A 57,671-nucleotide genomic window follows, 5' to 3' on the forward strand; every position below is an offset into this window, starting at 1 on the left:
GGGCAGGGGAGGCGGCGAGGGCGGCGGGGCCGAACACCCCCTGTTCCATGAGCATGTGCACCAGGGCCGTGGCGGCGCTTCGCGCGGTGGCCGCGGTGTACGGTGCCGACGCGCTGTACCGCTGCGAAGGCAGGGCGCCGAGAGGGCCCACGCCCGTGACGGCAGGGCCACCCGGCGCCCCCTCGCTCTTCCTGGCCGTTCCCGGCGTACTCGGGCGAAAAACGCTCATTGCCAGCCTCCTCGTGGAACGGCGGGACGTGCGCGCGGCGAGCCCCGGGTCAGCGTGGTGCGATGCCGGTGTAGCGGCCGACGTCAGCGAGGATCTCGCCCCGCTGCAACGCCGTGGAGATCAGTTCGATGTCGCCGGCCAGGGCGCGGTCGACGCCCACCAACGGCACCAGCGACCGCACGGCGTCGTAGGCCGCCTGGGCCGCTGGGGCCAGTCGGCCGAAACGCCGGGCGACATCGACTGCCTGAGCGGTGGCGAGGAACTGGGCTGCGAGGACCCGGTAGTTGTTCCGCATGATCCTGCGCGCGCCCCGGGCGGCGACCATGCCGGGGACCCCGAGGTCGTGGCAGCCGCCGGTCGGCATGTCCCGCGCACCGACGGGTGAACAGGAACGGTTCTCCGCCACCAGGGCGGCCACGGTGCGCCGCACGCCGGAGAATCCGTGGTGCGACACGGGATCGGCCACCACGAGGTTCTCGGGCAGGCTCCCGTCCGGGCCACCGGACAGCAGGTCCTGGAACTGCTGCTCGACCAACGGACCCAGCTGGGCGAGGGAGAGTTTGACGCGCTCCATGGCCGCTGCCACCGGCCGGCCCGGGCAGGCCGCTGTGTGGAAGACCTCAGTCCCCTCCACGAACAGGGGGCCGGAGCCTGCGGAGTTGAGTTCGGCCTCCAGGGTGCGCACCGCGTCGTACAGTGCCTGCCGCGCGGCGCCGAGCACCTGGGGCACCTCGGCAAGGATGTGCCCTGGCACGGGCCGCGCCGCTTTTCGAGCGGACGGTACGAACTCTCCGCGCAGCAACTCCCGCAGGGCGGTGACCGTGTCCGCCGTGCCTCGGTGCGTGCTTGCTCTTTCTGGGCCCGTGGTCAGGAGCACAGCGGTCGGTGCGTCCAGCGCCCCGGCCAGCAGGGCCGTGGCGATCTCCGCCTGCCGTACCTGGTCGAGCGCACGGCGGACGACAAGGCAGCCGAGGCCGGTCATGCCCGCCGCGCCGCTGGTGAGCGCATGTCCCTCCCTGTAGGAGAGGGGCAGCGGCGAGATACCCAGTCCGGCAAGGATCCCCGCTGTGGCTGTGCGCCGTCCTTCCCACAGCACCTCGCCCTCGCCGAGCAGCGTGCTCGCGACATGGGCCAGCGGTGTCCGGTCGCCTTCCGGCCCCAGGGACCCGATCTCGGGAATGGCCGGTGTGACGCCCGCGTTCAACTGGCGCACGAGGTGCTCAAGGACCTCGGGGCGTACGCCCGAGTGTCCCTTGGCCAGACCGTTGAGCAGCGTGGCGACCATGGCGCGGGCCTCGTCCTGGGCGAACACCCGTCCCACACCGGTGCATTGACTGCGAATAAGGTTCGCCTGCAGCTCGGACTGTCCGCCGGGCTCGATGCCGGCGCGCCGTGTGCCGTGGCCGGCCACGGTGACTCCGTCGACGGGTACACCACGGCGCACGAGCTCCTCGAGGACCCCTCTGTTCCTGTGCACCCTGGCCAGGGCACTGCCCGCGAGCCGGACTTGAGCGCCGTCCTCGGCGATCCGCAGGAGAGCGTCGATGGTCAGCGTCGTGCCGTCCATGACTACGGGGCGGTCTTCGACGCTGTACGCGGTCACGCCCCTCGCTCCGGAGGCGGGAGCACCTTGGCATGTCGGCTTGTCGTAGGCGCTCCGGGGCCTCGCTGCTCCATGGTGCCCCTCCCGCGTCGTCCGTCCGATCAAGTCGTCACTCATGGTTGAGCGCCGGGTGTTGCGCGACCAACTCTGAGGGTGCGGTCCTGCCTGCGTACACGCATGACCGCAGAGCGCTCCCCCGGAACGGCTCGGTCTCGAGTTGCCAAAGTGTGGCAACTGTTTGCCAAGGTGGTGAGGGGGTCACTAGTTTTCCGCTCCATCGACGACGCCCCACCCCACAGGGGCGGGCCCTGCCCCTTGAAGGAGAACTCATGCGAACCGTCCTGCGCGCCGCGTGTACGTCCGCCGTACTCGGCATATTCGCCCTCGTCACCACCACTACCGCTTTGGCGTCGGATATCGACTGGCCTGCCGTTCCCACGTCCGCCGTCGCCTCGGACATCGACTGGCCCTGACGTGCCAAGTGCTCCTGCACCGAAAGCGCACGCTGGAACACGTCGCTGGACCGGACGAAGGCGACGATGGGCGGTGTCCGGAGTGAACCAGGGGCTGCGGCTCCACCTGCACGCTGTGTGACCGTGTATCACCGATTTTCTGGAGTCATTGTGGGCAACGCGTTCGTCGTTCGTTATGAAATGCAGCCGGAGGCCGCGGAGCGGAACCAGGAACTGGTGGCCGACGTCTTCGCCGAGCTGGCACGGACGAAGCCGGAAGGCATCAGCTACGCCTCGTTCCGGCTGGCCGACGGCGTGACCTTTGTACACGTCGGAGTCATGGACAACGACAGCAACCCGCTGGCGGAGTCGGCCGCGTTCCAGGAGTTCCAGAAGGGCTTCGGTGACCGGGCCGCCGGGCCGCCGGTGGCGAACGGAGCGGTGCTGGTGGGCTCCTACGGGTTCGATTCGTGATCGGATCCCATGTCGGCCCTCGCGCGACACTGCTCGTTCCCGGCGGCAGCGCCGTGCGGATTCCCAGCCTGAGGGGAGTCCTCAGTACGCGAGACGCTGACCTCGACGCCGTGGCACGTGACTTCGGAAACCGCGTCCACCACCGCCCTCTCGCCGTGCTGCGTCCTGCCGACCCCGCGGACGTCGCGGCTGTCGTGCGGTTTGGCCGCGACTGCGGCCTTGCCGTGGTGCCGCGCGGCGCGGGCCATTCGGTCGACGGGCAGGCCCAGGCAAAGGACGGGATCGTAGTCGACCTGTCCTCCCTCGCGGCTGTCCACGAGCTGGGACCTGACTGGATCCGTGTGGAGGCCGGTGCGCGGTGGAGCGCGGTGGTCGCAGCGACTCTGCCCTGCGGCCTGGCCCCACCAGTGCTGCCGGATTACCTCGAACTGTCCGTCGGGGGCACGCTGTCCGTCGGCGGACTCGGCGGCGCCAGCCACCAGTACGGCTGCGTTGCCGACAACGTGCTGGAACTCGAGGTCGTCACCCCGGAGGGAACGCTGCTCACCTGCTCGCCCACCCGGAATGCCGAGCTCTTCGACGCGGTGCGTGCAAGCCAGGGACAACACGGCATCATGACCGGTGTCACCCTCGCACTGACCGAGGCTCGGAGCACGGCCCGTCGCTATCTGCTCGGCTACCGCGACCTCGGCGCGTTTCTCGCGGACCAGCAGCGGCTGACCGAGGACCGGCGCTTCGACCATGTGGCGGGCCAGGCGCGGCACGAGGGGCCGGGCTGGCTCTTCGTCCTGGAGGCGATGAAGGCCTTTGTCCCGCCGAACGAGCCCGATGACCGGGACCTCCTCGATCACCTCGCCTACCAGCGCGGTACCGAGGTGATCGAGACCACTGGATATGAGGCCTTCCTCCAGCGCCTCGCGCCGTTCGAAGCGAGCATGCGGGCCCTCGGTTCCTGGCAGCGTCATCCCCACCCGCGGTGCAATGTCCTGCTGCCGGGACGTCATGCCGAGGTGATCATCTCCGAAACGCTCGACAATCTCCCCCCCGAGGACCTCGGTGTCGGCGGCAGCGTCCTCATCTATCCGGTACCCACCGCGTGTCTGGCCGCCCCGCGCATGCCGAAGGCGCACGACGCCACCACCGTCCTGTTCGGCGTGCAGCGCACGGCGCCGCCTGGGGACCGCGCTGCCCTCGACCACATGCGGCGGTCCAACGCGGCCTTGCGCATGAGGGCACAAAGGGCCGGCGGCGCGAGCTACAGCCCCCCCCGTTGACCGTAGTGAAACGGGTCGATGAAAGGACGCAGAAACAGCGCAGGCAGAGTGGTCCACTGAAGTTTTCCGCAGCACACGCCGAATCGACGCTGGGCGGAAAACATACGGCGAAATGAGCATTCTGGGAGAATTCTGGTCGGCCGTGGCGCGCTATTCTCAAAATTCGTAGGAATCGTTCCGTACCGATTTCGGAGGGTCCCGTAAATGGGTGGATATATCGGCGATCACGCCGTGGTTCTGGGCGGAAGCATCGCGGGCTCGCTCGCCGCGCGCATGCTCGCCGACGCCTATCGCGAAGTAACGGTGATCGACCGGGACGAACTCACCGGCGCGAGTGGTCCGCGACGCGCCATTCCCCAGGGGCACCACATCCACGCCCTGCTGGCCCGCGGTCAGCAGATCCTCGACGAACTCTTCCCGGGCTTCACCGAGGAGCTCGTCTCCATCGGTGTGCCCGTCGGGGACTTCGGGACCAGCTTGAGCTGGTACTTCGGCGGACGGATGATCGAAAAGGCGGAGACCGGACTGACCTGTGTGGCGGCCGGCCGGCCGCTCCTCGAGGAACGGCTCCGGCGCAGGATCCACAATCTGGCCAACGTCACCACGCGGGAGCGGACCGACGTTGTAGGACTGGTGGCATCCCCCGACCGGAGCCGGGTGACCGGAGTGCGGGTGCAGCCGCGCGCCGAGGACACTGCCGATGAGGTGCTCGCGGCAGATCTGGTGATCGACACCACTGGGCGGGGCTCGCGGACGCCGAGGTGGTTGCTGGAACTGGGTTACCCCGAAGTCGTCGAAGAACGCGTCAAGATGGACCTGACCTACACAACCTGCGACTTCCGCGGCCCGCTGCACTTCGACCCCATCGGCGACGACATCGCCCTCATCCCGGTCGCCACGCCGGCGATGCCGCGCGGCGCGATATTCGCGCGCCTGCCCGACCGCTACGCGGTATCGCTCACCGGAGTACTCGGCGACCGTCCGCCGACCGACCACGAAGGCTTTCTCGCCTACGTCGAGTCCCTGCCCGTCCCGGAGATACACAAAGCGGTTCGCGACGCCGAACCGCTCGGGCCTGCGATGTCGTTCCACTTCCCCGCCAGCATCCGCCGTCGATACGAGCGGCAGTCCCGCCACCCGGAAGGGCTGCTGGTGATGGGCGACGCGGCCTGCGTCTTCAACCCCGTATACGGCCAGGGCATGACCGTCGCCGCGATCGAGTCCCTCGTCCTGCGCCGGCACCTGGAACAGGGGGCGCCACGGCCGCACGCCTTCTTCCGCGACCTTGCCAAGGTCATCGACGCACCATGGGAAATGTCGGCCGGGGCCGATCTCGGTTTCCCCGGAGTCGAGGGGAATCGGACGCTGAAGGTACGGGTCGGTAACGCCTACATACCGCGCCTGCAGGCTGCAGCCGCCCACGACGGCAAGCTGTCGGCCGCTTTCCTGCGGACGGCCGGCCTTGTCGATCCGCCGCAGGCGCTGATGCGTCCGGGCGTGGTCTCCCGCGTGCTGCGGGGCGCTTCCCGCTGACCCACAGGCCGCACGTGAGGCGGCTCGGAGAAGACTTCCGCGCCATCGCCGGCGCAACCCGAGGAATCCGGAAAGGCTGATGGAGATGACAGCGCCGACGGCGGAATCTGCAGCCCAGAGTCAGGCCGACTTGCTGTCGGTCGATGCAGACTTCCTGTGGCACCCCTGGTCACCGAGCCGGGTCAGTGCCGAGACCACGGTCGTGGTGGCCGGAGACGGCTGCGAGGTCCAGGACGTCGACGGCCGTCGCTTCCTCGACGCCAAGTCGTCCGGTCTCAACGCCACACTGGGCTACGGATGCCGCCCCGTGATCGACGCGATCAGCGCACAGCTCCGGCAACTGATGACCTATGACATGGGGGAGGGCTCCAATGTGCCCGCCATCAGGCTCGCGGAGCGGATCGCCGGGCTGACCGGACCGCATCTGACACGTACGTTCTTCTGCAACAGCGGATCCGAGGCGCTGGAGACGGGCATCCGGATCGCACGTTTCTACCAGGCGGTGCTCGGGTTTCCGGAGCGAACGGTCGTGGTGTCGCTCGACAACGCGTACCACGGTTCGACGATGGCGGCCGCGGCGTGCTCGGCCACCTCGTCGCCGGTCGCGGACGACGTGGCTCCGAGCGGGTTCGTGACCGTGCGCAGGCCGGGCCGTGCCGGTGCCGAGTCGATAGAAGGCCCGGAAGGCATCGAGGACCTGCGGGAGTTCCTGTCGGCGAACGGGACCCGCACCGCGGCCGTACTCGTCGAGCCGGTCCAAGGGCGGGGCGGTTACGTCATGCCCGATGCCTGTCTCCGAGAGATACGGGAGATGTGCGACCAGCAAGGGATACTGCTGATCCTCGACGAGGTGATGACGGGGTTCGGCAGGACCGGTCGCATGTTCGCCTACGAGCATGCCGGGGTGCAGCCCGACATCCTGGCCACCAGCAAGGGCCTGTCGGCCGGTTACATGTCGCTCGCGGCGGTCACCACCACCACGCGTGTGTTCGATGTCTTCGACCGGAACAAGGACAAGGCCGGATTCGTCCACGGGCACACACATTCCGGCCATGCCGCCGCGTGCGCGGCGGGTCTGGCGGTGATCGACTTCATCGAAACGCAGGGAGTGCTCTCGAACGTCCGGGCACGTGGCGAGCAGCTGCTGGATGCGTTGGAGCCAGTGCGTTCGATGCCGGGTGTGCGTGATCTGCGCGGCCGTGGCCTGCTGGTCGCCGTCGAGCTGGACAGAGCGCGGCGCGCGGCGCGGGTGAAGGACCACATGCGGGGCAGCGGCATCCTGGTGCGGCGCACCGGACGCAGCATCGTCCTCGCTCCGCCGCTGATCATCACCGCCTCGCAGACCGACCGGATCGCGCAAGCGCTGGTGGCGGCCGCCAGCGCGGCCGCATCGGAAGCGCCGTGACGGCGGGTGGCCGAATCGAGGCCGGCACGGGTCCAACCGCCGTGCACGTGCGGGTCATTCGAGAATAATCGGGGCGCCGGCAACGGCACGTCGCTGATCGCTGTTCGGCCCGCAGAGCTCCCGAGAGCAAGGAGAACGAGTAATGCCCGACGGATCCAAGACCACTCAAGACATCGACACGACCTTTACAGGGCCGGTCACCCAGGAACCCAACAGCGGCTGGACCTGCGTGATCATGCCGGGCTCCGGCGAGTTCTTCGGCACCAGGAGGCCCGTCAAGATCGGCGGTACGGTCGATGGACACCCCTTCCAGGCGACCATGCTCCCGGTGGGCGACGGAACCCACATGGTTCCCTTGAAGGCGGCCCTGCGCAAAGTCCTCGGCAAGGACCGCGGCGAAGCGGTAACCGTGCACATCAACAAGCGCTTCCTCTGACCGCCCGGGCCTGGTTGGCGGCTGCATGGCTCCAGCCCGAGGGTCCGCCGAGCTCGCGGCACGGCCCGGGCCCGAGATCCCGGCCTGCTGGTCCGGCTCCCGCCTCTGCCAGCGGGCGGCGCCCTCGGGGCCTGTTCGCATGTGTTCCACCTCGTCCGTCTGTGCGTCGGTGATGGTGCGCGGCAGGCCGGGACGCGGTTCGTTCCGTGAACCGTCGAGCCGGCCGGCCGCTCGCCTTCGGACGACGCCGACGGCAGCGCTCTGCCGTCACCCAGCCACCTGGCCGGCCTACGGGGCCGGGCACACCTGGCGCACCACATCGGCGAACTCCTTGGGCCGCTGGAGGAAGCCGCCGTGGTCGCCGGGGAACTCGACCACCGGGACGCCGAGCAGATCCGCCAGCGCCGTGGAGGTGAGACAGGTGTCCAGACCGCCCGAGTCGGCGCCGACACCTACCACGACACGGGCCGGACCGGCCTTCAGCGCGGCGATGTCCGGAAGGTAGCGGGTGGTACCCCGCAGTTCATGGCCGAAGAACCGGGCGCTGTCGGCCAGCGCCTGCTCCGGCGACTCGCCCGGCGGCGGAGCGGGTGCCCCCGCGTCCCCGTTGTCGAGTCCGGATGCGGTCATGAACTTTCGCCACGCCGCCTCCAGCCCCTCGCGGTGGAACGTCTCGACAATGTCGTCGACGCCGACTCGCCGGTCGGCGGCGTCCGGGAGCAGCTCGAGCAGGGGCGGCTCGTGCGCGACAAGGGTGCGTACCCGGCCCGGGTGCCGTGCGATGAGCGCGAGGCCGGTCACCGCTCCGCCGCTGCTGCCGAACACGTCGGCGGACTCGGCCCCCAGTGCGTCCAACAGACAGACGACGTCGTCCGCCCGCATTTCGGGCGTGGAGTTCTGCCCGGGGTCGTCGAGGACGCTGTGGGAGATGCCCCGTGGATCGTGGGTGACGACGGTGCGCTCACCGGCGAGCGCGGCGGCCAGCGGCGCGAAGGCCGCGGCGGCCATCGGCGCTCCCATGACCAGCAGCAGGGGCCCTGAGCCGCGGACCTCGTAGTACAGGCGTGCGCCCGGGACGTCGACGGTTCGTGTGGTGTGGGGGGTGATCATGACAGAGAGCCTTTCTCCGGAGTGCCGGTCACTGTCGCGGTGACCGGAAGGGTGGACTCCGGCGGACCCGAGTACTCATCGGTCCCGGCTCTGCCGCGCCGGGCATCCGGCCTCGATCAGGAAAGCTCATGCCCGCGCCGGACAGGTCCATGCCCTGTGTCCCCCAGCGGGCATGGGCATCGCTGTTTCCCGAATCCACGGAGACAGTATTTTCTCTTGAATTGCTCTCTCTGCTACGGGTGCCTCCAGAATCTCCTCGCCGCATGTCGTCGCCGCTTAGCATGAGTTGAACCATGCGCCTGTGGAAAAGCGTGAGCGCAACAGTTCCGAAAATCGGACCGAGGCAGCGCATTAGGAGCGATGGATGAAACCCTTCCGTATAGATGTGCCGCAGGCGGATCTCGACGACCTGCGGCGCCGACTGGCCAACACCCGCTGGCCCGCCGTTTCGAGTGACGCGGACTGGAGCCGCGGCGTTCCGATGGGCTACCTGCAGGAGCTTGCCGAGTACTGGAGCACAAGCTTCGACTGGCGCGCCGCTGAAGCCAAGATCAATAAGTTCCCGCAGTTCACCACCGAGATCGACGGCGCCAATGTCCACTTCATCCACGTCCGTTCCCCCGAAGGGAACGCGACGCCGATGATCATGACGCATGGCTGGCCGGGCTCGCCCATCGAGTACCTGGACGTCATTGAGGCGCTCACCGACCCACGGTCGCACGGTGGCAACCCGGACGAGGCTTACCACCTCGTCATCCCCAGCATCCCCGGCTTCGGCTTTTCCGGCCCGACATCCGAACCCGGCTGGACCCTCCCCCGCATTGCCCATGCCTGGGGGGAGCTGATGGCCCAACTGGACTACGAGCACTACGTCGCCCAGGGTGGTGACCTCGGCGCAGTCATCTCCATCCTCCTCGGCCACCAGCGGCCGCAGAACGTGTCAGGGGTACACGTCAACTTCCTGATCACCGCGCCGAGTGGGGACCCAGCACAGCTGGCGGACTTCAACGACTCCGACTTCGGGCGGCTGGGCGTGCTGACCCGATTCGCGGACGAGCTCTCCGGATACATGAAGCTCCAGTCGACGCGGCCGCAGACGGTGTCCTACGCTCTGACCGACTCACCGGTCGGCCAACTGGCCTGGATCGTAGAGAAGTTCAAGGACTGGACCGACTCGGACAAGGAACCCGAGGACGCGGTCGACCGGGACCAACTCCTGACCAACGTCACCGCCTACTGGCTCACCAATACTGCCGGCTCGACGGCGCACTTCTACTTCGACAACGCGGACCTGCTGCCCACTGCGCCGACTCCGCAGGCCCCGCCGCCGCCGCTGCCTGTGCCGCTGGGCGTGGCGGTGTACCCGCACGACCCCGCACTGCCCATCCGCAAGCTGGCCGACCCGCTCTACCCGGACATCGTGCACTGGGCCGAGTACGAGCGCGGTGGCCACTTCGCCGCCATGGAGGAGCCTGACCTTTTCATCGGCGACCTCCAGGCATTCCGGCGGGCGCTGCCCCGGTAACGGCAGGCACCCCGAACTCCGAAGGGGGCCCGTGCGGACGGAACACACCCTGTCCGGCACGGGCCCTTCGGCCTGCCCGCAGGCGCCGCAAGAGACGTATCCGCTCAGCGCGTTGTGATCAGCGGCGTCGCTGCGGGCACCGCGCACTGCCCCGCAAGTACTACGGGGCAGCTGGCCGGATGCCTCATGCAACCGACCTGCCCCCACCGCACCGGCGTTACGGTCCCGGGCGTGCGGGCAGCGTGGGCATTCCTCGTCGTCGAGTGCGATCTGGGACGCCGGGTACGGCGCCGGCGTGCCGGGGCCCCGGATTGACGGTTCGGGGCCGCCCCGTCGCCTCTGGCCCGTACCCATCTGGCCAGGTCCTGAGTCCAGTGCGCCCAAGACCGTTCGGGGCGTGAGGCTGAGCGGACTCACTCCCCCTCAGTCCACAGGGTCGGTCCTCAGGTCGTCGATGACGGTGTCCACGACATGGGCAGCGAGCCTGTTCACGGTGCTGCGCTCCTGCCATCGCAGGGGGCCGCGGGTCGCCAGATCGGCGAAACCGTGCACGGCGGACCAGCAGATCCATTCGGCGTCGGTCCGCCGTTGCGGGGTCAGAGCGCCGGTGTCGACCATTTCGTCGAGCGTATCCAGCAGCAGCTGGTAGGGCGGCGGGACACGGTCGCCTACGGCGAGGTGCGGGCTGTCGCCGCGGGGCTGCTCCTGGGTCAGAATGGCGAGTTCGAACCAGCCCGGTTCCGACAGGGCGAACTGGATGTAGCCCAGGCCCACTCCGCGCAGGTGCTGCACAGCGCGTTCGGCGGGATGGGCCGCGCGCCGTACGGTGGTCATCCGGTCGAGCATGGCTTGGGCGAGCCGGTCCTGGGTCTCGGCGGCGACGGCCAGGACAAGTGCCTGCCGGTCCGCGAAATGCCGGTAGGCGGCATTGGGTGTGACACCGACGGAGCGGGTGAGCTCCCGCAGCCCCAGAGCGCCGGCCCCACCGGTCCGGGCGGCCTTGAGGCCGGCTTCCACCAGTGCTGCTCTCAGTCCGCCGTGGTGGTACGTGCGCGTAGTACTGGCCATGATCTGCGCTACCTCCCCCCGCGAGTCTACAGCGTGAACATTCCTGGTACGAGGGGCGGCCCTCCGTGCCTCGCACGAGTTCGGTGATTGAGCACACAGGGAGAAGACGGTCTTGGTGCGGCGTGGCAGCGTCTGGGGGAGCCTCAGTCGTGGTCGATCGGACGGATGTGGCAAGGAGGTCGCCCAAGTGAGCATGGCCGTGTCGTCGCGAACGCTGAAGTTGCGCGTGAGCGCCAAGAAGTCCGTCGCCGACGGGGTGGTCGTCCTCGACCTCGAGCATCCCGATGGCGCCAGGCTGCCGGACTGGACGCCCGGCGCGCACATCGACCTCATGCTGCCTGGGGGACTCATCCGGCAGTACTCGCTGTGCGGCGACCGGTGGGACGCCTGCCGGTACCGGGTCGCCGTGCTGCGCGAGCCGGAGGGACGTGGCGGCTCCGCCTACGTGCACGACCGGCTCCAGGTCGGCGACGGCGTCGGCGTCGGGGGGCCGCGCAACAACTTTCCCCTGGTGCCATCGGAGCGCTACCTGTTCCTCGCGGGCGGCATCGGCATCACGCCGCTGCTGCCGATGATCCACCAGGCGCAGCTGACAGGAGCGGACTGGAACCTTGTGTACGGCGGTCGCAGCCGTGGATCGATGGCGTTTCTCGACGAACTGGCGGGCTACGGCCCACGAGTCCACGTCGTGCCCGAGGACACCCGCGGAAGGCCCGACCTGCAGGCCTGGCTGGGGGACGTGCGCGACGGCGTCCGGGTGTACTGCTGCGGCCCAGCCGGGCTGCTCGACGCCGTCGAGGCAGCGTGCGCCCACTGGCCCACGCCGACCCTGCGCACCGAGCGGTTTGCCGCTGCGCAACAGGAGCTGCCGGTTCGGGACGCGCCGTTCGAAGTCGTGCTGGCGAACAGTGGAACGAACGTGACCGTCACCCCCGGCACGACGGTTCTCGAGGCTCTGCGCAGGGTCGGGGTGGACGTCCTGTCCTCGTGCATGGAAGGCGTCTGTGGCACGTGCGAGACCACCGTGCTCGACGGCCGGGTAGACCACCGGGACGCCCTCCTCAGTCACGACGAGCGCGTGACGGCCGACCGCATGTTCCCCTGCGTGTCCCGAGCGTGCGGCGACCGGCTGGTACTGGACCTCTGAGACGACCATGCCTGCGACAGCGGACCCGCACGCCCGGCCGGACCTACCGGATCCCGACACGAGACGAAGGCCGTGACCATGACCGACGCACCCGCCACAGCGCTCCGCTCAGCCGGGACGCGGCTGCCCGTCAGCGCCCTCGACCCGTTCGATCGCGACGTCCTGGAGGACCCGCTCCCGCTTCAAGCCGCGCTGCGCGATGCCGGGCCGCTGGTGTACCTGAGCACCCACGATGTCTATGCGATGGCCCGCTACGAACAGGTGTACGCGGCGCTGCGGGACTGGCAGAGTTTTGAGTCCGGGGGCGGGGTGGGCCTGTCCAACTTCCGTACCGGGAAGCCGTGGCGGTCACCGAGCATCCTGTTGGAGGCCGACCCCCCGTACCACGACGCCCCGCGCCGGGTGCTGGCGGGCCTGCTCGGGCCCCACACGCAGCGCCGGCTACGCGACAAGTGGAGGGCGGCGGCGGCGGACCTTGTCGACGAACTGCTGGCCGGCCACACCGGCAACAGCGCCGAGTTCGACGCCGTGGCCTCGCTCGCGGAGGCCTTCCCTCTGCGCGCCTTTCCGGACGCCGTCGGCATCCCGGACTCCGGGCGCGAAAACCTCCTGCCCTTCAGCGACTTCCTGTTCAACGCCTTCGGCCCGCGAAACGACCTCGTGGCACTGGGCGCGCCGCGCGCCCGGGAACTGTCGGCCTGGGTGAACTCACACTGCCAACGCGAGGCCCTCACCGAGGATGGGTTCGGGGCCCAGATCTGGGCGGCGGCCGACCGGGGTGAGCTCACGCCAGAGCAGGCGCCGCTGGTCGTGCGCTCCCTGTTCGCTGCCGGCGTCGACACGACCGTGCACGGACTCGCCGCGCTGCTGCACGCGCTCGCCACCCACCCCGCGCAGTGGCAGCGACTGCGGGCAGAGCCGCGGCTTGTGCGGGTGGCCTTCGATGAGGCCGTGCGCTGGGCCTCGCCGGTACAGACCTTCTTCAGGACGGCCACCGGTGACATTCGCGTCGCCGGTGGCGTGGTGCCCGCCGGCGCGAAGGTGCTGCTGCTCCTCGGGGCCGCCAATCGGGACCCCAGGCGCTGGGACGCCCCCGACGCGTTCGACCTGTCCCGCGACCCGTCCGGGCACCTCGGCTTCGGCTTCGGGCTGCACCAGTGCGTGGGCCAGCACATTGCGCGTCTCGAGGCCGAATGCCTGCTCACGGCGCTGGCGGAGCGTGTGGAGACGATCGAGCTCGCGGGCCCCACCCGGCGCCGTCCCAACAACACCCTGCGGGCCTGGGACTCGGTGCCGATCCGCGTGCGGCTCGCGCGGTAGAGCAGGGCGCACGGACCGTTTTCCGGGTTTGCCGAGTTTCGCTGTTTGCCGCGCCTCGCTATCGAGTATACAGTGTGAACATGCTGAATGTGGACAGTGTGAACGAGGGCGCGTTATGCCGGGGATGAAGGCGATGAGTAAGGGAGACCGTTGTGACAACCGTTGATTCGAACGGGACCTCGGAGGGGGTCGCGCAGGCCCTGTCAGGGGACGAGGCCGCCCGGGCAGAACCGGATCCCCGGCGCTGGCTGGTACTCGCTGTCCTGTCGAGCCTGCAGTTCATGATCTTGCTGGACATGACCGTCGTGAACGTGGCCCTGCCACGCATCCAGGATGGACTCGGTTTCTCAGCGTCGGGCCTGGCCTGGGTGGTCAACGGCTATGTGCTGGCTGCAGGTGGCCTGCTGATGCTCGGTGGACGGCTGGCCGACGTCTTCGGCCGGCGGCGCCTGCTGCTGATTGGTGTGGTCGTCTTCGGCCTGTCCTCGGCGGTATCCGGTGCGGCCGAAGCGCCCTGGATGATGGTCGTCGGCAGGTTCGGACAGGGCGCTGCCGAGGCGATCGCCGCTCCCGCTTCGCTGGGCCTGATCGCGTTGCTCTTCACCGACCCGAAGGAGCGCACGAAGGCGCTGGGTGTCTGGGGCGGAATCATCGGACTCGGCGGCACCCTGGGTTACGTCATCTCCGGTGTTCTGACCGACCTGGTGTCCTGGCGCTGGATCTTCTTCATCAACCTGCCCGTCGCCCTGGTGGCCCTGGTGCTCGTGCCCCGTCTGGTCACCGAGAGTCAGATGGTGCGCGCGAAGGACCACAGCCTCGACATCATTGGCGCGGTCACCCTGACCCTCGGGCTCGTCGGAGTTGTCTACGGGCTGCTCCAGGCGGCCGAACACTCCTGGGGATCCACGGCGGTCGTGGTACCGATCGCCGCCGGTGCCGCCCTGTTGCTGACGATGCTCCTGGTCGAGCGCAGGGCGAGGAACCCGCTCATCCCGCTCGGGTTCTTCGCCAACCGGACGAGGTCGGTCGTCAATTTCGTCACGCTGTTCTTCATGGCGGCGTTCATCTCGTACACCTTCATGCTGACTCTGTTCGAGCAGCAGGTCCTGGACTACTCGCCGCTGGTGACCGGCCTTGCCTGGCTGCCGCTGAGCGTCGGGATCGGGGGTGGAATCGCCCTGGGCACCGCTCTGATCCCGCGCCTGGGGGTCCGGGTGGTCACGGGTGGCGGCTTCATCGGTGCGGGCGTGGGGCTCTTCCTGACGAGCACAGCCGACGTCGACTCCTCCTACGTAGGCGGGATCATGCCGGGAATGCTGGTGTTCGGTCTGTTCGCGGGCGCCACCATGCCGGCCGCGACCAACGCCGCGCTGCACGGGGTCACAGTCCAGGACTCAAGCCTGGCCTCTGGCCTGCAGAACACCATGCAGCAGATCGGCGGCGCTCTTGGAGTCGCCGTCCTGGTCACCCTGGCTCTGCGGCACGCGGACGGGGAGATCCGGCTCGGTACGGCGCCCGAGGTCGCGATGACCGAAGGGTACACGCTGGCTTTCCGTATCGGCGCGGCCCTGATGGTGATCGGCGGGCTGCTCGTCATGGCCCTGATCGAGCGCGTCGACACCGAGCTGCGCGACCCGATGGCCGAGAGTCTCGCGGAATCCCGCTGAGGCTGCCGGAGCACTGAGGCCGCCCTTCGCGGCCGCGACAAAACATCCAGAAAACCTCTCAGAAAGTGGACGGTGCAAACATGACGGACGTGGACGGCAAGCAGAGCGATTCGGCCCAGCACCCGGCCGTTCCCGGCTGGTTCGACATCTCCAGCCCGGATGCCGCCCGGACGGCCACCTTCTACCGGGGCATGTTCGGCTGGTCGATCGACGCCCTGGACGACACCTACTCCATGGTGAGCACCGGCGACGATCCTCCGGTCGGAGGCATCGGCCAGGCCGGCCCCAAGGCTCCCTATACCGGGTTCGTCGCCTACTTCCCGGTGGACGACGTCGACGCCGCCCTGGCACGGGCCGAAAAGCTCGGCGGTACCCGCGTCCTGGAGCCGCAGTCCACCCCCGATGGCCGGATCGCCGTGTTCGCGGACCCCGACGGCAACAACGTGGGCCTGCTCAGCCCCTGACTTCTGCCACACACGGAAGGGCCACGGTGCCGGTGTACGGCACCGTGGCCCTTCGCGTACTGCCTCCTTCGTGGTCCCGCAACGGAGCTCCCGGCCTTCGGGCTGACGATCCGGCCCGAGGATCGTCCCGTCGCCAGGGTCAGCGGGCCGACGCGGGGAATCGGGGAGGCTGTCGCGCGGAGGCCGGCGGTGCAAAGGTGCGGGTCGTCGTGCACAGGAAGATCGCTCAGGGCAAGAACCGTTCCTGTGGACTGAGAACTCCCTGACGAAATGAGTGGCGGGGAACGTCAGGCTTCTGTGGCCATGAGCCAGAGCGGTTCGCAAGCGGCAGCATTCTTCCGAGATTTCCGCCAGAGCAGAGTGGTCTGGCTTGTCCGGGATGACGACGCAAGCCCGGCTCCCCTCTCCGCGGACGGCACACGAAGTCTTCCCTTCTGGTCGACCTCGGCCCGCGCCCGGAGGGCAGCGAAGATCTGGGGGCATGGGCTACGCGTTGAATCCATGCCCTTGGACACCTGGCGCGATCGCGATCTGCCCGACGCCGCCCGAGAGGGATACAAGATCGGCATCAACTGGAGCGGGCAGCGCCTGGTCGGCTGGAGCTTCACCCCAAGGGAAGTTCTCAACCGGCTGGCGGCGGCTGACTAGCCCACGGCATCGTTCGCCAGAGCGCGCGGTCGCCGCCAGCAGATGAGTGCGCATCCGAGGATGAGGAAGGCTTCGTGGCTGTCGTCGCGGATCTCCCAGCGGATCCGCAGGCGGTGGAACCAGTGCAGGTGGGCGAATGCGCGCTCCGCGAACCAGCGTTGGGCGCCCAGGCCGGAGCCGGTGTTCGGTGCCGCGGCGGGCGATCAGCGGCTTCTCGCCGAGGTCCCGGGCCAGCCGGAGGGTACGTGCCGTGGTCGTAGCCGCGGTCACCCAGCACCACGTCCGGGCGGCGGGGCCGGCCGCGCGTGCCCCGCACGGGCGGCACGCCTTGGAGCAGTGGGATCGGCTGGGTGACGTCGTTGCGGTTGCCGCCGGTCAGGGCGGCGGTGAGCGGCATGCCGGTGGCGTCGGTGATCAGGTGGTGTCTGCTGCCCGTCCTGACCCGGTCGACAGGGCTTCGTCCTGTCTTGGGCTCCCCTTTCAGGCGCCCGGATGGGGGAGCCGTCGACAGCCGCCCAGGTGAAGTCCAGGGCGCTCGCGGCACGGAGCTCGGCGAGGAGGATCTCGTGCGGCCGGGGCCACACACCGGCTTCTGTCCACTCGGCCAGGCGGCGCCAGCAGGTCATGCCCGAGCCGAAGCCGACTTCCTGCGGCAGGTGTTCCCAGGCGATCCAGGTGCGCAGCACAAACAGGATGCCCTGGAACACCAGACTTCCCACGGCTTCGGCCGAGCCACCCCGCACCTCCGGATCAACGGTCTCGGAGCGATCCAACCACTTCGAAGATCATTTCGTTAGGCGTTCCGAGTGGGAGTGAGTCAGCCGCACGCCCCGGACGGTCTTGGGCGCGCTGGTCACCGGTGTACTCGAGCCCGGGGCAGCGACACGGACCGTGTCCGTGGTCCGATCCCGGGCGGCCGGTTCCCTCAAGACCTGGCCAGATGGGTACGGCCAGAGGCGACGGGAGGCCCCGAGCCGTCACTCCGGCGGAGCGGGGCCCCGCACGCCGGCGCCGTGCCCGGCGTCCCGGATCGCACGATCACCGTAGCCCGAACGGCCCAGGACGCCGCAAGCCCGGAAGCCGACCATCACACGATCGCGTTGAACCGCCCTCGTGCAAGCCCCCGGCGAGCAGCTGACAAGCCCTGGGGACCCTTTACGACGAGGGTTCGAAGAACTCCATCAACGATGAGGCCCACGCATCCTGGTCGAACAGATGGTTGTAGCCCTCCTTCGTCAGGAGCGTCGCACCGGGGATCTCATCGGCGACCCTGGCGCATGAGTCGTGAATCTCCTGCTCGCCCTCGTCCCCGCGCATCACGAGTGTGGGAACGGTGATCTTCGGCAGCTCCTCGTGGGGGATCTGCGAGTGGTCCTTGCTGATGATCGCATCGTAATAGGTCGACGGCGCCATCGACCTGAACGCGCTCCAGGCAGGGTGCTGCTTGAAATAGTCGAGCGTCTCGTCGCTCAGGAAGCCGACGATGTCGCGGCCGAAGAGCGTGACCGCCTCGTCCCGGCGGTCTTCGGCTATGAACTGCTTCAGCGTGGCCAGTTGCTCGGTTGTGACCGCTGGAGACCAGTACGGCGGCTCGTAAAGACCGAGCTTCATCATGGGCACGCCCGCGGCCGCGGCCAAAATGGCGATCTGCCCACCGGTGCAGTTGGCGAAGACGTGGCTCGGTTCGCCGACGGCGTCGAGCACCGCCGCCAGGTCCTCGACCTCGACCTGGATCGTGTACTGGTCGGGGTCCCCGTACCCGCTGTCGCCACGCCCGCGGCGGTCGTAGTTGTACACCGTGAAACGCTTTGACATATGCGTCACGAGCGGGGTGAACATGGCCTTGTCGTTGAGTCCGCCGCCAAGTATCACCACCGGCGGGCCACTTCCTGACTTCTCGTACGCGATCGGGGTCCCGTCGGCCGACAGAACCGTCTCGACCGTGAGATCCCGCGGCCCGGCGTAGTCCTCATCGAGAGGAAGCCCGTCAGAGAAGACGTCCGAGCCGGTCGCAGCCGCTGCATTCACCATCAAACAGTCTCCTTGCGTGGAGGTTGAGTACAGCCGCTGCTAGACGTGGCTCTTCGTCTTGATGTTCAGGTGGACAGGCAGATTGGCGTGCCCGTTGACGACGAAGCTGCCCTGACCCACCAGCTCGTCACGGCGGACGGCGAGTTCCATGTCGGGGAAGCGCTCGAAGAGCGCGGGGATGCCGATCATCCACGCCTCCTTGGCCAGCCGGGCTCCGAGGCAGTAGTGGACGCCGTGACCGAAGGACAGGTGCGTCTTGTCGGCCCGCAGGGCGTCGAACTCGTCGGCGGTGTCGCCGTGGTTCTCCGGGTCACGCCCGATGCCCGCGAAGTCGATGAGCACGCAGTCGCCCTTGGCGATCCGTATGCCCTCGAACTCGAAGTCCTCGGTGGCATAGCGGAACGGCAGGTGCGCGACGGGTGACTCCACCCGCAGCGTCTCCTCGAACACGTTCTCCCAGGGAATCTCACCGGTCGTCACCTTCTCACGCAGGCCGGCGTCGGTGAGCAGGGCCAGGGAAGCGTGCGCGAGGGCGTTCACCAGGGTCTCGGACCCGGCGCCGAGCAGCAGGTGCAGGGTGCCGATCATCTCGGAGTCGCTCAGGCGGGACCCGTCCTCCTCCTTGGCCGCGATCATCGCGGTGGTCAGGTCGTCCCCGGGGTTGACGCGCTTGTAGTCGACGAGGTCGGCAATCGCCTTCTGCCACTGCCCGAGGTTGGCCTCGGCCACCTCGGCGGAGATGCGGGTGTCGATGTTCTTGTGCCCGCCCTCGAGGACCTCGGCGCGGGACTCCTCGGGCACTCCGAACAGGTCGCACATGAGCCGAGTGGGCAGCTCCGCGTGGAACATCGCCTTGAGGTCGAGGGGGGCGTCGGCCCCGGCGGCGGCCATGGCGTCGAGGAGCTCGGTCACCGTCTTCTCGATGTGCGGCTTCATGGCTTCGACACGGCGGCTGGTGAAGGCCTTCAAGAGCAGCTTGCGAAGCCGCGCGTGGTCGGCACCGTCCTGGGTCGCCATGGTGTCCATGGCGACCCAGGTGATCAAAGGCCAACCGTCCGATATCTCGCCGTTGATGTACGCAGGCCAGTTACGGCGGGGATTCTTCGAGAACCGCTCGTCGGCCATGATCTGCCGAGCGATCCTGTAACTGTGAACCGACCAGGCCAGTACGCCGTCGGGGAGCTCGACCCGCGCGATCGGGCCCTGCTCACGCAGGCGGGCGGTTTCCCCGTGGGTGTCGGCGCCTTGGGGGTCGAGAACGTACGGGCACACAGCTTCTGTCATGGAACACGACCTCCAGCAAGAGTCCGTTGAGCTGTACGGATGTCAAGTGCGACGGCGTGGACGGAACCGCTGAGGCCACGGCCGGACAACACCTTTGAAAAGGCCACGCGCACATGGCCACCGGCTCCGATGCCGGTTGGCTCGATCGCTTCCTGAGGCTAGCCAACCGAGGGCCACTCGTCTTCTTCCTGATTGCGGGACCACGCCAGCCGTTGAAGGAGCGGCCGGGCCTCTCGCCGGCGGTGGCGACCAGACGCTCAGCTGGCGGCGCCGGAGCCCTGTCGGGCGGCCGCGAGCCGGTGACCCACCTCAGCCCGCAGCGCCCGCTTGTCGACCTTGCCGAGCGCGGTCGTTGGCAGGGAGTGGATCAGGAACAGCCGGTCGGGGAGCTTGAACGAAGCGACCTTCGCCGCCGTCATCACCGCCCGTATCTCCGCAAGGTCCACGTCCTTGCCCGCCGCCGGGACGACGAACAAACAGACGCGCTCACCCAGTTCGGCATCCGGCATGGCCACGGCCGCGGCCTGATCGACACCGGGCACCCGGAACGCGAAGTCCTCGATCTCCTCGGCGTTGATCTTCTCGCCGCCCCTGTTGATGAGGTCCTTGTCCCTGCCGATCACGACGAGGTTGCCGTCGGGCGCCTGGCGCACCAGGTCACCGGTCCGGTACCAGCCGTCTTTGGTGAACGACCGGGCATCTGTGGCAGGTGACTCGAAGTAGCCGCGCAGCGTGTACGGCCCCCGCGCCAGCAGCATGCCGGACTCTCCCGGCTGCACCGGCCTACCGTCCTCGGCGACGACCAGTATCTCGTCGTCCGGACAGATGGGCCGTCCTTGGGTGTGGTGGACGACATCGTCCGGATCGTCGAGCCGGGTGAGGCACAACAAGCCCTCCGCCATACCGAACACCTGCTGCAGCGAGCAGCCCAGCTTCGTGCCGACCTGACGCGCCACCTCCGGCGCCAGCCGCGCGGCGCCGACCTGGAGCAGCCGCAGCGAACCCAGATCGGCACCCGGGTGCTCGTCGCGATACTGGAGCCAGCGCATGACGATCGCCGGGACCACAGATGTCGCGGTCACCCGCTCTCGCTCGATCGCCGCGAAAACCGCGTCCGGAGCCGGCGAAGCCGCTATCACCACCCGGCCCCCGGACAGGAGCGTGCCCAGGACCCCGGGACCGGTGTAGGGGAAACCGTGGCCCAGCGGCAGCACCGCGAGATACGTGGTGTCCGGCCCGAACCCGCACAGCTCGGCCGCGCGCTTAACCATGTAGGTGAGGTCGTTGTGGGTACGGGCGACCAGCTTGGGTTGTCCCGTCGTCCCCCCGGACAGCTTGAGCACCGCGATCTCGTCACCGTCGGGCGCGGCCGCGTCGAGCTCGGCGGAGAACGACGCGGACTTCGCCCCGTCGTCGGCCGGTTCACACAGCGCCCCCAGGGCGACTGCACCGGTGCCGGTATGGGGGCCTGCCACGATGACGTGCTCGACATGCGGCACGGCCTTGGCGATCTCATGGGCCATCGCCTGGTGGTCGAACTCCTTGAACAGGCCCGGCACCACCAGCGCCTTGGCCTTCGAGTGAACCACCACGCCCGATAGCTCGTGGTGGCGGTACTGCGGTAGTGCCCAGACCGGGACGGCCCCGAGCCTGAGACACGCCACCGTCATGACGACGTGCTGCCAGCAGTTGGGCAGCTGCACCACGACGCGGTCACCCGCGAGCAGCCCCAAAGCGCTCATCCGTGCGGCCGCCCCGTCCGCGCGCGCCATCAACTCACGATAGCTCAGGCGCCGTTCGCCATCGACGAGGCATATCGCCTCCGGTGTCTTGCGGGCAGCCTCGGCCAGGTGCAACCCCAGTGACCGGCCTTCCCAGTAGCCTCGGGCGACATAGCGCGCGGCCATGTCATCGGGCCAGGCGACGGCCTTGGGGCGCGACGGCCGGGCCGATGTCTTGTGCATGATTGCTCCTGATGTTGAAGGGTGCCTCCGACCCATCGGCTCCAGCCGGCCGGAGTATCCGCCGATACCTTCCTCGAGCAATCTACGGATATTCCTTTCCTCCGTCGTCTCATCGCTTGCTGAATCCAGCCCGCCTCACAGATGCGCTTCGCATGCCGCACAACAGAAGTTGTCAGCAGGTCCATGCCCGGCAGAACCTGTCGCTGATCGGGCGGCCGCCCTCGCGTGAGCTCTTACCTGAAGTCAATGCAACGGGCCCAGCAGCCGCCGCAGACAAAGCTTGCTTCCGGACGAGGCGATAGCCGGCCCACTTCATGTCGTGTCCGTTCGGCGCACTGAACAGGAGCGAGGACTTGACGGATAAAGCAGCTTCCGACGACGCAATTGCCATCATTGGAATGAGTTGCAGGTACGCCCCGAATCTCGACTCTCCCGAGAAGTTCTGGGAGTTTCTGGCGGCCGGTAAGAGCACGGTCAGCGACATGCCGGAGAAGCGCTGGAAGGCCTACGCGTCGAGCAGTCCGCAGGCGACCGCCATCCTGCGGGACACCTCGCGCCGTGGCGCCTTCCTCGACGACATCGAAGGATTCGACGCGGACTTCTTCGGGATCACCCCCCGGGAGGCTGACTTCCTCGACCCGCAGCAGCGCTTCATGCTCGAACTCAGTTGGGAGGCACTGGCCGACGCCGGCGTCGCCCCACATACGTTGCGGAACACCGACGCGGGCGTCTACGTCGCCGCCAATTCCAACGACTACGGCCGGCGGCTCCTGGAAGACATACCCCGCACGGGCGCGTACGCGGTGAACGGCACGACGTTCTACGGCATCGCCAACCGCGTCTCGTACTTCCTCAATCTCCGCGGACCCAGCATGGCAGTCGACACAGCCTGCGCCGGATCGCTGACCGCACTGCACCTCGCCTGCCAGAGCCTGCTGTCCGGGGAGACACCGCTGGCGATCGTGGGCGGCCTCAACATCATGGCCACCCCCGCCCTGAACGTCGCCCTCGACGGAGCCGGGGCCATGGCCCCCGACGGCAGGAGCAAGGCATTCGACAAGGACGCGGACGGGTACGGCAGGGGCGAGGGCGCCGGCGTCGTGGTGCTCAAGCGCCTCTCCGACGCACGCCGCGACAACGACCCGATCCAGGCCCTCATCCGCGGCGGCGGTGTTTTCCAAGACGGGCGCTCCGAGGGCATGATGGCGCCGAACGGCGATGCACAGGAGCACATGCTGCGCCAGGCCTACGCACGGGCCGGCATCGCCCCTGACTCCGTGGACTACGTCGAGGCGCACGGCACCGGCACCCCGACAGGCGACGGCGAGGAGATCAGCGCACTCGCCAAGGTCTTCGGCGAAGGCCGGCCGCCGCAGCGGCCCTGCCTGATCGGATCGGTGAAGCCGAACGTCGGCCACGTCGAGGGCGGGTCCGGGATCACCGGCGTCATCAAGACGGTACTCGCGATGCGGCACGAACAACTGCCGCCCAGCCTCCACAATGAGCCTCACCCGGGCGTCGACTGGGACACCTGCGGGCTGCGCCTCGTCGGCCGGCTCCAGGACTGGCCCGCGGGCGGCCGGACACGGCGGGCCGGTGTCTCCAGCTACGGCGTCGGCGGAACCATCGCCCACATCATCCTGGAGGAAGCGCCCACGGCCGACGCCGAGGCGCAGTCGGCCCCGAAGCCCGGCGACACGATCTCCCGGACTCTTGCGGTCTTTCCCGTATCGGCCGCCTCGGAGGCCGGGCTGCGCGCGCTCGCCGGCTCGGTTGCCGACTGGCTGGACGCACACCAGGACGTTGCGCTGTCCGCGGTCGGACACACCCTGGCCCTGCGCCGCACACACCTGGCCCAGCGCGCTGCCGTCGTCGCGGACTCCACCGCGCAGCTCACCGCACGGATGCGTGAACTCGCCGAGGGCCGATCCGGATCCGGCACGGCCACGGCCCGGCCCGCGACAGGCCAGGGCGGCGACGTCGTCTGGACGTTCTCCGGACACGGCGCCCAGTGGCCGGGCATGGGCAAGCAGCTGCTGGCCGACGAGCCGGTGTTCTCGGCAGCCATCGACGCGCTGGCGGATGTGTACCGCGAGGAGCTCGGCTGGACCCCCCGCGAGGCGATCACCGAGGGCGGCCCGTGGACGGCAGCGCACATCCAGGCGCTGACCTTCGCCATCCAGGTGGGCCTCGCCGACGTGTGGCGAAGTCACGGCGCCGAGCCCGGCGCGATCATCGGGCATTCCGTCGGTGAGATCGCCGCCGCCGTGGTGGCAGGTGCCCTCGACCGTACGGAAGCCGCCCGATTCGCCTGCCGGCGGGCGGCTGCGCTGCAGCGCCTGGAAGGGCGTGGCGCCATGGTGATGGTCGGCCTGCCGTTCGAGGAGGCCCGGCAGCGGCTCGCCGGTCACCCCGGCGTCGAGGCCGCCATCTCGGCGGACCCGCAGGCCACGGTCCTGTCCGGGGACAAGCACGCGGTTCGCCTGATCACGAAGGAGTGGCAGGCCGACAACGTCTGGATCCGCACGGTCGACTCGGACATCGCGTTCCACAGCAGCCAGGTAGACGAGGTGACTGCTGAGGTCGAGGCCGCCGCACGCAGGCTCAGCCCCCGTCCCCCGACCACTCCCCTCTACAGCACCGCCCTGGACGACCCTCGGTCCCGAGCCGCCCGCGACGGCGACTACTGGGTGGCGAACCTGCGCCAGCCGGTCCGGTTCACCGAGGCGGTCCAGGCGGCGGCCGAGGACGGCCACCGGTTGTTCGCCGAGCTGTCCACCCATCCGGTGGTGGCGCACTCGGTCCGCGAGACCCTGCTCCACCTCGCCATCGAGGACTCGGCTGTCGTCGGGAGCCTCAGACGGGACACCGACGAGACCCGGACTCTGCTCGGCAACCTCGCCGAACTGCACTGCCACGGCGCCGCGATCGACTGGTCGCGCGAGCACGCCGGTGGCGAACTCCTCCCGCTGCCCGCCGCGGTATGGCAGCACCGGCCTTACTGGATCTTCCCGGAAGGCACCGACGACGCGGGCCTGGGCAGCGGCCACGACCCCGAGAGCCACAGCCTGCTCGGCGGCCGCATGACCGTCAGCGGCTCGCCCTCGAGGCAGGTCTGGCAGACCCGCCTCGACATGTCCACCCGCCCCTACCCGCAGAGCCATGGGCTCGTCGGAGTGGAGGTCACCCCCGCGGCGTCCATCATCAACACCTTCGCCCAAGCGGCACAGGAGGACGGTCCCTCGGCGCTGACGGACATCGTGCTGCGCACGCCGCTCGCCGTCGAGCCTCCCCGCGTCGTGCAGGTCGTACGGGAAGGAAGGTCGATCTCTCTGGCTACCCGGGTCGCCGACGACCAGGCCGATGGCCACGGGGACGACGGGAACGAATGGATCACGCACACCACGGCCTCCTTCACGCCGGGAGTCCGCCCGCCAGTCGGCCGCATCGACACGGCGGCGCTCCGCGCGCGGCTCCCCGAAGGCTCGCTGAGCCGCGCCGACGACATGTTCGGGCGCATGGGCGTCGAAGGCTATGCCTTCCCGTGGGACATGGACGAGCTCCGCTACGACGACACCGAGCAGCTCGCTGTCCTGGACATCGTGCCGCCCCCCGCGACCAGGGCCGGCAGCTGGGCCCATGTCATCGACGGAGCGCTGACGATCAGCGCCATGGTGGTGTCGCCCGGCGATGCCACGGTCCTGTGGATGTCGCGTTCCATCGAGACGGTCGTGTGGCGCGGTGAGCCGCCGGCCCGTATCACTGTGCACAGCACGCGCTCACCCCGCTCACCGCACGACACCGTCGACGTACAGGTCGCCGGGGAGGACGGGGAGATCGTCTGCGAGGTGACCGGACTGCGGTTCGCGGCCGTCGAGCACCTCGGTACCGCGGTCCTGCCGCGGGATCTGGTGCATGAAGTGGTGTGGCGTCAGCTCACCGACGAGGAGGTTGAGGGCGCCGAGGACAACGCCGTGGAACAGGTCGTCCTCATAGGCGACCGTGACACGACCGCCGTACTGGCGAAGCAACTCGAGAACGCCGCAGTGCAGTACGTACACCTGGGCACGGACCCCGACGCAGATCTGCGGCCGGAGCTCTTCACCAGGCCGGGCGCGGTCGTGGTCGTGCCCTCGCTGTGCCCGCCAAGCGAACCGCTGGAGCAGGCGACCGAACGGATCGCGTGGACCGTGGTACGCACCGTGCAGCGCGTCGCCGAACTCCAGGCGGGTACCGAGATCGCCCCCCAGCGGGTGTGGTGCCTGACCGACGGCGTTCGGACGGCCCAGGACGAACGCTCGGTCGCTCAGGGCCCGTTGTGGGGCCTCGCCCGCATCATCGCCGGAGAGCACCCCGAACTGTGGGGCGGCGTCGTCGACCTCCGCGACGGGCAGCGCGACACAGGTGCGCGGCTGCTCGACATCCTGCGGGGCGCCGCCGGCCAGGAGGACGTCATCTCGCTCACCGCGGACGGCACCGAAGTGGCGCGCCTTGCCCGGATCGAGCGGAGCGCGGACGGAACGCCACTGGAATGCTCGCCGTCGGGCACCGTCCTGATCACGGGCGGCCTCGGAGCTCTCGGCCTCGAGGTTGCCAGGTGGCTGGTCGACCGGGGCGCGCGCCGGCTCCTGCTCACCGGTCGGCGAGGGCTGCCTCCCCGGACGGACTGGGACACGGTCGACGACCCGGGAATCCGGCACCAGATCGACAGTGTGCTCGCGCTGGAAGCGCTGGGTGTGACGGTGCGCGCGCTCGCGCTCGACATCACCGACGCCGACCAGGTCGCGGCCGCTCTGGAGCCGGGCGCGCTTGGACTGCCACCGGTGACCGGCGTGGTCCATGCCGCAGGCGTCGTCAACAATGCGCTGGTCGGCAAGGTGGAGCTGGATGGCCTGCGAGAGGTGCTCGCGCCCAAGGTGGGCGGTGCGCTCGTGCTGCACCGACTCTTCCCGCCCGGCACGCTCGACTTCTTCGTACTGTTCTCCTCCTGCGGTCAGATCGCCCACCTGGCCGGGCAGGCCAGCTACGCGGCGGCCAACTCGTTCCTCGACGCGCTGGCCACGCACCGCAACTCCGGGGGGCACACAGAGACGGTCAGCCTCGGCTGGACGGCATGGCGCGGCCTCGGCCTGTCGGCAGACATTGCCACGACGATGCTCGAGGCCAACTCGCGTGGGCTGGAGGCCGTATCCGCGTCCGAGGCCTTCAGGGCGTGGGCATTCGGCGACCGTTTCCAGGCGGACTACCAGGCCATCCTGCGTGTGGTGCCGACGCCGTCGCACTCCGTGCGACTGCCGATGTTCCGTGATCTGACCGCCTCCCAGGAAACCGTGGGTGCCGCGGGCGGCCAGTCCTTCGTGACCGAACTGGCCGATCTGCCCAGGGAAGAGGTGCAGGAGCGCGTCATCGCCGACGTGCGCGAGCAGGTGGCCACTGAACTCAATCTCGAACCGTCCGCGGTCGAATTGAAGCGCCCGCTGGTCGAGCTCGGCGTCGACTCCGTCATGACCGTCGCGCTGCGGGTGCGCCTGCAGCGCCGCTTCGGACTGGACCTTCCGCCGACCATTCTGTGGGCCAGGCCGACGGTGGCCGCACTGGCCGAGCACATCATGGACAGCCTGGTGCCGCAGGACGAGGCAGAGCCGGAGGCCGTGCCCGAGGCCGCGCTCGAGGAATTCCTCGACACGGCGCCGGGCCAGGAGCCGGCGGTGCTGGCCGCGGCCGGGTAGACCCGGGTGGCGGGCAGGGGTGGTCACCCTGCCCGCCACGCCCTTGTTCCGGCACAGCACAAGCTGTCCCCTTCGGCAGAACCGGGAGCCCGGTGCGACGGGGACAGCTTGTGCGCCTTGGACACTCGGCACACCTGGATCTTGCGGGGCCAGGAGAACGGATGTCCCGTCGTCATGGAGCATTCCCCGCTGAGTTCGACGCGGACTGCGATCGCGTCGTACCAGTGGCGGCAGGAACGACGGTCATTCGAACCGGCCTCGATCAGCGGGACGGGCACACCGTCACGACGGAAGGGACGACGCTGCCCACGCGCGGGCCCCGCAGAAGGAGGCACGCGCGAGAGGTTCAGTGTGACGTCATCGAGAAGGCCGGCGCCGAGGGCGAGTCACCAAGCGCCGGCATGAGCCCGCTCAGTTCGCAGACTTCGGCGGTCGGGCGCGTAGTCGCCGACCTCACCGTGAAGGCCTGGTGGCCGCGGTGCCCTCATCGCCGGCGTACTGGGCGCAGACAGGGGCGCCCGTGCGGGGGATGACGGAACGCGCCCCTGTCTGCTGATCCGGTCGCCGTCCGCCGGGAAAGGCCGACGGCGACCGGGGCCGGTGCTGACCCCGACCGGCGTCAGGGCGGCGGTGAAACGCGGTCAGGAAAGCTTGACGGGGCTGTTGTGGTAGGCGCCGATGAACCACTCGTCACCCTGCTTGACGAGCACCCAAGTGGCCCGGATCTCCGACTCGGGAGCGACTTCGGACTCACCGGGAGCGATGACACCGCCCTGCGTGATCAGCACCGCCGATTCGGCGCCGATGAAACGGACGTCGAGCGGCTTTCCGAACACCGAAGTGCCCCTGTACGGACCGGCATAGCCCGCCGCCATGAATTCCTGGATGTCGCTGCGGCCCTTCTTGTAGACGTCACCCGGAAGTATCATGGTCCCGTCGTCGGTGAAGAGACCGGCGAATGCGGATGCGTCATTGGCGGCCCACGCCGCCATCATGCGCTGTGGAACGTTGCCCACGGCCGACTTGTCCTTGTCGGTGATCGAGACGGAGGGGCCAGCGTTCATGGTTTCTCCCATTCCAATGGAATTCCCTGCGAATCCTCTCCCCGTATCGTGGTACGGGAAGGCCGCGGCGGCATCTCTCCGGTTGCGGTGCGGAAGGGTGAAGACCGGATGGGCTCCTCGAACCGGAAGACCCGAGAGGACAGCAGACTTGCCGGCTGAACTCCAGCCCAGCCGCCAGACTTCAGGTTCAGCGGTCGACAGCGGCAAGTTCGATGACCGACATGTAGCCCGCCGGGTACACAGCGCGCACCCTGAGCCCGGCCCGTGCGGCGAGGCCGCGCATATCCGCGAGCCCGCGTTCCTTGCCGCCGTAGTAGGTGAGCATCCGCAGGTCCATCGCTGTGCTCGGCGATTCGCCGTCCGTGCCGACCGCCTCGATGACCAGCACCACGCCCTCGTCGCCCGCGGCCTGCGCGCAGCGCCGCAGAATCGCCGTGGCACTCTCGTCGTTCCAGTCGTGCAGGATGGCCGACAGCACATAGCCTCCCGCCCCCGTCGGCAACGGGTCGAAGAAGCTTCCCGTCACGACCTCAGCGCGATCGGACAACCCGTTGTCCCGGAAGGCCCGGCGCGCGGCCGCAGCCGGGCCCGGCAGGTCAATCACAGTGCCACGCAGCTTTTCGTGAGTTGTCAGCAGTGTGCTGAGCAGTCCGCCGCTGCCGCCGCCGACATCGACGACATGGCCCAGCAAGGACCAGTCGTAGACCTGGGCGATGCTGGAGTTGTCCAGGTCGATGTGATGCCCCATCAGTGTGTCGAAGGAGGACGACAGAGCGGAGTCGGCTTCGAGGTCCTCCCAGAACGACGTGCCGTAACGCAGCGGATAAGCCGCTTCACCGGTGCGTACTGAGTGGGCCAGCTCGATGAAGCTGAGGTCGCCTCGACCGACGGCGCCGTCGATGTCCAGCCATTGCCGCTTGCCCGCGACATGGTCGTCGCGCAGCTGCTCACCGAACTCTGTCAGGTTGTAGGCACCGGCTTCGTCCCTGGCGAGCAGACCGAGGGTGACCAAGTGCCGCAGCAGACGGTCCAGCGCATCCGCGTGCGTCGCGGTGGCAGCGGCGACTTCTGCAGCCGTACGCTTTCCGGCCGCGATGTGATCGGCCACACGCAGGGTGGCTGCTACACGTATCGCCATGGGCGTGGCCAGATCGGCCAGAGCCCGCAGCCCAACGCGCGGCGCCCGCTCGTCCGCCATGTGGGATCTCCCTTCGTCTACGGCGAGCATAGGCGGGCCGACACGCCCGGCTTTATTCGTAAGTGCTGAAGGCAGACACAAGTCCCGCACCCGTCTCACCTTTCGCAAGTCCTCGAAACCTTCAGGACGTTATGAAGCGCTGGACCAGGCCCCGCACGATGCCCAGCAGGGCCCCGGCATGACGTGCCAGGCCCGAAGAGGGGGATGGCCGACCGCGGACACAGGACCGGTGACGCTGAACGCAAACCTGTTCGTGCTGCGCACCGGCATCCGTCTGATCACCCACGGGCATGTACAACGCTGTTGTGAGGGGTTCTCAGTAGCCGGCTGCGGCGGCGTACGCGCGGCCCGTGCCGATGTCGGCCAATGCACTGAGCACCATCGACGGGTGCTCGACGAGGCGCTGCAGCAGATGCAGCCAATTCGGACCGTAGGTGGCGTGGATCCGGCAGGGCAGGCCGGTGGCGCGGTACCGGCGCAGCAGTTGTGGCTGTACGCCGTGCCGCATCTCCAGCTCGGCCACCCGGGGGAGAATTCCGCTCTTGTCCGCCGCGATAAGGACCTCTCGGTCCTGGGTCGCCAGACTCAGTCGCACCCCGTGGTCCACCAACTGCTCCGCGAGGCCGAGAAAGCGGTCGTCGAGCGCCGGGCCGCGGCTCAAAGCGTTGTCCGAGGGTTCCTGACAAGCGCCCTTCACCAGGCGGATCCGACGGCCGCGCTGGGCGACGGCCGCCGCGTCGGATTCGGTGCGGTGCAGCTGTGCCTGGAGGGTGATGCCCACGTTGTCGAACCCCTCGGCGAGTTCCTGGTGGACGGCCAGCACGTCGTCGACGGTGGAATGCTGGCCCATGTCCAGGATGATGTCGCTGCCCCGGGCCGCCGCGGCCGCCGCGATCCGTCCGGTGTTCTGCAGGGCCAGCTGGCGGGAGATGGCGAGGCCCACCTGGGAGAGGTCGAAGCTCAGCCGGTCGGGTGCACGTTCGTAAGTGAGCAGTGCCAGATACTCCGCCACGATCCGTTCGATCCGGGCGGGATCGTCGTCCTCGTCTCCGGCGGCCGAGAACTCGACGCTGACCTCGTAGCCCTTGTCCCGCAACGCATCGATCCGGCCGAGGAGCTCCGCTCGTTGGGGAGCGAGGACGTAGCGTCTGGCGGCGGGGGAGAACAACTCCAGCAGCTGCGGCCCGGGAGTGGCGAAGGCCCTGCGGCTCCGAGGATCCGCAGCGAGCTTACGCAGCCCCTCGGACGCTCCCTCGAACAGGGCGCGCTGGGAGAGTTCTTGGATCATGACAGCGCCTCGGCATTCTCATCGTGGGAAAAGTGGTGCGGCAGCTGGGACACCCTGCCCATCAACCTGGACCTGCAACGCGAAGCAGACGGAGGGCAGCCCTTCGTAGGTGTCGATCCCACACCGGTCGTGCCGCACCTCTCCTCCCGACTCGGCGGTGGTCTCTGGGCCTCCCCTTGCAGCTGTGCGAGGCCCAGGGACGGCGAGAGTCCGTAGGCCCGGCGCACGCCCAGGCTGTGAAAGGGGCAGTCACCAGGTACCGGGCAGCCCCGTAGCAACCAGCTGGTCGGCTATCGGCCGAGCTTCCCTGGTCTGCAGAGTGATGGTCATGCTCTCCCGCCCAGGAGTCGGAGTGCTGCAGCCCGGCATTCTTGGTTTCCAGTTACAGGCAAAAATATTGCCTCCGGGCCTCATGGTTGGCAATGCCGCAGGCTGAGCTCGGCGCGGATTGACCAAGTAGCGGTGCGACAGCACTCCGTCGGCGAGCAACGCAAACGGTGACAGCCGGCCTCTGTGCCGTCAGTCCGCGCTGCTGGTGGCCTTGTGGGCGGACCGGGACTTGAGGAGGCTTTCTGCGGCGAGCCGCCAGATCGTCGCTGCGAGGTCAATGTTGGAACTCTCCTGGGCCTGGAGGGCCAACTGCTGCAGACCCGCCATGCCTTCGTCTTCGTCGCCCTCGAGGATGCGCAGTTGGTTGTCCAGCACGTCGAGCCGGATCCGGTTCCGGTAGGACATGCGTCGCTCGGACCGGCCCAGCCTGTTGAGCATGGCTCGGGCGTCGGCGAACCTTCCCTCGTGGAACGCGAGATGAGTCTTGAGGGCGTCCAGCTCTTGCTCGATGGCGGGTGTCCAGGCAAACGGCAGGCCCGTCTGCGCGGTCTCGATGTAGCGCTGGGCCGCGTCGGTCCCGGGAGGAGACTTCTGCAGCTGCAAGTCGGCCGCGATCAGCCTCAGCCGCAGCCAGAGCTTGGGGTTTTCCCGGCCGTTGAACCGCTCGAGAGCGTGCTCGAGCTGCTGTTGCGCGGAACTGAAGTCCCCCTGACGCACCCGCACCGCCACCGCAGTCCACATGGCTTCGGCCCAGAGCGCGTCGTGGCGGCCCTCGACGAGGCGGGTGAGTTCGTCGGCGTGGTGGTGGGCGTCCGGCAGACGTCCGGCCTCGGCTTCCACGGAGACCAACACGACCAGGGCGGCCGCTCTGTCCTCGGGGGAGAGGCCGCCGTCGTGAGCCAGCCGGTGCGCGGCGGTAGCGGCATCCACGGCAGGGGTGATCTCGCCGGCGGTGCGGTGCGAGCGGGCGAGCTGGGCGAGAGCCCGGCAACGGAGTTCGGGCAGGCCGATCTCCTCGCTGAGCGCGACGAGTTCGTCGAGGAAGGCGCGTTCCGCGGAGTGCTCCCCATGGCGGCGCTTCCACTGGGACAGCAACCACAGTGCTTGCCAGCGCAGCATGGGGTCCTGGCCATGCGCGCATTCGAGGGCCTGGGCGAGGCGCTGACGTGTCTCGTGGGTATCGAGGGAGGTGGCGATTGAAAGGCATTGGGCCAGCGAGGTCGTCTGGGTCTTCTCGAACTCTTCTGGGCCGATGCCCAGTTGTGCGGCGAGGTGGGCCACGGCACGCTCGCTGGGACGCCGGGCGCCGGACTCAAGACGTGACAGGTAGCCGGTCGACATGCCGTCACCGGCGAGATCGGTCTGCGAGAGGCTGCGCTCGGTCCGCAACTGCCTGAGTCGACGGCCGAAGGATGGCTGCTCAAACACTGTTTGTTCCCACCACTTGACGGACGATCGAGAAATCGAACCGGATCATTTGCCTGCTACGTGTCACACGTCACCGGCACTGTGTGCCAGACGTTATCCAGGGAACCTCCTCCGTGGCAAACCTTCAACCCCTTCCACCTGCGTATCTCGATCGGTTGGGCCAGAACCGCACTGGTAAGCCGTCTGTGCAGGTTGGCAAAGTCATTGCCAAGCAGGGCTCTGCTGCCCTATGTTTTCTGGCGACAGGGAAGTTGGAAACCCGTTCGACCTCAGCTGCGCGAGGCCCGCGAGGATGCGGCACCGAGCCCGGACGGCGAAGACCGTCGACGATGCCCACGGGAGTGGCTTAAATGGACCGTGACCGCTCTGCCCTCGTTGCCGTCACCATTACGTCCGCCCGTCATCCCGACAACGGTGGCACCCCGGCTCCGAAGACGCCGGACCGTACGGCGCTGCCGCTGGCGTCTCAGACCGCGCGGGTGCGCGAACCGGCGGGCGACGTAGTCGAGTTCATGATCCGGGCATGGAGCAAGCTGCTTGGCTGCTCGGACCTCACCGAACACTCGGACTTCTTCGCCCGGGGCGGAGACTCGCTACTCATCACCCGCCTGATGCGTTACATCGCCATGGAGTTCGGCGTGACTACGTCGCTGCGCGACATGTCGCGACGGAACCTGGGCGACCAGGTCGCTCTGGTGCACAGTCTGCTCCCCGGGGACATAACCGACCGGGACACGTCGAGTCGCGGGGGCTCTCCCCGCCATCTGCGGCGACGTAGCATCTGAGTGAGTACTTTCGAACTCTGGCCGTGAGGTGCATACGGCCGCATGATCTGGCTCGTGGCAGACGGCGGGGCGACTCGGCGGTACTGCCGGGAACGCGGGAATCCACTGCCGGTGCTGAGGGCGGCGGAGGTGGTGTTCTGCTTGGGCCGGCGCAGGTCACGGCGGTGCACTCACGACGACCACGGCCTTCGCGCTGATCCACTCTGTGACGGAGCGCAGGATCAGACGGAGGCCACCTTCTCGCCCGCTGAACTGCGAAAACGCGCCCGGGCCCAACTCCGGCGGGCGCAGAACGTTCCCGGTTCTGACCGTCAGCCCAACGTCCAGGCGTCTGAGGTGCCGTCGTCACACCCGAGAACGTCGGTCTCCAGCACATGCCCGAGGCCCGCCCGGACCCGCAGCAGGCGAGCCAGGGCCCTGTCCGCACTGGAGGGCACGTGCCCCGTGCCCTCCTCTGCGACCAGGGTCCACGCCAGGTCCCGTTCCTGAGCGAGCTCCACGGCGACCCGGCTGTCCCGGAAGTCGGTGACATCGTCCTGGTCGCCGTGGACGACGACGACGCGCTGGCCCGCACCGGTTCGGGCCAGCCGAGCGGCGGTGAACTCCCGTGCGTCGCCCAGCTCGAAACGCTCGCCGAACCAGGAGGCGTACGCCTCCTCGGCCGCTGCCGCCCGCTCGGCGTGCCGGCCCACATCGATCATCGGGGCACTGGCCACGGCCCCGGCGAGCCGGTGATCGAGGGTACAGCCGAGCAGTGCGAGCGACCCCCCGAAACTGCCGCCCAGCAGCGCCATCCGCTCGGGGCCCACTCCCCAGGCCGCGGCCGCCTCCCGGCACGCGGCCAGGTCTTCCGCGAAGGCGCGCGCCCAGTTCCTCCAGCCGCGCCGAGTGTGAGCGGCTCCATACCCGAGGGAGCCGGCGTAGTTGGCCCCGATGACCGCGATGTCCGCCGCCAGCAGGTCCCGGTACAGCCCGTCCCAGCGCAACTCGTCGCGCTCCAGCGACTCGGGTCCTCCATGCAGAGAGACGACCACCGCCCGCGGCTCCCGTTGCGGCAGGTACACGAGTGCGGGGGTGTCGCCCAGCCGGCGGTGCGCCACGGACGCCCGCCCTCGGTGGGGACCGACATCTCCGGCGGCGTACTCCAGGCGGCCGGGGCCGAACCACAACCACGATGAGCCCTCGAGTGTCGAGAACTGGTAAAGACCGATCCCACGCCCGTCCGCCGCCCGGATCCGCAGGCGCCCGCCGCTCACCCCGTCGACCCCCCAGGTTTCACCTGTCGCTTTGTCACAGATGTACGCGGCGTCAGTGCCGTGGTGCGTCGCGACGACGAAGAGTCGCGTGGGGGCGTCGCGCAGGATCCGCACGTCGTCGATGAGCCCGGCCGGCTGCACGGCCGGGGTCAGCTCGCCGGTACGCAGATCCCATATGCACAGCAGGCCGTCCTCGTCGACGAGCGCACCCGAGCCGTCGCAGCCGTCGTGCCAGTGGGCGGTGACCGTGGTGCAGGCTTCAGACGTCAGCGGCCGCTCCAGCCGCAGCTGCGGCGTCCGTGGTCCGCGCTCGCTTCTCAGCACCGCCGCATCGCATGTCAGATCCCAGTGCACCAGTTCCCCGGCTGTCAGGGGGACGTAGGACTGCACGGAACCCTCTTCGCACACCTGCTGCAGCACGAGACCGCCTTGCTCGTCCTGCAAGGTCAGCACCACGCAGGTCTCGCCTCTCTCGCCGATCCCCTCCAACGCGTCCAGCACGATCCACCCGCCCGCGCCCGTGAGCTGGGCCGTCCACTGATGGCGGCTGCCGTCCAGCCTGTGCTCGAGGACGGTCAGCAGGGTTCCGTCCAGGTGGAAGCCGGCCACGGCCTCACGTGAGGGCAGGAACAGCACGGCGTCGGCGCCGAGTTCCACACGCAGCGGATCGGGGACACCGGGCCCGGTGATGTGCAGAGCCCCGTCGGCACGGACCTCGCCGAACACCGGGCCCCGGCGCCAGGACAACAGATGCCGGCGGCGCTCCTCGAAGAATGCCTCAGGCAGCCTCATTTGCATTCTCCTTTCGGGTGAGCGCAAACGCACCCGACGAGCGCAGCCGTGCGTAGAAGAGCGGGACCAGGACTGCGTTGGTCACGGTGAGTCCGGTGGCCACCAGCACGGTCTGGGAGCTGCCGAGCAGGTGGTGCAGCCACCCACCGACCGCGCCGCCCAGCGCGTCGCCCGCCAGGAAGGCACTCTGTACGAGCCCGAACAGCGCACCCGCCACCGAGGTGGGGAAGGCATGCAGCTGCAGCAGTTCCTGTGAGACCGAGGCACCCAGCAGGAACGCCCCGCGCAGCGCGAGAGCACACGCTGCCATCCAGCCGTTCACCGATACGGCCAGAGCCAGAGTGGCGAGGGCACAGCAGCCCTCGGAGAGCAGAAAAACCTTCAGCGGAGAGTGCTGTCGCAGCGTGGGACCGGCGAGAGCGGCGGCGGCGAGGCGTACCAGGCTCGCGAGCGCGAGCACGCCGCCGACCAGAGCGAGCGGCACACCCTGTTCGGCGAGCAACAAAGGCAGATAGGGCGTGAGGATACTGACGTAGAACCCCATGAGTAGCCCCAGGCCGACGATGCCCAGCGTGAGGCCCCGGTACTGCCGGAGCACCGCGGTGAGAGAGCCGCGTTCTTTCGCCGCCGCCCCGCCGGGGCCGACTCCCTCCTGCTGGTCGCCGGCAAGGCTCGGCGGGACGAACAGCAGTCCAGCCGCCACGCAGCCGGCGGCGATGAGCAGTACCGTCACATAACCCCGGTCGCCGGCGCCGATGAACGCGGCCAGCGCACCCGCTGACGCCGTACCGAGGGCCATGCCCGCCTGGGCCATGAACTCGCGACGGGAGATGATCTGGGCCCGTTGCTCGGCGCGCGTGTTGTACAGGGTCCAGGTGCGCAACGCGATGAACACTGAGGAAGCGCCGAATCCGGCGACGAGACCCGATGCCACCGCCACAGCGGCGCTGGCATGAAAGACGCGCAGCGCCATGCCTGCGGCGTACAGCACGGTGCCCCACACGAACACCGGTCTAGGGCCGACTCGGTCGGCGACTCGCCCGATGGCGACCGACGCGGTTCCGGCGAGCGCCATCGCCGTGTAGGACAGACCGAACGCCATCAGATGACCGTGCCGGTCGAAGTAGAGCGGATGTACTGTCTTCGACAGCCACATGCCGGTGAAGAACATGAACGTGAAGGCGGACAGGCGTCGAGCCCCGGCCACCCGGGGCGCGGGGGGCGTTTCCGCGAGGGAGTCGGACACGGATCTGCAGCTCCGGTCAGGCCATGGCCGCGACGACTTGGCTGTGGTTGGCCAGGGCGTCGGGGGCGTCCGGAGTGAGGATCAGTACCTCTTCCAGCGCTGTGCGCGCTGCGGTGAGGTCGCCCAGCAGCGCGTTCTGCTCCGCGACCAGCGTAAGCAGTTTGGCGGCTTGTTCGGCAGGCAGCAGCCCCGTGTCCGCTTTGCGGGCCACCTGCAAGGCGGCGAGAGGCTGGTCCGTCTCCGCCAGCGCGTACGCGTAGTCGTAGAGCGCGTCGACATGGTCCGGGCCGCACTCGTACGCAGTCCTGTACGCTGCCACCGCCTCGACGCCCTGCCCGAGCTGTAGATGGGTGAACCCCAGCAAGGAATGCACCTCCTGGATGGAGGGCCCTAGCCTGCGTGCCTCCACCAGGCAGTCATACGCCTTGGTGAACTCCCCGATGTCGAGATAGCAGCTGGCCAGCTCCATGTGGTACTCGGGCATGTTTCCGTCGACACTGAGCAGTTGGTGGTAGGTCGTAATGGCGGCGTCCACATTTCCGGATCGCCGGTGGCACTGCGCCAGGTTGTACATCAGCACCGTCTGATGCATGTGGTGCTTGGCGGAGCCGTTGCGCAACTTGGCGATCCCATCGGTCAGATGAGCCACTGCCTCCCGCACTTGACCGCGTCGGAACTCCACGAGCGCGTATCCGTTACGGTTGAACACCTTGTGGAATTCAAGGTCCTCCGTCTCGTCAGCGACGCTCTCGAGGACTTGGTGCCCCTTCTCCAGGAACTGAGCGGCCCGGTCCAGCGAGCGAAGGTGGGCCGGGTGGTGGCGTGCGCTCAGCATGGACAGTCCGTAGTACGCGCCTGCGGCACTGACTGCGTCCGGGTCCTCGCGCCAGCGCAGATAGCAGAACTCGGCCTCCACGGTCCGGCCGAGCATGGCGTACGCGAGTCCGAGCCGCCCCCACACGGATGGGGTGGACCGATGCCTCAGCACGGCCTGCAGAATTCGCTCGGCGGTCCAGCTGTCGCCCGTGCCGAGGTACTCGACCGCCTGCTCGTACAGGAAGTCCAGATCCTCCTCCGCAGGAGCAGCGGCCTGCGCGGCGAGCTTCTCGATGCGCCGCGTCCGTTCGTTGGCTTCGGCCCGCAGCTGCGCTGTGTCGCGATGTCCGATGACGAAGCGGACAGTGACCGCTGTCCCGGCGAGCTCCGCCAGGGTCTCGAAGAACAGCCGGCTGCCTTCGTCCAGATTCTCGGCACCCACCACGTCGATCGCGCACGGACCGGTCTCGGCCAGCCAGGCCTGTCCCACGTCCCGGAAGTTGCGCAACAGCCGATCCTTGAGGAAGAACCGGATCCGGTCATGGGCCCGGGCGGCGTCGGTGAGGCTGGCCTTGTCCTCGATGGTGGCGCAGGCGGGGGCGTCGGGGGCGATGAGTTTCAGGCCGATCAGAGCTCGGCTTGACCACTCGGCCGTCCTGGCCGTGCGCAGCAGAGCCCGCACTGGTGAGAAACCGACGGCCCCACCCTCGGCCTGCACGGTGAATTGACGCATCACTACCCCCAGGAAAATTGTGCTCGCGATACCGCTGAGCGGGGGCAAGGAAATTCCTTGCCCCCGCGCGGGTTGGTGCAGAAAGGCTGGATCAGGTCGCGGCGTTGTACATGACCGAGAACGTGACCTTCTTGGCGGCCGGAGCGGCCTTGATGAGCTTCATTTATGTCCCCTTCGAGCAGTCCCGGTATTTCCGATATTGAAGAGCGTAAGCGCGCTCAGCACGGGCTTCATCTTCCATATTGCGCTGCTTGCCTGCTGGGACGTTGCCGCCGGACGACATCGCCAACTCCTGCTTGCGCGGGCGCGGCGATGTCGTCCGGTACGAGTCCGTGCCTACCGGAAGGAGATCGCCACGGGCGCGGGGCCCTGCACGGCGTCGTCCGACAGGCCGACCACGCACTGCGCGGTCGCGCAGTCCACGGTGCCCCAATGGGTGTCGTCGAAGAGGACACCGGCGAAGCTGCGGTTCACCGTCAGCTGCGTCTTGAGCGTTCCGTCGGCGTTGGCTGTGATACGCACATGGCTCGCGGAGTTGCATGCCATAGCACCGGGCTCCACCTCCGCGCACTGGCCCACGTTGTACGTCGTTCCCGCTTCGAGACCACTCGCAGCCACCTGAACCGTGTCGCCGTCGGCCAGCCCGGACGACGGCGTCACCGTCACCGTCGGGGAGGCCAGGGCCGCGGCGGAGGGCTGAAAGGCGACAGCTAAACCGACGGCGAGCGCCGAACCGCCGACGATACTGGCGAAGCGGCTCTTCCATGCAACCATGAAAACTCCTTGGTTTCGAGAGACTACAATTCCACAAAGGGCATGTTCGTGTCCTTGCGGAACCCGGAATGGAGGCTACACAAAAGCGCTTTCGGCTGTCAATGAAGCAAAATAGCAATCCAGGAGAAGAGGCCGCCGCAATTCCCGTATATACTCCAGCGATTCCAGGCTGAATTCAGATGCAGGATTTGGCTTGTTCGGTGTGGTCCGGTGAATTTCCGGGAGTTGGCCTGGGTCCTGGACCAGGTCGCCGCGCACAGCGCCCGCCGGTTCGGCTTCGGTGAGCTTCTCGGCCCAACAGGGATCCAATGGGCAAAAGCCCAGATTCGGCAGGCCTCGCGAGCGTACGTGACGAGCACTGTCCGCGTTCCCGGCATCTGCCGCGCACGGATGGGGGATCAGTTCGTATCCGCACCGGTCGCGGGCCCATCCCCTACGCAGCTCTTGGGCACACCATCGACTACCGCCCCCGGCTCAGTCTCAGGGTTGTCCCGCAATGAGCGAAGCGAGGTGTAGCGGACCTGCCGTCAACGCCGAGTAATTGTCGAATTCTGTGGATCACGAGGCTTCCGGAGACGTCCTGTAGCCAGTCGTCGAGCGCGGAGAGGTCGGTGCCGGTGAGGCTGATTGCGGCATCGACGCGGTGGAGCAGGGCCTGTCCCTGGTGCTGTGCCGTCACCCATGCGCGGTCCGTGCAACAGGACGAGGGGCGGCCCCGACCCACCCCAGTCACGGGATGGGAGCAGCACCCCCGTCGTTGACGAGGGCATCGGCGTGACCGTGGCCCAGCCCGTGCTCGGTCTTGAGCCAGTTCACGAGCTCGATGTGCTTGGTCAGAGGCGAGGAGCGGATCAGGTCCTTCCACTCCGCGATCGGGCGACCGTACTTCTTCTCGATGGAAGGGAAGTAGCTGGCAGGGCCCTTCACGGTGGCGGTCATGTCAGTCATCCTGTCTGTCCGTTGCTTCGGTTTCGTTGCTGGTATGACCGAGGGGCACGAACGGAGTCATCGCCGATGAAGGTGCGCTGCGGACGACGCTGAGCGAAGGCAGGCCCGTCGCGGCTGTCAGGGAGACAGCGGCGACGGGCCTTCGTGGATCGGGGCGTTCGTCGTGTGACGTTGTCGGCCGGGGGCGCGGGCGGCGGCCCGCGCTGTCACGGGGCGGACTACTTCGCGTCGCGGTTGAAGGTCGAGGTGGACCAGAAGTAGCCGAGGACCGTCAGGGCCAGGCACCAGACGACGGCGAGCCAGCCGTTGTGGCCGATCTCGGTGCCCAGCAGCAGGCCGCGCAGGGTCTCGATGGCCGGCGTGAAGGGCTGGTACTCGGCGATCGGCTGGAACCAGCCCGGCATCGAGTCGACCGGCACGAACGCGCTGGACAGGAGCGGCAGCAGGATCAGGGGCATGGCGTTGTTGCTGGCGGCCTCGGCGTTGGGGCTGACCAGACCCATCCCGACGGCGATCCAGGTGAGCGCCAGGGTGAAGAGGGCGAGCAGCCCGAAGGCCGCGAGCCACTCCAGGGCGGTGGCGTCGGTGGACCGGAAACCGATGGCCACGCCGACGGCGCCGACGAGGACCACGCTCAGGATCGACTGCAGGACGCTGCCGGCGACGTGCCCGACGAGGATCGAGGGCCGGTGGATGGCCATGGTGCGGAAGCGGGCGATGATGCCCTCGGTCATGTCGTTGGAGACGGAGACCGCGGTGCCGATGACGGTGGAACCGATGGTCATCAGCAGCAGGCCGGGCATGATGTAGGCGATGTAGGCGGAGCGGCCGCCACCGCCGATGCCCGCGCTCATGGTGTCGCCGAAGATGTAGACGAACAGCAGGAGCAGCATGATCGGCGTGAGCAGCAGGTTCAGCGTGAGGGACGGGTAGCGGCGCGCGTGCAGCAGGTTGCGGCGCAGCATCGTGTTCGAGTCGCGCACGGCGAGGGACACGGAACTCATCGGACAGCCTCCTTGGGCTGGGTGGGGACGCCGGCGCCGCCGGTCAGGGCGAAGAACACGTCATCGAGGTCGGGGGTGTGGACGGTCAGTTCGTCGGCCTCGATGCCGGCGGAGTCCAGCCAGTCGAGGATGGAGCGCAGCTCACGCTGGCTGCCGTCACTGGGGATCTGGAGGGCGAGCGCGTCGTCGTCCCGGGCCGCCTGCTCCAGCGCGAGGGCGGCGGCCCGGTAGGCGACCGGGTCGGTGAAGCGGAGCCGGACGTGGCCGCCGGGGACGAGGCGCTTGAGCTCGGCGGCGGTGCCCTCGGCGGCGATCCTGCCGTCGTTCAGCACCGCGATGCGGTCGGCGAGTTCGTCGGCCTCCTCCAGGTACTGCGTGGTGAGGAAGACGGTGACACCGTCGGAGACCAGCTCGCGGATGATGCCCCACATGTTGTGCCGCGAGCGCGGGTCCAGGCCGGTGGTGGGCTCGTCCAGGAAGATGATCCGCGGCTTGCCGACCAGCGTCATGGCGATGTCCAGACGCCGCTTCATGCCACCCGAGTACGTCGAGGCGGGCTTCTTCGCCGCCTCCACCAGGTCGAAACGCTTCAGCAGCTCGGCGGCCACCCGCCGCCCCTCCTGCTTGGACAGGTGGTGCAGGTCCGCCATGAGGAGCATGTTCTCCTCACCGGTGATCAGACCGTCCACGGCGGAGAACTGCCCCGTGACACCGATCGCGGCACGCACCGCCTGCGGGTCCGCGGCGACGTCGTGACCGGCGACCTGCGCGTGCCCGCCGCCGGCGGAGATCAGCGTGGACAGGATCTGCACGGTGGTGGTCTTGCCGGCCCCGTTCGGGCCGAGCAGGGAGAAGATCGTTCCCTCGGGGACGATCAGGTCGACGCCGTCAAGGACGGTCTTGTCGCCGTACGACTTGCGCAGCCCGTTCGCTGCGATGGCCGGCTTGGTCATGAGGAGAGCTCCTTCTACAGGCTGCGGGCGGCGATGTCGCCGTAGGCGGTGGTGGCGTGGATGGTGAGAACGGCGTCGGGTCCGTCGGTGTTGGTGAGGGTGTTCTCGATACGGCCGTGGCCGGTGCGGGCGTCGAGGGTGGCGGAGGTGCCGCGGGCGGCGCCGAGAGTGATGTCGCCCTGCTCGGTGCGCAGGGTGACGGTGCCGCGCACGGCCTCGGTGACGCGGAGCTCGCCCTTCTGGGTGCTGATCTCGGCGGAGCCGTCCAGGCGGTGGACGGTGACGTCGCCGGCGGCGAGGAGGAGCCGGGCACCTTCGGTCTCGTCGAGCTCGACGGTGGCCTGGGCGCTGTCGAGGGAGACGTGGCCGAGCCGTCCGGTGCTGTGGAGCTGGGCGTCGGCCGTCTTCGCCTCGACGCGGGAGCCGGTGGGCAGGTGGACGGTCACGTCGAGGGTGCCGGAGGAGCCGAGGGCCTGGTTCTTGCCGGTGGGGGCCTCGATGCGCAGGGTGCCGTCGGCGCAGGTGACCGTGGTCTGTTCGGCGGCCTTCACGTCGCGGCTCTTGGAGGCGTCGGCGGGCAGGACCTCGACGGTGGTGTCGGTCCGGTCGGCGGCGACGAACCGGATGCGTCCCGCGGGGATGTCGAGGACGGCCGTGACGGGGGCGGGGGTGTCGAACTTCTGCATCGTGCACTCCTTCTTCTGCATCGTGTGCGCTCCTGCGTCCCGGTGTTTCTGATGATGGAAACGCTACGTTGCATTCATAGAACTGGCAACAAGATTGTTGCTTTAAGGAGCCATAGGTGCAGGTAGATTCGATAAATCATTGCAATGAGTCTGAACTTAATGCAATGGACCTCGCCCTATCCGTTGCAATGAGTAGAGAGTGAACGCTATAGCGGGGACACTCGGAGCGCGCCGGGAACCGCGATGCCGGCAGGAGGACCCACCCGGCGGGAACCGGACCGGGCGGGTGAAGGCGACGAGCCGGAGCAGGGCGTCGGCGTGCGCGGCGGCCGAGGCGTGCGGGTGGAGTCCGTCGCACCGGGCGGCGTGCGGCGGGGCGAGGACCACGTGCGGCAGGGCACGGACCGCGCGCGGCAGGTGCCGGCCCGGGGCGAGGGCGCCGGACTGCCGGGCGGTGGGGGGATCGGCGTACCGGTGGGGGACGGTGCCGCGCGGCGCGGGCCCTTCGCGCCGCGACGGCTGCGGGACGCGACCGGTGCCGGAAGTCGGGGTCGCCATGGGATCAGTGAACCGGAGGCCCGCGACCGGGACCATCGACCTCGGCCGGACCTCGACCTGCTCTCAAGCGGCCCTGCAGGCCCCGGCGTTCGCTGTGCCCCGGTGTCCGCGGCGCTCCGGTGTCCCCTGGGCCCGTACACGGACGGCGGCCCGGTGCGACCTTGTCAAGGTCGCACCGGGCCGCGGCGGTTCAGACCGCGCACGCCTCAGTGCACGAGGTCCCGCTCGTGATCCGGCGTGCTCCGCGGCGCGGGCGACGGCGGAGCGGCCTGCAACCGCCGCCGCAACCGCTCGCCCTCGACGTCCACGTTGGGCAGCAGCCGGCCGAGCCGCTTCGGCAGCCACCAGGCGGCGTCGCCGAGCAGCGAGTGCACGGCGGGCACGATCGCCATCCGGACCACGAAGGCGTCGAACAGGACGGCGGAGGCGAGGCCGAAGCCCATCATCGCGACCAGGTCGTCGGTCTCGAAGATGAAGCCCGAGAAGACGCTGATCATGATGATCGCGGCGGCCACGACCACCCGGCCGCTGTGGCGGAAGCCGGTGACGACGGCGTCCTTCGGCGACGCGCCGTGGACGTACGCCTCACGCCTTGTTGGCGGTGGCCTTGGAGACCGAGGCGATGCCCGCGGTCTTCTTCAGGCTCTCGCCGACCTTGTCACCGGCGGCGGCCGCGCCCTTGCCCTCGACGGTCACCGTCAGCGGGCCGTTGAAGCCGGGCCCGAAGGAGTCGGACAGCAGGTCGTACGCCTTGCGCTGGGTGGTGTCGGTCGCCATCGTGCCCTCGCCGGGCAGGCCGAGTTCCAGCTTGGTGGCGGGCAGGGCGATCGCGCCGAGACCGACCACCGCGAGGAAGAGCACGCCGAGCGGGCGGCGCACCACGAAGGAGGCCCAGCGGGTGGACAGGTTCGGCTTGGTCCGCGCGGCCAGCTTCGCGGCCTTCTTCTCCGACGTGCGCAGCTTGCGCGCCGACAGCGGCTTCTTGATCTGCACGAGACGGCGGTCCGCGACCCGCAGCACCCGGCGCGGCGCGAAGCCGAGCAGGGCGGGCACGAAGGTGACCGCGAGCTCGGTCGGGGGGTGGGAGCACTGGAGGCCGCGGCACCGACGCCGCAGACGATCAGCACCCACAGCAGGGTCACAAGGCCACGTCGCCGGAAGGCGAAGCGGCCGAGTTTGTACAGGAAGGTAGCCACGGAAAACCGCACTTCCATCGAGTGGGGGGCAGGAGGAACGCAGGGGGCCGGCCGCCCCGGCATCAGAACAGGGCGGTGGCTTCTGACATGCACACACGGTGGCCCAAGGGAGGTCAAAGGGCCGGATTCTCCGCCGAAGCGAGACTGATCCTGAAGCGAACGTCGAGTGGAGGAATCAGTTCCCGCCAGCCGCTGCGAGTGGCGAAGACGTAGCAGCGCAGGACGAGGAAGCGGGCCGCGCCGGCGAGGCCGGAGGCGCCGAGGTAGACGATCTGCTCGGTCAGCATGGCGGGGGAGGGCTGCAGCAGGTGCAGCACCCACACGGCGATGCCGGTGGCCAGGTAGGCGGCCGTCGCTGAGCCCGCCGACTGCCAGTGCTCACGCCATCCGGCGCCGCGTCCCTTGGCGAAGGTGAAGCGGGCGTGGAGTTCGGTGCACAGCAGGGTGGAGACGACGGTGACGACCGCGTTCGCCAGCGCCCAGGGCATCGTCGCGGCCAGCAGCGGCACCGCGAGGCTGGAGAGGACTCCGACGCCGCCGCCGAGGGCCGCGAACCGGAGGAAGGACGCGACGGGGCCTGGGCCGGCTTCGGTCGCCACATCGGGCTGGTGTGCGAGCGGCGACTTCATGGCGGCGTCCTTCCTCTAGGGCCGGGTGCTGGCGGGGTGTTACAGGCTGCGGGCGGTGATGTCGCCGTAGGAGGTGGTCGCGTGGATGGTCAGGCCGGCCGCGGGGCCGTCGGCGTTGGTGAGGGAGTTGTGGATCCGGCCGTAGCTGGTGCCGGCGTCGAGGGTGGCGGAGGTCCCACGGGCGGTGCCGACGGTGATGTCGCCGTGCTCGGCGCGCAGGGTGACCGTGCCGCGCACGGCCTCGGCGACGTTCAGGTCGCCCTTGCGCGTGCTGATCTCGGCGGAGCCGTTCAGGCGGCCCACGGTGATGCCACCGGCCTGGACGGCCAGGCGGACGCTCGCGGTCTCGTCGAGCTTGACCGTGCCCTGCGCGCCCTCGAAGGTCACGTCGCCGAGCCGCCCCACGCCGCGCAGTTCGGCGCTGGCGGCCTTGGCCTCGACGCGGGAGCCGGCGGGGAGCTGGACGGTGACCTCGACGGCGCCGGAGGGGCCGAAGTACTGGTTCTTCACCGGGGTCTCGATCCGCAGGACACCGTCGCGGCAGTCGACCGTGGTCTGCTCGGCCGTCTTCACGTCCCGGCTCTTGGCGGGGTCGGCGGGCAGCACCTCGACGGTGGTGTCGGCCCGGTCGGCGGCGATGAACCGGATGCGCCCCGCCGGGACGTCCACGAGGGCGGCGATGGGGGCGTGGGCGTCGAACGTGCGCGTCGTGCTCTGGGTCTTCTGCATCGCGGGCTCCTAGACTCGGCTTGTTGTTTCCGATGACAGAAACGCTACGTTGCATTCACTGATCTCGCAACGAATTCGTTGCGATCAATGCCTAAAAATGCAGGTCAAAGCCGAGAAATCGTTGCACTGGGCTCAAAATTAATGCAACATTCCGCACCTTGGCTCGTTGCAATGAAATGGAGGTGAACGCTATACTGACCCGCACCACGGACCACGAAGGAGACCGCGATGCCGGGAGGCAGACTCACCCAGCAGGAACGCCAGCAGATCGCGCTGGGACTGGCCGACGGCCTCGCCTACGCGGAGATCGCCAGGCACCTCGACCGCCCGACCTCCACCATCACGCGCGAGGTGATGCGCAACGGAGGCCCCACCGCTTACCGTGCCGACCTGGCACACCGCGCCACCGAACGCCGCGCCCACCGCCGCCGGCAGGCCGCGCCCCGGGGCGGACAGCGGACGCCCGAGCAGCCCCACGGACGCGACGCCGAAGCCGTGCGCGAGTACGAGGAGACCCTCACCACCGTCTTCATGGCCTCGGGCATGCCCAAGATGATGTCCAGGGTGCTGGTCTGCCTCTACACCACCGACGAGGGCAGCCTCACCGCATCCGAACTCGTCCAGCGCCTCCAGGTCAGTCCGGCGTCCATCTCCAAAGCGGTCACGTTTCTGGAGAGCCAGGGCATGGTCCGCCGGGCGCGCGACGAACGCCGCCGCGAGCGCTATGCCGTCGACGACGACGTCTGGTACCAGGCGATGATCGCCAGCGCCCGGTCCCTCACCCAGGTCGTCGAGGTCTCCCAGCAGGGCGTCGGCGTCCTCGGCCCCGGCACCCCGGCCGCCACCCGCCTGGAGAACGCCGCCCGCTTCCTCGACTTCGTCCAGGAGAGCACTATTCGCGCCGCGGAACAGGCGCGCGAGGTCCTGCACACCAAACCCGAAACGGCCCCGGACGGCACCGCCGCGCGGCCCTGACCGCCGCCGCGACCGGCCCCGGCGGCCCCCACCCGGGACCCAGCCCCACTCGACCGTTCCCGCTGGAACAGATCGACGCGCGGTTCGCCTCGGCCCGGGGCCCGGGAGCGCGCTGGGCCGTCTCCAGGCGTATGCCTGGTGCGCCTCCGCGCAGAACTCTCCTGCTGGTACAGGCAGGTACCTAAGTGCGGGTCACGACTTCGGGCCGCGGACGAGACTGCCCGTCATCGGACTGCTGGTTGACGACCAATCCCAGGAGTGGCTGAGCAGCGTGGTACCAGGGGCCTTCGCCGGCCCCTGGACCCCGCTGCCCCCGCCACTTCCCGGCGCGAATCCGTTTCGTGGTAGCCCGGACCGTACGCGCCGGAAAGCAGCGGGGTACGGGTGGTGGGCAAGATCCGGTGAGACAGGCACCGCCACTGCGGTCGGTTTCCATGTCGACTGCAGACCGGGGTGCTCGGTTGTGGGGTTCAGGTCCGGTCGTCCTATGAGTGCCACATGGTTCGGAGAGGTGAGCCTGGCGTACTGCCGTGCCGAGAGTGTTCGGCGGTTGCCTGTGCCGTGGTGTGAACGGCAGGGCTCCTACTGAGGTAAGAGAGCGCCGCCGCTGGTTAGCCTCTGACCTGCGTAGTTATCTCGAACAACCAAGATCGGAAGAACTGGCAGGCAGTTCTTCCGACAGCAGAGGGCGATCAGGAGACCTGAGTGAACAGATCCTGGAGCCGTGTCACTCAGTCCCATGGAACGTGCACCACGATCTGACAGACCTGGATAGCGATCCTGAGAGCTGGCACCCAGGCGTGACGATCTGGGTGCCACGATCCTTCAGCCGTGGCAGATTGACGTGACGTACATGAGGGTGCAGTAATGCGGCTGCGGCTGGATGTTGCGAATCCTTAGCCTGTCAGCAGGCGACACGGCCGACAGGCCGGGTTGATTGACTTCCTGCTCATGTACGTTAAGTTCATCTGGTCGGCCTCGCAGCCGCCTCTCATGAACCGTCAGACAACCCCCGTGCACGGAGGGACCCTTGGGAGCAGTACGCAGGCTGGTTGACGCCGAGACGGGCGAGGCGGTCCCATATGCGCCGTACGCCTTCTCCGGGAGGCACACCCAGGTTGACAAGGCACGCGTCGAGGCGATCACTGAATCGAAGGCGTTCACGCCCAGCCAGAAATTCCTCGTCCTGTGGTGGATCGGAGTCTCGCCCGAGGGCATGGAACCGTTGAGGGCCACCGGCGCTGACATCGCCAAGCGGGTGGGGATGTCCACCGATGCTGTCGGGAAGATCAACAGGAAGCTGGCCAAGCACCGCATCCTGATCGTCCGCGGACGCATCGGTAACTACAACTTCTACCGGATCAGCCCGTACATCGCCTTCCACGGAACCGGGCTCGAGCAGCGTGAAGCGGTGAAGACGTGCAACCCGCCGGACATCCCCGGTTTCAACGAGAACGTGCCTGCACGGTGGGAGGCTCAGTGATCAGCAGCGACGACAAGCAGAAGAACCTCGAGTTGCTTGAGAAGACGGCCGGCATGACCGCCAACCAGCGTCTCGTCGTCATGCTCTACGCCCTGCACCCGACCGACCGGTCCGGAGCCGTACTCGAGACTGCCGCCAACCTGGCCAAACTCGTCGGAATGGCCGCCCCCGTCTTCTCCCGCACCCGCAAGCAGGTCATCGAAGCCGGCTGGCTCGAGGAAACCGAGAGGCTCGGCCACATCAGGTACTACCGGCTTGACCCCAAGCGCATGGGCGAGAACGTTGTCGTCCCCCTCCGCCGCGCAACCTGACGTCCCACAGACCGCTCCTTATTGACGTGGAGTACATGAGGAGCGGTCTGCAGGACCCTTCCACTTGTCCTTCGGGCAAGCCCCGCCGCCCTTGGCAGTCCCACGCCAGTCTGGTCGCTTAGAGCACAGCCTCTCCGCTCGGCCATGGTCGGCGCCGGCCACTTCTCGGAGTCGACGGACACAACTTGAGCGGTTTCGTCAGGGAGCTCTCGATGATCAGCGCCAGCACCGCGCACGCTGGATGACCAGCACCCGCTCGCCTCTTCGCAAAACCGCGACGATCGCTTCCCGCTGCTCCATCACACACCTGCCTTCACTGCTTCCAGGGATTCGAAGACGGTGAGCGCATCGCGGATCGCGGCGACGTCATGGGTGCGGATGTAGTCCGCGCCGTTCAGGGCGGCGTACAACTCCGCCGCAAGGCTTGCCGGACCGATCCCCGAGAGGCCGGTCCCGGTGAGTGCCCGAAGGAAGGACTTACGGGAGGGCGACACCAGGACCGGCACCCCGAACCTGACCTTCAGCCGCCCGAAGCACGTCAGGGCCCGGAGCGGCGGTTCCGGACCCGCCCCCAGGAAGTAGCCCAATCCCGGGTCGATGACCAGCCGCTCCCGGCCAACGCCAGCCGCTTCCAGCACGGCCAGGCGCTCGTCGAAAGAACTCCTCAATGCCCTCCCACACCACAGTGGGATCAGTCATCACCTTGGTGGCCGGTCCAGTGCGCTGCACGGAGTGCATGACGACGAGACGGCAGGCGGCGACGGCCAACTCTTCGTACTGGGCAGGGTCGGAAAACCCCAGGATGTCGTTGACGTATGCGGCCCCCTGGGCAGCAGCGAAACGCTGAGTCTCCGGCAGAAACGAATCGACCGACACCGGCACGTCGTCGGCCACGAGCCGATCAAGAACACCAGTCAGCCGCCGGATCTCCTCCGCAGCGGTCGCCGACTGGGCTCCCAGGTGGCTCGCCGCAGGACCCAAATAGCGCAGGCGCGAGAACAACCGCCAGGAGCTTCCGTGAGTGCGCCGTCCGACCGATCTCAGGAGCCGCTGATGACGGTGCGTGCCGCGGTCATCTTGATGCTGGGCACGCAGATCGCCGTGGCCGCTGGCGTGCTGACCGTGCTGGCAGGCAACGCGTGGGCTGTCGCGGTACTGGCTGCCGGGGGCGCCTTCGTCGGCACTGTCGCCTTCGCCCGGTCTGTGATCGGCTGAACCGGCCCGGGCGAATCAGACGCCCGGGCCGACGCCGTGGTTACAGCGAAGTCGGTGCACAGCACACGCGGCGGCGATGGCGAGGCCTGGTCACCGCCCGCCGCGACGCGGCGTCGGCCCACTGCAGGCGGAAGCGTCCGGTGATCACCCAGAAGGCGTTCGGCAGGAGCCACACTGTCCGCTGGATGAGGCGCTCCAGGTCGCGGCGGGTGCGGTCGCCGATGTCCTCGAGCGTGTCGAGGCCTTCTTGCCTTCGGGGAGGCGGGCGAGTTCCCACGCCAGCAGGTGAGGGTAGAAGGACAGGGCGTCCAGGTCAGGTTCGGCTTCCAGCAGGTCCGCCAGCCGGGCACAGCCAGCCAGGGCCCGTACGGTCTGGCGGCGCTCGCGCAGCGCGCCGATGAGGGCGCCGGTGACCTGGCCGACGACCGAGCCGATGGTGCCGGGCAGCATGAGGGCCGAGACGTCTCGGTGCCGGCGGCTACGGCGCCGTGGATCGCGGTCAGGGAGCGGGCGACGTCGAGCAGCCGGTACGCCGGCGTGCGGCTGATGCCGAACTCCGCGTCGCACTACGCCTCCCACGAGCCGTAGCCGAGCGGGAGCGGCAAAGCGCCGCAGGGGGCCGGGCGAACACACCGGCTGGAGCATCTTCCCGAGCGACGAGCACGGCGTGTGTCTGAGCAACCCCATGTACATCTCCGGGGACGGGAAAACGGTAGTGGACTGCGCCACCGACTCGTTCGCCGCCGCCGCAGCCGTCGCGGGCCACATCACCGCCCGCCAGGCCCCCGCTCACGGCCCGCTGCGCCCTGACCACGTCCGGGAGGAGTGCACCGGCCCCAACCGCCACTGCAAAAAGGCCTACCGGCAGGGCCGCATGGTCCACATCATCCCCGCCGCCTTCGCCGACAGCAGTCACCTCGTCCTGCCCACCAACCACTACGCCTCGGAGGAGTGGCGCTGCTCGGAGCGTCGGGGGCGTACTTCCTGCGGGAGGACGAGCCCTCGTACGGATATCACCACTGCCCGCTGGGCTCCGTCTGCTTCTTCAGCGAACAGAACGGCGACATCTGCAGTTGAAAGGGGACGACACGGACTGGCTCGCGGGTAAGGAGACCTGTGCCTGGTCCCGGGACCGCCCGGTGAAGTCGGTCTTCGTCAACGTCCCCGACGACGGCCGGGCGCCGGGCGGCGTGGAGTACACCCGGGGCCGCGACTGCACCCCACGGGCATCGACCGCACCCGGCACAGCCGGCGGACCGGCTGCACCGCGGTCCGCCAACAGGGCAACCTGGCGGGCACGTACGCCCCGCTGTTCCACCGTTGGATCGATCACTGCCGAGGCGGTCCTCACCGCGTCCGCGATGCACGCCGCTCTCCCCAGTGGAACGCGTTCCCTTTTCCTGAGAAGGGAACCACCCCTAACTTTAGGGCTCGTTAGTACAACAAGGGGGACAAATGATGTACAGCATCATCGTGGTGCCGCCCGAGTACGGCGGGCCCGGGGAACAGATCCGCCTCGCGCCCGGGGAGCAGCTCGACTTCGGCCGGAGCACGGGGGCGCCAGGCCCTCACCTCACCATCGCGCACGAAGGGGTGTCCCGGGCCGCCGGCCGGATATCCGCACACGACACCTTCTGGATACTGAGCAACCTCAGCCACTCCCAGACCTATGTCGTGGAGAACCCGGAGGGTGCGGGCGAGCACATCAAGGTCGCACCGGGCCGCCTCAACGCCCCGGTACCCTTCGAGTTCGCCCGGGTCGTACTGCCCGCCGGCGGCGAGCTGCTCAGCTTCGACGTGTGGGCGCCACGCCACGACTACCTCGACACCCGGGCGACGGACCAGGAGTCCCCCGGCGGCGCCAGCACCGCCCCGGCGTTCGCCCTGGACTGCTCCAAGCGCTACTTCGCGGTGCTGACCGCGCTGTGCGAGCCCCGGCTGCGCGGTGCGCCGCACGCGCAGCTGCCCACCGTCGAGCAGCTGGCCGAGCGGCTGCGACCGATCTGGCCCACTACCAACCGCGCCGCCGTGCAGTGGAACATCGACTACCTGGCGGTGAAGCTGCGCCTCAAGCCCGCCCCGGACACGGCGGAGTCCGGTCCCCGGCTCAACGGCAAGAAGGAGTCGCTCGTCTCGCTCGCGCTCCGCTTCGACCTTGTCCGGGAGGACGATCTCGTCCTGCTCACCCGCCCCCGCGAGGCGGTGCGGTGAACCCGTTCCGTACGAGCCCGGGACATCCGTACTCCGTGCACGTCCCCAAGGGCTATCGCGTCGGCGGCTGGGAGGTCCGCGAGCCCATGGCCGCCGGGGCCTTCGGCAGCGTGTACGCGGGCCGACGCGTCGGCCCGTCCGGGGAGCCACCGTCCGTGTCCGCGCTGAAGTTCCTGCCCACCGGCACCAGCACCCCACGCCAGCTGCGCCATCTGCGGGAACTCGCCGAGCGCGAGGTGAAGTTGCTGAGCCGGCTGCAGGCGCCACGCCTCATCCGGTTGTACGAGACGCTGACGGTGGACGACCCCGGGCACCCGGAGCTCGACGGCGCCACCGTCCTCGTACTGGAGAAGGCCGAGGAGTCCCTCGACGCCCTGCTCTCCCGGACGCCGAGACCGCGCGGCGGGCCCGAGCTGCTGGCCCAGATCTGCGCCGGCCTGCACCAGCTGCACCACGCGGGCTGGGTGCACGGCGACCTCAAGCCACCCAACGTCCTTCTCATGAAGGACGGTTCGGTGCGCCTGGCCGACTTCAACATGGCCGCCGAGATGGAGGGCACGCACGCGTACACCCCCGCCTTCTCCACGCCCGACTACACCCCGCCCGAGCTGCTCTGGTCCGAGATCGGCGAACGCGGCCGCCAGATCCGCCCGGCGGCGGACGTCTGGGCCTTCGGCGTACTCGCCCATGTCGTGCTCACCGGCTCCCAGCCGCTGCCGGGCTCCACCCCGTCCGCCCGCCGGAACGCGGCGGTGCGCTACGCGCAGGGCCATGACGAGTTGCGCCTCTCCCCCGAACTCCCCTCCCCCTGGCAGCAGATCATCGCGGACTGCCTGGCCCGCACGCACCGGGAGCGCGCCGTCCACGACGCGGCGTCACTGCTGCGCAGGGTGGAGTCGGCGGCGGGCACGGCCCGCTCGCCCCGGTCGCACCCGCTGCCTCGGCGGTGGCGCTGGGCCGCGATGGCGGCGGCCGGGCTCGCGGCGCTCGGCTTCGGGGTGAACAACGCCCTGGCGGGGGCGGGCGAGACCGCCGCGGACGCCGTGGGTTATGACCGGTGCGACAAGGGCAGCGTCTGCTTCTTCACCGAGCGGGACGGCATGGGCGAGATGTGCGCGTGGGACGGCGACGACAACGACTGGACAGCAGGCGAGAACCATTGCGGCTGGGCCGCCCCGAAGAAGGCCCGGTCGGTCTTCAACAACGGCCACGACACCGACGCGGGCGAGGAGTTCGTCGATGTCGCCTACTACGCGCAGAAGCGGCTGCGGGAGCCTCTGGGCTGCGTCGAGGTGGGCGCCAGGGAGAACTTCACCGCGCCGCTGCGGCCCCGGTCGCACATCTGGGAGAAGAAGTGCCGAGCCAGTGATGCGCGCCCTTCGGCGGCCCAACCCTCTGAGATACGAGTACGCGGTGACGGCCCTCCGGCGGGACGGTGAGCGGAGCACTCGGCCGGGCACGCCGCCCGGCCCTGCGAAAGGGGTCCGATGCCGCAGAGCAAGAGGAAAGTCCGGCGCCTTGGACACCGGCTGCGTACGGCGATGCTCGCCTGTGCGGCCGCGCTGTCGCTGGGAGCCGCCACGATGTCCGGCGCTTCGGCTTCCGGTTCCGCTTCGGCTGCTGGTTCCGCCTCCGCCGACGGGGCGTCGGTCACGCAGGCGCCACCCCCGGGCAAGCCCGCCTTCCAGATGCCGTTCTCCTGCCAGAGCCAGTGGCAGCTCAACACCTACGACGCCGGGCACGACCCCGCACTCGACATCGTGGTGAAGGGCAACACCGGATCCGACGGCCTGCCCGTACAGGCGTCCGCCGCGGGGACGGTCACCGCGACCTACTGGGACAACGGCTCGGGGAACACCATTCAGGTCAAGCACGCGGGCGGCTGGTTCACGGCGTACTACCACCTCAAGGACGCCCCCGACCGCTACGTCAATAAGGGCGACAAGGTCCAGCCCTCGACGCGCATCGGCCGGATCGGCGCCTCCGGCGGCACGAGTTGGGCCCACCTCCACTACGAACAGCGGTACTTGGCGACCGGCGACTTCACCGACGAAAGGCACCGCAAGCCGGTCCACTTCAACGGCGTCGAGTACACGGGCGTCGGCAAGCAGTGGCCGAGCGTGACCAGCGCCAACTGCGGCGACTCCGCCGCCTGGAAAGACTGCCCGCCGGGCTCGGTGTGCTTCTACTCCGGCACCGACGGAACCGGCAGCGTGTGCCGGACCGACAGCGACGACCCCAGCAGCGCGTGCGGTCTGCGCAAGTCGTTCTTCAACAACGGCAACGTCCAGGAGGGCTACGACCACGTCCAGGTCACCTTCGTGGAGGGCGGCGGCGCCTGTCTGCACCGTGGCTGGGACGAGGGCCGGGGCAACTTCGCCTCCGGCGGCCGGACCATCGACTCCGTGCGGTGGCGGGGCGAATGCCCGGCCTGACCCGACCAGGAGCTTGACCTGCGTTTTCCGGCGTTCCCTCGGATATACGAGGTACCCGGGACGCGCCCCCGGGGCCATGGTGTGACAACAGCGCCGGAAGGGCGGCGCGGTACCGGGGGCGGGGAAAGCATGAAGCGCGCGTTCACTTCGGTGTGTGCGGTCGCGGCGGTCTTGTCGGTCGCCGCGACCGGCTGTACGCAGCAGACCGGTGACGGTCCCGCGGCCGCCACATCGGCCACTGCCGCGAAGAACGGCCCGGAGCGGGAGCTGACCGACGCCGAGGACTTCCTGATCGGCAAGGCCGAGCAGTTGCTCGTCAAGAAGTGCATGGCGCGGCACGGCTATCCGTACTGGATCGACACACCACTGAGTGCCGAGGAGAGCCGCGCTTCCGGCTTCGTGAACGACGACGTCCCGTGGGCCCGTGAGCACGGCTACGGCGGCCGGATCAAACAGAAGGTCGCCGCGTCCAAGAAGGCCGACCGCAACCTGGCGTACCGGGCCGAGCTGCCCGAGAGGAAGCGGGCCCAGTACGTCGCCACGCTCGCCGGGGGCCCGGAGAGCGAGGCGCTCACCGTCGAACTCCCCGCCGGCAGAACGATCGAGAGCTCGACCGGGGGCTGCGAGGCCGCCGCGCAGCAAGAGCTCTATGGCGACTGGAAGACATGGTTCCGGGCCGACCGGATCGCCGGCAACCTCACCCCGCTCTATGTGCCCGACCTGGTGGCGGACAAGCGCTTCACCATGGCCCTCGAGGCGTGGTCCGGCTGTATGGCCCGAGCAGGCCACGACTACTCCGACCCCGAAGAGATCCGTTCGGACCTGCCCGAGCTCACCGAGGGCCTGACCACCGCAGAGGCGCACACCACCGAGGTGAAGCTGGCCGTCGCCGAGGCCACCTGCGCAAGGGAGAGCTCCCTGGCGCGGACCGCACGCGAGCTGGAACGCCACTACCGCGACAAGCTGCGCGGTCGGTACGGCGAGGAGATGGCCACCCGCAGCCGCCTGCAGCACGCCGCGCTCGCCCGGGCCAAGAAGATCACCGGTTCCGGGAGCTGAGAACGCGGCACCCCAGGACATCCGCGGCGACAGGCCGTGGACAGCAGAGCCTCGTGCGAGGCAGGAGCAGGAGAACTCACCATGAGCAAGATCCGTATCGCCGTCGCGACCGCCGGTCTCGCAGTCATCGGAGCGATGGTCCCCGCCGGGAGCGCCCAGGCGGCGGCCTTCTGCGACACCGTCTACAACGCGAACAAGGACGACGGAAACGTCCGGGCCTACGCCGACAACAACTGCAGCAACTACATGGGCAAGACGACGGGCGACGACTCGGACTGGGGCAACAGCGCGGGCGGCTTCCAGGGCAGCGACTCCGAAAGGGCGTCGTCGGTGATGAACACCGGCACCTATTCCGGTGGGGTGAACATCGTCAAGTTCTATGCCCTGAAGGACTACAGGGGCGGGCACTCCTGCCTGAGCCGGGGCGAGAAGTACGTCGACGCACTGAGCCGCAACGACTTCTCCACCGGCACCAGCGTGAACGACCGCATCAGGTCGCACGAGTGGGTGAGCGGCGGCTGCTCGAAGTTCATGAGCTAGCGCACCCGTGCCGAGCGGCCCGCCGGCTGATCCGGCGGGCCGCTCGGCGCGCGCGTGGCGGCGCGCAGCACGGCCGCTCCGACCGGGGTGAGGGTGTGCAGCACCGACGCGTTGCGGTGGCTGGTGATGAGTCCGGCGTCGCGCAGGGCGGTGGCGTGCCTGCTGGCGGAGGACGCGGACACGCCCGCCGCGCGGGCGATCTCACCGGTGGTGGCGCCGGCCGCGATGACCCGCATGGCAACGGCCCGCGAGCTGCCGAGCAGGACAGTCAGGGGAGTTGACGGCGATTCGGCCAGGGGGCGCGACGCCGGGACGGCCGGCTCGTGCAGCAGCGGGTAGCACAGGACCGGCTGCAGCTCGGGGGCGGCGAGACTGACCGGGGCGTCCCAGGAGAAGTACGACGGGACCAGCGTCAGGCCGCGGCCGTCGAGGTGCAGGTCCCGGTCCTCGACCGGGTACTAGACGTGCAGGACAGGCCGGCGCCAGCGCATCATGGGGCTGAGCCCTGCCAGCATCCCCTCGACGCCGCCGTCCATGAGCGCGCGACAGCCCGCGCTCCGCTCGGCGTCGACGCGGGCCCGCATCTGCTCCTCGTACGGCGTGAGGACAGCCTCGTGGTAGGCGCGCAGCACCGCACAGCGGTCGCCGACGCCCGCCGGCATCATCACCACCGACGAGCAGCTCTACGAAGCCCGCAGGCCGTCCGCATCCACACCGGCCACGGCCGCGACACCGACAGCGATGACCTCTACCAGGACCGCCGCAACTACGTCTGGGACAACCGTTCCGACACCGCCACCCTCCGCAACGACCACGGCCGCTTCATCGACGACGAGTCCTGGGGCCACCACCGCCACGGCGGCCGTCACCACCGCTGACCCAAGCACCGCGTGCGTGAACTGAACGCCTCACCCACGCTCCGATAGATCGTTGACGCGGACCGTCCCTGGCGCTGGCGAGGCGAACCGCGCGGCGCGCCGGGCTCCTATACGGCCGGCTAGTATGTCACGGTTTGCTCTGGGCAGCCGGCCGCCACCTCGCGCAGGGCGGCCACCTCGGCTTCATCCGCTGTGAGGCTCCAGCGGAGTTTGGTTGCGACCCACTCGGCGACGTACCGGCAGTGCACCTCGGCGGCAGGCGGCAGCCACTGGGCGGGATCCTGGTCTGCCTTGGACCGGTTCGAGCGGGCGGTGACCGCGACCAGGCTGGTGGCCGCGCCCTGGTCGTTGGCGTACGCCTCGCGGCGCTGCGCCGTCCACGCGGACGCACCGCTGTCCCAGCTTTCCGCCAGGGGCACCATGTGATCGATGTCCAAGCCGGAGGCTGACGTCACCCACACCTGGTCGTAGTACGACCACCAGCTCCCACCCGTCAGACGGCAGTTGGACCCGACAGCAGGGGCTTCGACGGCTTCGGAGATCAGGACCTCGGCACGCGTGTTGCAGCCGTCAATGGGGTTGGCGCCGGCGTTCCAGTGGCGGAAGGCGTCCCGGTCGTAACCGTCCCGGGACTCCGCCCTCACCGGCAGGGCAGCGACGGCTTCGGTCAGGGGAAGCGTCTCGGCCGCGTGGGCGGTCGCTGAGACGGTGAGGGGAAGGACAGCGAGGGAGGCGGCGGCCAGCCGAGCAGGCGGTCGTCGCCGCGTGCGAGCTGGCTGACGTCGCCG

The 57,671-nt window shown here is 68.9% G+C and carries 47 protein-coding genes and 5 pseudogenes; 25 read left to right on the plus strand and 27 right to left on the minus strand.

From position 1 onward, the window contains the following. Positions 1-278 precede the first annotated feature (278 nt). A complete protein-coding gene (locus C1J00_RS01640; RefSeq protein WP_245936142.1) occupies positions 279-1,832 on the minus strand; it encodes an aromatic amino acid ammonia-lyase in 1,554 nt (517 codons plus the stop codon). A 329-nt stretch (positions 1,833-2,161) separates the two neighbouring features. Between C1J00_RS01640 and C1J00_RS44965 the strand changes: the two genes are divergently transcribed. The 6 genes from C1J00_RS44965 (at position 2,162) to C1J00_RS01665 (ending at position 7,406) form a co-directional block, all read left to right on the plus strand. Then, positions 2,162-2,305, plus strand: a complete 144-nt coding sequence (locus C1J00_RS44965; RefSeq protein WP_180989355.1) for a hypothetical protein — start codon at positions 2,162-2,164, stop codon at positions 2,303-2,305. Between the two features lie 150 nt (positions 2,306-2,455). Beyond that, on the plus strand, positions 2,456-2,758 hold the full coding sequence (locus tag C1J00_RS01645) for a hypothetical protein (RefSeq protein ID WP_219728302.1): 303 nt from the start codon (positions 2,456-2,458) through the stop codon (positions 2,756-2,758). 110 nt (positions 2,759-2,868) lie between these two features. Continuing rightward, positions 2,869-4,032: an FAD-binding protein gene (locus C1J00_RS01650; RefSeq protein ID WP_219728303.1), complete on the plus strand. Its 1,164-nt coding sequence runs from the start codon at positions 2,869-2,871 to the stop codon at positions 4,030-4,032. Between the two features lie 204 nt (positions 4,033-4,236). After that, complete coding sequence (locus C1J00_RS01655) at positions 4,237-5,565, plus strand: FAD-dependent oxidoreductase (RefSeq protein WP_102907229.1); 1,329 nt, start codon at positions 4,237-4,239, stop codon at positions 5,563-5,565. 85 nt (positions 5,566-5,650) lie between these two features. Next, positions 5,651-6,970: an aminotransferase family protein gene (locus C1J00_RS01660; protein ID WP_102907267.1), complete on the plus strand. Its 1,320-nt coding sequence runs from the start codon at positions 5,651-5,653 to the stop codon at positions 6,968-6,970. Between the two features lie 142 nt (positions 6,971-7,112). Further along, positions 7,113-7,406 carry a DUF1905 domain-containing protein gene (locus tag C1J00_RS01665; RefSeq protein ID WP_102907230.1) on the plus strand — a complete coding sequence of 98 codons (294 nt, stop codon included), beginning with the start codon at positions 7,113-7,115 and terminating at the stop codon, positions 7,404-7,406. A 288-nt stretch (positions 7,407-7,694) separates the two neighbouring features. On the opposite strand, the gene C1J00_RS01670 is transcribed toward C1J00_RS01665, so the two are convergent. Beyond that, a complete protein-coding gene (locus C1J00_RS01670) occupies positions 7,695-8,516 on the minus strand; it encodes an alpha/beta fold hydrolase (RefSeq protein WP_102907231.1) in 822 nt (273 codons plus the stop codon). A 364-nt stretch (positions 8,517-8,880) separates the two neighbouring features. Between C1J00_RS01670 and C1J00_RS01675 the strand changes: the two genes are divergently transcribed. Continuing rightward, positions 8,881-10,041 carry an epoxide hydrolase family protein gene (locus tag C1J00_RS01675; protein ID WP_102907232.1) on the plus strand — a complete coding sequence of 387 codons (1,161 nt, stop codon included), beginning with the start codon at positions 8,881-8,883 and terminating at the stop codon, positions 10,039-10,041. A gap of 423 nt (positions 10,042-10,464) precedes the next feature. On the opposite strand, the gene C1J00_RS01680 is transcribed toward C1J00_RS01675, so the two are convergent. Continuing rightward, positions 10,465-11,109: a TetR/AcrR family transcriptional regulator gene (locus C1J00_RS01680; protein ID WP_102907233.1), complete on the minus strand. Its 645-nt coding sequence runs from the start codon at positions 11,107-11,109 to the stop codon at positions 10,465-10,467. A gap of 193 nt (positions 11,110-11,302) precedes the next feature. Between C1J00_RS01680 and C1J00_RS01685 the strand changes: the two genes are divergently transcribed. The 5 genes from C1J00_RS01685 (at position 11,303) to C1J00_RS01705 (ending at position 16,355) form a co-directional block, all read left to right on the plus strand. Then, positions 11,303-12,256: a PDR/VanB family oxidoreductase gene (locus tag C1J00_RS01685; protein ID WP_102907268.1), complete on the plus strand. Its 954-nt coding sequence runs from the start codon at positions 11,303-11,305 to the stop codon at positions 12,254-12,256. 78 nt (positions 12,257-12,334) lie between these two features. Continuing rightward, positions 12,335-13,576, plus strand: a complete 1,242-nt coding sequence (locus C1J00_RS01690) for a cytochrome P450 (protein ID WP_102907269.1) — start codon at positions 12,335-12,337, stop codon at positions 13,574-13,576. A gap of 152 nt (positions 13,577-13,728) precedes the next feature. Next, positions 13,729-15,243, plus strand: coding sequence for an MFS transporter (locus C1J00_RS01695; protein WP_439333373.1), 1,515 nt, complete (start codon positions 13,729-13,731; stop codon positions 15,241-15,243). 80 nt (positions 15,244-15,323) lie between these two features. Further along, a complete protein-coding gene (locus C1J00_RS01700) occupies positions 15,324-15,707 on the plus strand; it encodes a VOC family protein (protein ID WP_102907234.1) in 384 nt (127 codons plus the stop codon). Between the two features lie 303 nt (positions 15,708-16,010). Then, complete coding sequence (locus C1J00_RS01705) at positions 16,011-16,355, plus strand: DUF2750 domain-containing protein (RefSeq protein ID WP_102907235.1); 345 nt, start codon at positions 16,011-16,013, stop codon at positions 16,353-16,355. On the opposite strand, the pseudogene C1J00_RS01710 reads toward C1J00_RS01705, so the two are convergent. The 4 genes and pseudogenes from C1J00_RS01710 to C1J00_RS01730 all read right to left on the minus strand — a co-directional run bounded on the left by C1J00_RS01710 (position 16,352) and on the right by C1J00_RS01730 (position 21,577). Then, positions 16,352-17,098: pseudogene (locus C1J00_RS01710) on the minus strand (IS5 family transposase). The gene C1J00_RS01705 and the pseudogene C1J00_RS01710 sit on opposite strands and share 4 nt — an antisense overlap. Before the next feature lie 412 nt (positions 17,099-17,510). Beyond that, complete coding sequence (locus C1J00_RS01720; protein ID WP_102907236.1) at positions 17,511-18,386, minus strand: alpha/beta fold hydrolase; 876 nt, start codon at positions 18,384-18,386, stop codon at positions 17,511-17,513. 39 nt (positions 18,387-18,425) lie between these two features. Beyond that, positions 18,426-19,670 carry a cytochrome P450 family protein gene (locus C1J00_RS01725; protein ID WP_102907237.1) on the minus strand — a complete coding sequence of 415 codons (1,245 nt, stop codon included), beginning with the start codon at positions 19,668-19,670 and terminating at the stop codon, positions 18,426-18,428. A gap of 257 nt (positions 19,671-19,927) precedes the next feature. Next, positions 19,928-21,577, minus strand: a complete 1,650-nt coding sequence (locus C1J00_RS01730; protein WP_245936143.1) for a (2,3-dihydroxybenzoyl)adenylate synthase — start codon at positions 21,575-21,577, stop codon at positions 19,928-19,930. Between the two features lie 371 nt (positions 21,578-21,948). Here C1J00_RS01730 and C1J00_RS01735 point away from each other — a divergent pair, with 371 nt between their 5' ends. Next, positions 21,949-27,363: a type I polyketide synthase gene (locus C1J00_RS01735; protein WP_102907239.1), complete on the plus strand. Its 5,415-nt coding sequence runs from the start codon at positions 21,949-21,951 to the stop codon at positions 27,361-27,363. Between the two features lie 641 nt (positions 27,364-28,004). Here C1J00_RS01735 and C1J00_RS01740 read toward each other — a convergent pair. From C1J00_RS01740 to C1J00_RS01755, 4 genes are all read right to left on the minus strand, one after another. Further along, the gene (locus C1J00_RS01740; protein ID WP_102907240.1) at positions 28,005-28,439 is read right to left on the minus strand and encodes an SgcJ/EcaC family oxidoreductase; all 435 of its coding nucleotides are present in this window, start codon (positions 28,437-28,439) and stop codon (positions 28,005-28,007) included. Between the two features lie 175 nt (positions 28,440-28,614). Then, on the minus strand, positions 28,615-29,625 hold the full coding sequence (locus C1J00_RS01745; RefSeq protein WP_102907241.1) for a methyltransferase: 1,011 nt from the start codon (positions 29,623-29,625) through the stop codon (positions 28,615-28,617). Between the two features lie 316 nt (positions 29,626-29,941). Continuing rightward, the gene (locus C1J00_RS01750; RefSeq protein WP_102907242.1) at positions 29,942-30,913 is read right to left on the minus strand and encodes a proline dehydrogenase family protein; all 972 of its coding nucleotides are present in this window, start codon (positions 30,911-30,913) and stop codon (positions 29,942-29,944) included. Positions 30,914-31,432: 519 nt separating this feature from the next. Further along, positions 31,433-32,671 (minus strand): helix-turn-helix domain-containing protein, encoded by a 1,239-nt coding sequence (locus C1J00_RS01755; protein ID WP_102907243.1) that lies wholly within the window; start codon positions 32,669-32,671, stop codon positions 31,433-31,435. Between the two features lie 350 nt (positions 32,672-33,021). Here C1J00_RS01755 and C1J00_RS01760 point away from each other — a divergent pair, with 350 nt between their 5' ends. Continuing rightward, on the plus strand, positions 33,022-33,456 hold the full coding sequence (locus tag C1J00_RS01760; protein WP_102907244.1) for a phosphopantetheine-binding protein: 435 nt from the start codon (positions 33,022-33,024) through the stop codon (positions 33,454-33,456). A 311-nt stretch (positions 33,457-33,767) separates the two neighbouring features. Here C1J00_RS01760 and C1J00_RS01765 read toward each other — a convergent pair whose 3' ends face one another. From C1J00_RS01765 to C1J00_RS01815, 11 genes and pseudogenes are all read right to left on the minus strand, one after another. Then, complete coding sequence (locus C1J00_RS01765) at positions 33,768-35,504, minus strand: alpha/beta hydrolase family protein (RefSeq protein WP_102907245.1); 1,737 nt, start codon at positions 35,502-35,504, stop codon at positions 33,768-33,770. Beyond that, entirely contained in the window at positions 35,491-36,675 is a 1,185-nt protein-coding gene (locus tag C1J00_RS01770; RefSeq protein WP_146046114.1) for an MFS transporter, read from the minus strand. The genes C1J00_RS01765 and C1J00_RS01770 overlap by 14 nt, the downstream gene beginning before the upstream one ends. Positions 36,676-36,766: 91 nt before the next feature. Next, the gene (locus C1J00_RS01775) at positions 36,767-38,299 is read right to left on the minus strand and encodes a tetratricopeptide repeat protein (protein ID WP_102907247.1); all 1,533 of its coding nucleotides are present in this window, start codon (positions 38,297-38,299) and stop codon (positions 36,767-36,769) included. A 336-nt stretch (positions 38,300-38,635) separates the two neighbouring features. Beyond that, positions 38,636-39,073, minus strand: coding sequence for an enediyne antibiotic chromoprotein (locus tag C1J00_RS01780; RefSeq protein WP_102907248.1), 438 nt, complete (start codon positions 39,071-39,073; stop codon positions 38,636-38,638). Positions 39,074-39,802: 729 nt separating this feature from the next. Next, positions 39,803-40,012: a DUF4287 domain-containing protein gene (locus C1J00_RS01785; protein ID WP_102907249.1), complete on the minus strand. Its 210-nt coding sequence runs from the start codon at positions 40,010-40,012 to the stop codon at positions 39,803-39,805. A gap of 227 nt (positions 40,013-40,239) precedes the next feature. Beyond that, on the minus strand, positions 40,240-41,025 hold the full coding sequence (locus C1J00_RS01790) for an ABC transporter permease (protein ID WP_102907250.1): 786 nt from the start codon (positions 41,023-41,025) through the stop codon (positions 40,240-40,242). Continuing rightward, on the minus strand, positions 41,022-41,978 hold the full coding sequence (locus C1J00_RS01795) for an ATP-binding cassette domain-containing protein (RefSeq protein ID WP_102907251.1): 957 nt from the start codon (positions 41,976-41,978) through the stop codon (positions 41,022-41,024). The genes C1J00_RS01790 and C1J00_RS01795 overlap by 4 nt, the downstream gene beginning before the upstream one ends. 14 nt (positions 41,979-41,992) lie before the next feature. Further along, entirely contained in the window at positions 41,993-42,664 is a 672-nt protein-coding gene (locus tag C1J00_RS01800) for a DUF4097 family beta strand repeat-containing protein (RefSeq protein ID WP_102907271.1), read from the minus strand. 764 nt (positions 42,665-43,428) lie between these two features. After that, positions 43,429-44,290 (minus strand): annotated as a pseudogene (locus C1J00_RS01805) (MMPL family transporter); the annotation flags it as partial. 241 nt (positions 44,291-44,531) lie between these two features. Continuing rightward, positions 44,532-45,047, minus strand: coding sequence for a GtrA family protein (locus C1J00_RS01810; RefSeq protein WP_107501865.1), 516 nt, complete (start codon positions 45,045-45,047; stop codon positions 44,532-44,534). Between the two features lie 39 nt (positions 45,048-45,086). Next, complete coding sequence (locus C1J00_RS01815) at positions 45,087-45,776, minus strand: DUF4097 family beta strand repeat-containing protein (protein ID WP_102907252.1); 690 nt, start codon at positions 45,774-45,776, stop codon at positions 45,087-45,089. A 228-nt stretch (positions 45,777-46,004) separates the two neighbouring features. On the opposite strand from C1J00_RS01815, the gene C1J00_RS01820 reads away from it, so the two are divergent. The 3 genes from C1J00_RS01820 (at position 46,005) to C1J00_RS01830 (ending at position 48,545) form a co-directional block, all read left to right on the plus strand. Continuing rightward, positions 46,005-46,751 carry a GbsR/MarR family transcriptional regulator gene (locus C1J00_RS01820; protein ID WP_102907253.1) on the plus strand — a complete coding sequence of 249 codons (747 nt, stop codon included), beginning with the start codon at positions 46,005-46,007 and terminating at the stop codon, positions 46,749-46,751. Between the two features lie 1,030 nt (positions 46,752-47,781). Continuing rightward, the gene (locus C1J00_RS01825) at positions 47,782-48,234 is read left to right on the plus strand and encodes a MarR family transcriptional regulator (RefSeq protein ID WP_102907254.1); all 453 of its coding nucleotides are present in this window, start codon (positions 47,782-47,784) and stop codon (positions 48,232-48,234) included. Beyond that, positions 48,234-48,545, plus strand: a complete 312-nt coding sequence (locus tag C1J00_RS01830; RefSeq protein ID WP_059423490.1) for a hypothetical protein — start codon at positions 48,234-48,236, stop codon at positions 48,543-48,545. The genes C1J00_RS01825 and C1J00_RS01830 overlap by 1 nt, the downstream gene beginning before the upstream one ends. A 299-nt stretch (positions 48,546-48,844) precedes the next feature. Here the strand turns inward: C1J00_RS01830 and C1J00_RS46280 are convergent, their stop codons facing one another. Further along, positions 48,845-49,213 (minus strand): dihydropteroate synthase, encoded by a 369-nt coding sequence (locus tag C1J00_RS46280; protein ID WP_245936144.1) that lies wholly within the window; start codon positions 49,211-49,213, stop codon positions 48,845-48,847. Between the two features lie 43 nt (positions 49,214-49,256). Further along, positions 49,257-49,547, minus strand: a pseudogene (locus tag C1J00_RS46285) (dihydropteroate synthase); the annotation flags it as partial. Positions 49,548-49,562: 15 nt separating this feature from the next. On the opposite strand from C1J00_RS46285, the gene C1J00_RS01845 reads away from it, so the two are divergent. Then, positions 49,563-49,760, plus strand: a complete 198-nt coding sequence (locus tag C1J00_RS01845) for a hypothetical protein (RefSeq protein WP_102907255.1) — start codon at positions 49,563-49,565, stop codon at positions 49,758-49,760. 144 nt (positions 49,761-49,904) lie between these two features. On the opposite strand, the gene C1J00_RS01850 is transcribed toward C1J00_RS01845, so the two are convergent. Beyond that, positions 49,905-50,210 carry a hypothetical protein gene (locus C1J00_RS01850; RefSeq protein WP_439333374.1) on the minus strand — a complete coding sequence of 102 codons (306 nt, stop codon included), beginning with the start codon at positions 50,208-50,210 and terminating at the stop codon, positions 49,905-49,907. Between the two features lie 501 nt (positions 50,211-50,711). On the opposite strand from C1J00_RS01850, the gene C1J00_RS47570 reads away from it, so the two are divergent. From C1J00_RS47570 to C1J00_RS01875, 6 genes are all read left to right on the plus strand, one after another. Continuing rightward, a complete protein-coding gene (locus tag C1J00_RS47570) occupies positions 50,712-50,837 on the plus strand; it encodes a hypothetical protein (RefSeq protein WP_281262740.1) in 126 nt (41 codons plus the stop codon). Positions 50,838-51,218: 381 nt separating this feature from the next. After that, positions 51,219-51,971, plus strand: coding sequence for an FHA domain-containing protein (locus C1J00_RS01855; RefSeq protein WP_180989358.1), 753 nt, complete (start codon positions 51,219-51,221; stop codon positions 51,969-51,971). Between the two features lie 86 nt (positions 51,972-52,057). Beyond that, positions 52,058-53,410, plus strand: coding sequence for a protein kinase domain-containing protein (locus tag C1J00_RS01860; RefSeq protein WP_102907272.1), 1,353 nt, complete (start codon positions 52,058-52,060; stop codon positions 53,408-53,410). Positions 53,411-53,458: 48 nt separating this feature from the next. Then, positions 53,459-54,406, plus strand: a complete 948-nt coding sequence (locus C1J00_RS01865; RefSeq protein ID WP_146046115.1) for a peptidoglycan DD-metalloendopeptidase family protein — start codon at positions 53,459-53,461, stop codon at positions 54,404-54,406. Between the two features lie 129 nt (positions 54,407-54,535). Then, positions 54,536-55,465, plus strand: coding sequence for a hypothetical protein (locus C1J00_RS01870; protein ID WP_102907257.1), 930 nt, complete (start codon positions 54,536-54,538; stop codon positions 55,463-55,465). 81 nt (positions 55,466-55,546) lie between these two features. Next, positions 55,547-56,005 (plus strand): hypothetical protein, encoded by a 459-nt coding sequence (locus tag C1J00_RS01875; RefSeq protein WP_102907258.1) that lies wholly within the window; start codon positions 55,547-55,549, stop codon positions 56,003-56,005. Here the strand turns inward: C1J00_RS01875 and C1J00_RS01880 are convergent. Further along, positions 56,002-56,640 (minus strand): annotated as a pseudogene (locus tag C1J00_RS01880) (ArsR family transcriptional regulator); the annotation flags it as partial. The gene C1J00_RS01875 and the pseudogene C1J00_RS01880 overlap by 4 nt on opposite strands. 66 nt (positions 56,641-56,706) lie before the next feature. On the opposite strand from C1J00_RS01880, the pseudogene C1J00_RS44555 reads away from it, so the two are divergent. Next, a pseudogene (locus C1J00_RS44555) lies at positions 56,707-56,883 on the plus strand (lamin tail domain-containing protein); the annotation flags it as partial. A 119-nt stretch (positions 56,884-57,002) separates the two neighbouring features. On the opposite strand, the gene C1J00_RS01885 reads toward C1J00_RS44555, so the two are convergent. Then, positions 57,003-57,626 (minus strand): HNH endonuclease family protein, encoded by a 624-nt coding sequence (locus tag C1J00_RS01885; RefSeq protein WP_245936145.1) that lies wholly within the window; start codon positions 57,624-57,626, stop codon positions 57,003-57,005. Between the last annotated feature and the right edge of the window lie 45 nt (positions 57,627-57,671).

Source organism: Streptomyces cahuitamycinicus (genome assembly GCF_002891435.1).
GTDB lineage: Bacteria > Actinomycetota > Actinomycetes > Streptomycetales > Streptomycetaceae > Streptomyces > Streptomyces cahuitamycinicus.

Bases quoted from the DNA above. Each gene is read 5' to 3' on its own strand.
- C1J00_RS01795 (WP_102907251.1), bottom strand. From the start codon at position 41,978: ATGACCAAGCCGGCCATCGCAGCGAACGGGCTGCGCAAGTCGTACGGC.
- C1J00_RS01720 (WP_102907236.1), bottom strand. From the start codon at position 18,386: ATGGTGAATGCAGCGGCTGCGACCGGCTCGGACGTCTTCTCTGACGGG.
- C1J00_RS01725 (WP_102907237.1), bottom strand. From the start codon at position 19,670: ATGACAGAAGCTGTGTGCCCGTACGTTCTCGACCCCCAAGGCGCCGAC.
- C1J00_RS01705 (WP_102907235.1), top strand. From the start codon at position 16,011: ATGAGCCAGAGCGGTTCGCAAGCGGCAGCATTCTTCCGAGATTTCCGC.
- C1J00_RS01865 (WP_146046115.1), top strand. From the start codon at position 53,459: ATGCCGCAGAGCAAGAGGAAAGTCCGGCGCCTTGGACACCGGCTGCGT.
- C1J00_RS01675 (WP_102907232.1), top strand. From the start codon at position 8,881: ATGAAACCCTTCCGTATAGATGTGCCGCAGGCGGATCTCGACGACCTG.
- C1J00_RS01790 (WP_102907250.1), bottom strand. From the start codon at position 41,025: ATGAGTTCCGTGTCCCTCGCCGTGCGCGACTCGAACACGATGCTGCGC.
- C1J00_RS01690 (WP_102907269.1), top strand. From the start codon at position 12,335: ATGACCGACGCACCCGCCACAGCGCTCCGCTCAGCCGGGACGCGGCTG.
- C1J00_RS01745 (WP_102907241.1), bottom strand. From the start codon at position 29,625: ATGGCGGACGAGCGGGCGCCGCGCGTTGGGCTGCGGGCTCTGGCCGAT.
- C1J00_RS01785 (WP_102907249.1), bottom strand. From the start codon at position 40,012: ATGACCGCCACCGTGAAGGGCCCTGCCAGCTACTTCCCTTCCATCGAG.
- C1J00_RS01765 (WP_102907245.1), bottom strand. From the start codon at position 35,504: ATGAGGCTGCCTGAGGCATTCTTCGAGGAGCGCCGCCGGCATCTGTTG.
- C1J00_RS01775 (WP_102907247.1), bottom strand. From the start codon at position 38,299: ATGCGTCAATTCACCGTGCAGGCCGAGGGTGGGGCCGTCGGTTTCTCA.
- C1J00_RS01810 (WP_107501865.1), bottom strand. From the start codon at position 45,047: ATGAAGTCGCCGCTCGCACACCAGCCCGATGTGGCGACCGAAGCCGGC.
- C1J00_RS01780 (WP_102907248.1), bottom strand. From the start codon at position 39,073: ATGGTTGCATGGAAGAGCCGCTTCGCCAGTATCGTCGGCGGTTCGGCG.
- C1J00_RS01870 (WP_102907257.1), top strand. From the start codon at position 54,536: ATGAAGCGCGCGTTCACTTCGGTGTGTGCGGTCGCGGCGGTCTTGTCG.
- C1J00_RS01750 (WP_102907242.1), bottom strand. From the start codon at position 30,913: ATGATCCAAGAACTCTCCCAGCGCGCCCTGTTCGAGGGAGCGTCCGAG.
- C1J00_RS01660 (WP_102907267.1), top strand. From the start codon at position 5,651: ATGACAGCGCCGACGGCGGAATCTGCAGCCCAGAGTCAGGCCGACTTG.
- C1J00_RS01655 (WP_102907229.1), top strand. From the start codon at position 4,237: ATGGGTGGATATATCGGCGATCACGCCGTGGTTCTGGGCGGAAGCATC.
- C1J00_RS01875 (WP_102907258.1), top strand. From the start codon at position 55,547: ATGAGCAAGATCCGTATCGCCGTCGCGACCGCCGGTCTCGCAGTCATC.
- C1J00_RS01670 (WP_102907231.1), bottom strand. From the start codon at position 8,516: ATGATCACCCCCCACACCACACGAACCGTCGACGTCCCGGGCGCACGC.
- C1J00_RS01665 (WP_102907230.1), top strand. From the start codon at position 7,113: ATGCCCGACGGATCCAAGACCACTCAAGACATCGACACGACCTTTACA.
- C1J00_RS01820 (WP_102907253.1), top strand. From the start codon at position 46,005: ATGCCGGGAGGCAGACTCACCCAGCAGGAACGCCAGCAGATCGCGCTG.
- C1J00_RS01760 (WP_102907244.1), top strand. From the start codon at position 33,022: ATGGACCGTGACCGCTCTGCCCTCGTTGCCGTCACCATTACGTCCGCC.
- C1J00_RS44965 (WP_180989355.1), top strand. From the start codon at position 2,162: ATGCGAACCGTCCTGCGCGCCGCGTGTACGTCCGCCGTACTCGGCATA.
- C1J00_RS01730 (WP_245936143.1), bottom strand. From the start codon at position 21,577: ATGGCCGCGCGCTATGTCGCCCGAGGCTACTGGGAAGGCCGGTCACTG.
- C1J00_RS01815 (WP_102907252.1), bottom strand. From the start codon at position 45,776: ATGCAGAAGACCCAGAGCACGACGCGCACGTTCGACGCCCACGCCCCC.
- C1J00_RS01685 (WP_102907268.1), top strand. From the start codon at position 11,303: ATGGCCGTGTCGTCGCGAACGCTGAAGTTGCGCGTGAGCGCCAAGAAG.
- C1J00_RS01740 (WP_102907240.1), bottom strand. From the start codon at position 28,439: ATGGGAGAAACCATGAACGCTGGCCCCTCCGTCTCGATCACCGACAAG.
- C1J00_RS01800 (WP_102907271.1), bottom strand. From the start codon at position 42,664: ATGCAGAAGTTCGACACCCCCGCCCCCGTCACGGCCGTCCTCGACATC.
- C1J00_RS01735 (WP_102907239.1), top strand. From the start codon at position 21,949: ATGTCGTGTCCGTTCGGCGCACTGAACAGGAGCGAGGACTTGACGGAT.
- C1J00_RS01855 (WP_180989358.1), top strand. From the start codon at position 51,219: ATGTACAGCATCATCGTGGTGCCGCCCGAGTACGGCGGGCCCGGGGAA.
- C1J00_RS01860 (WP_102907272.1), top strand. From the start codon at position 52,058: ATGGCCGCCGGGGCCTTCGGCAGCGTGTACGCGGGCCGACGCGTCGGC.
- C1J00_RS01680 (WP_102907233.1), bottom strand. From the start codon at position 11,109: ATGGCCAGTACTACGCGCACGTACCACCACGGCGGACTGAGAGCAGCA.
- C1J00_RS01850 (WP_439333374.1), bottom strand. From the start codon at position 50,210: ATGCTGCCCGGCACCATCGGCTCGGTCGTCGGCCAGGTCACCGGCGCC.
- C1J00_RS01700 (WP_102907234.1), top strand. From the start codon at position 15,324: ATGACGGACGTGGACGGCAAGCAGAGCGATTCGGCCCAGCACCCGGCC.
- C1J00_RS01770 (WP_146046114.1), bottom strand. From the start codon at position 36,675: ATGTTCTTCACCGGCATGTGGCTGTCGAAGACAGTACATCCGCTCTAC.